Origin of the sequence: Prauserella flavalba, assembly GCF_003202235.1 — a bacterium.
GTDB classification, from domain to species: domain Bacteria; phylum Actinomycetota; class Actinomycetes; order Mycobacteriales; family Pseudonocardiaceae; genus Prauserella_A; species Prauserella_A flavalba.
In genome coordinates, this window is the sequence record NZ_MASU01000006.1 from 1 (window position 1) to 55,820 (window position 55,820).

56 protein-coding genes and 1 pseudogene (1 of these 57 running past the window's edge) are annotated in these 55,820 nt (G+C 70.8%); 24 read left to right on the forward strand and 33 right to left on the reverse strand.

All coding sequences use genetic code 11. From position 1 onward, the window contains the following. Positions 1–44 precede the first annotated feature (44 nt). Positions 45–1,178: an IS701 family transposase gene (locus tag BA062_RS16010; protein ID WP_110337431.1), complete on the forward strand. Its 1,134-nt coding sequence runs from the start codon at positions 45–47 to the stop codon at positions 1,176–1,178. A 183-nt stretch (positions 1,179–1,361) separates the two neighbouring features. Here BA062_RS16010 and BA062_RS16015 read toward each other — a convergent pair whose 3' ends face one another. Further along, positions 1,362–1,625 carry a hypothetical protein gene (locus tag BA062_RS16015; RefSeq protein WP_110337433.1) on the reverse strand — a complete coding sequence of 88 codons (264 nt, stop codon included), beginning with the start codon at positions 1,623–1,625 and terminating at the stop codon, positions 1,362–1,364. A gap of 107 nt (positions 1,626–1,732) precedes the next feature. Between BA062_RS16015 and ilvA the strand changes: the two genes are divergently transcribed. Beyond that, positions 1,733–2,938 (forward strand): threonine ammonia-lyase, encoded by a 1,206-nt coding sequence (gene ilvA, locus BA062_RS16020; RefSeq protein WP_110338264.1) that lies wholly within the window; start codon positions 1,733–1,735, stop codon positions 2,936–2,938. 63 nt (positions 2,939–3,001) lie between these two features. Here the strand turns inward: ilvA and hppD are convergent, their stop codons facing one another. Next, positions 3,002–4,189: a 4-hydroxyphenylpyruvate dioxygenase gene (gene hppD, locus BA062_RS16025; RefSeq protein WP_110337435.1), complete on the reverse strand. Its 1,188-nt coding sequence runs from the start codon at positions 4,187–4,189 to the stop codon at positions 3,002–3,004. A gap of 120 nt (positions 4,190–4,309) precedes the next feature. Between hppD and BA062_RS16030 the strand changes: the two genes are divergently transcribed. Next, positions 4,310–4,777 (forward strand): Lrp/AsnC family transcriptional regulator, encoded by a 468-nt coding sequence (locus tag BA062_RS16030; protein WP_110337437.1) that lies wholly within the window; start codon positions 4,310–4,312, stop codon positions 4,775–4,777. Here the strand turns inward: BA062_RS16030 and BA062_RS16035 are convergent. From BA062_RS16035 to BA062_RS16045, 3 genes are all read right to left on the reverse strand, one after another. Then, a complete protein-coding gene (locus BA062_RS16035; protein WP_110337439.1) occupies positions 4,767–5,573 on the reverse strand; it encodes an MBL fold metallo-hydrolase in 807 nt (268 codons plus the stop codon). The two genes, BA062_RS16030 and BA062_RS16035, sit on opposite strands and share 11 nt — an antisense overlap. 67 nt (positions 5,574–5,640) lie before the next feature. Continuing rightward, on the reverse strand, positions 5,641–6,135 hold the full coding sequence (gene greA / locus BA062_RS16040; protein WP_110337441.1) for a transcription elongation factor GreA: 495 nt from the start codon (positions 6,133–6,135) through the stop codon (positions 5,641–5,643). 188 nt (positions 6,136–6,323) lie between these two features. Then, positions 6,324–6,779, reverse strand: coding sequence for a DUF4307 domain-containing protein (locus BA062_RS16045; RefSeq protein ID WP_110337443.1), 456 nt, complete (start codon positions 6,777–6,779; stop codon positions 6,324–6,326). A gap of 149 nt (positions 6,780–6,928) precedes the next feature. Here BA062_RS16045 and mca point away from each other — a divergent pair, with 149 nt between their 5' ends. The 3 genes from mca to BA062_RS16060 are packed head-to-tail and all read left to right on the forward strand — an operon-like array spanning position 6,929 to position 10,196. Further along, on the forward strand, positions 6,929–7,843 hold the full coding sequence (mca, locus tag BA062_RS16050; protein WP_110337445.1) for a mycothiol conjugate amidase Mca: 915 nt from the start codon (positions 6,929–6,931) through the stop codon (positions 7,841–7,843). Beyond that, on the forward strand, positions 7,840–8,163 hold the full coding sequence (locus BA062_RS16055; RefSeq protein ID WP_110337447.1) for a hypothetical protein: 324 nt from the start codon (positions 7,840–7,842) through the stop codon (positions 8,161–8,163). Before mca ends, BA062_RS16055 begins: the two co-directional genes overlap by 4 nt. Positions 8,164–8,186: 23 nt before the next feature. After that, a complete protein-coding gene (locus BA062_RS16060) occupies positions 8,187–10,196 on the forward strand; it encodes a thioredoxin domain-containing protein (protein ID WP_110337449.1) in 2,010 nt (669 codons plus the stop codon). 142 nt (positions 10,197–10,338) lie between these two features. Here BA062_RS16060 and BA062_RS16065 read toward each other — a convergent pair whose 3' ends face one another. Beyond that, a complete protein-coding gene (locus BA062_RS16065) occupies positions 10,339–10,896 on the reverse strand; it encodes a putative immunity protein (RefSeq protein ID WP_110337451.1) in 558 nt (185 codons plus the stop codon). A gap of 58 nt (positions 10,897–10,954) precedes the next feature. On the opposite strand from BA062_RS16065, the gene BA062_RS16070 reads away from it, so the two are divergent. Beyond that, positions 10,955–11,599 (forward strand): MerR family DNA-binding transcriptional regulator, encoded by a 645-nt coding sequence (locus BA062_RS16070; protein ID WP_110337453.1) that lies wholly within the window; start codon positions 10,955–10,957, stop codon positions 11,597–11,599. Positions 11,600–11,606: 7 nt separating this feature from the next. Here the strand turns inward: BA062_RS16070 and BA062_RS16075 are convergent, their stop codons facing one another. The 3 genes from BA062_RS16075 to BA062_RS16085 all read right to left on the reverse strand — a co-directional run bounded on the left by BA062_RS16075 (position 11,607) and on the right by BA062_RS16085 (position 15,746). Next, positions 11,607–12,806 (reverse strand): PucR family transcriptional regulator, encoded by a 1,200-nt coding sequence (locus tag BA062_RS16075; protein ID WP_110337455.1) that lies wholly within the window; start codon positions 12,804–12,806, stop codon positions 11,607–11,609. Between the two features lie 128 nt (positions 12,807–12,934). Continuing rightward, a complete protein-coding gene (locus tag BA062_RS16080) occupies positions 12,935–13,411 on the reverse strand; it encodes a (2Fe-2S)-binding protein (RefSeq protein WP_110337457.1) in 477 nt (158 codons plus the stop codon). Between the two features lie 10 nt (positions 13,412–13,421). Then, positions 13,422–15,746, reverse strand: a complete 2,325-nt coding sequence (locus tag BA062_RS16085; RefSeq protein WP_110337459.1) for a xanthine dehydrogenase family protein molybdopterin-binding subunit — start codon at positions 15,744–15,746, stop codon at positions 13,422–13,424. A 271-nt stretch (positions 15,747–16,017) separates the two neighbouring features. Here BA062_RS16085 and BA062_RS16090 point away from each other — a divergent pair, with 271 nt between their 5' ends. Both BA062_RS16090 and BA062_RS16095 read left to right on the forward strand, forming a co-directional pair. Further along, a complete protein-coding gene (locus BA062_RS16090) occupies positions 16,018–16,575 on the forward strand; it encodes a hypothetical protein (RefSeq protein WP_110337461.1) in 558 nt (185 codons plus the stop codon). 43 nt (positions 16,576–16,618) lie between these two features. Next, positions 16,619–18,505 (forward strand): acyl-CoA dehydrogenase family protein, encoded by a 1,887-nt coding sequence (locus tag BA062_RS16095; RefSeq protein WP_110337463.1) that lies wholly within the window; start codon positions 16,619–16,621, stop codon positions 18,503–18,505. On the opposite strand, the gene BA062_RS16100 is transcribed toward BA062_RS16095, so the two are convergent. Beyond that, positions 18,495–19,268 carry a glucose 1-dehydrogenase gene (locus tag BA062_RS16100; protein ID WP_210406902.1) on the reverse strand — a complete coding sequence of 258 codons (774 nt, stop codon included), beginning with the start codon at positions 19,266–19,268 and terminating at the stop codon, positions 18,495–18,497. The two genes, BA062_RS16095 and BA062_RS16100, sit on opposite strands and share 11 nt — an antisense overlap. Positions 19,269–19,418: 150 nt before the next feature. Between BA062_RS16100 and BA062_RS16105 the strand changes: the two genes are divergently transcribed. Next, positions 19,419–19,730, forward strand: coding sequence for an EthD family reductase (locus tag BA062_RS16105; protein ID WP_110337465.1), 312 nt, complete (start codon positions 19,419–19,421; stop codon positions 19,728–19,730). Positions 19,731–19,756: 26 nt separating this feature from the next. Next, complete coding sequence (locus BA062_RS16110; RefSeq protein ID WP_110337467.1) at positions 19,757–20,908, forward strand: FG-GAP repeat domain-containing protein; 1,152 nt, start codon at positions 19,757–19,759, stop codon at positions 20,906–20,908. Positions 20,909–20,935: 27 nt separating this feature from the next. Here BA062_RS16110 and trhA read toward each other — a convergent pair whose 3' ends face one another. Next, complete coding sequence (gene trhA / locus BA062_RS16115; protein WP_110338268.1) at positions 20,936–21,574, reverse strand: PAQR family membrane homeostasis protein TrhA; 639 nt, start codon at positions 21,572–21,574, stop codon at positions 20,936–20,938. A gap of 306 nt (positions 21,575–21,880) precedes the next feature. Between trhA and BA062_RS16120 the strand changes: the two genes are divergently transcribed. Continuing rightward, on the forward strand, positions 21,881–22,660 hold the full coding sequence (locus BA062_RS16120) for an isoprenyl transferase (RefSeq protein WP_110337469.1): 780 nt from the start codon (positions 21,881–21,883) through the stop codon (positions 22,658–22,660). Positions 22,661–22,724: 64 nt separating this feature from the next. On the opposite strand, the gene BA062_RS16125 is transcribed toward BA062_RS16120, so the two are convergent. Next, positions 22,725–22,976, reverse strand: a complete 252-nt coding sequence (locus BA062_RS16125) for a hypothetical protein (RefSeq protein ID WP_110337471.1) — start codon at positions 22,974–22,976, stop codon at positions 22,725–22,727. A gap of 587 nt (positions 22,977–23,563) precedes the next feature. Here BA062_RS16125 and phoH2 point away from each other — a divergent pair. After that, the gene (phoH2, locus tag BA062_RS16130; RefSeq protein ID WP_110337473.1) at positions 23,564–24,958 is read left to right on the forward strand and encodes an RNA 5'-3' helicase PhoH2; all 1,395 of its coding nucleotides are present in this window, start codon (positions 23,564–23,566) and stop codon (positions 24,956–24,958) included. A gap of 24 nt (positions 24,959–24,982) precedes the next feature. Here the strand turns inward: phoH2 and guaB1 are convergent, their stop codons facing one another. Together guaB1 and BA062_RS16140 are read right to left on the reverse strand one after the other, a co-directional pair. Beyond that, on the reverse strand, positions 24,983–26,422 hold the full coding sequence (gene guaB1 / locus BA062_RS16135) for a GMP reductase (protein WP_110337475.1): 1,440 nt from the start codon (positions 26,420–26,422) through the stop codon (positions 24,983–24,985). An 11-nt stretch (positions 26,423–26,433) separates the two neighbouring features. Next, positions 26,434–26,727 carry a winged helix-turn-helix transcriptional regulator gene (locus BA062_RS16140; protein WP_245959852.1) on the reverse strand — a complete coding sequence of 98 codons (294 nt, stop codon included), beginning with the start codon at positions 26,725–26,727 and terminating at the stop codon, positions 26,434–26,436. Between BA062_RS16140 and BA062_RS16145 the strand changes: the two genes are divergently transcribed. Then, a complete protein-coding gene (locus BA062_RS16145) occupies positions 26,708–27,037 on the forward strand; it encodes a YybH family protein (RefSeq protein WP_245959853.1) in 330 nt (109 codons plus the stop codon). The two genes, BA062_RS16140 and BA062_RS16145, sit on opposite strands and share 20 nt — an antisense overlap. On the opposite strand, the gene BA062_RS16150 is transcribed toward BA062_RS16145, so the two are convergent. The 3 genes from BA062_RS16150 to BA062_RS16160 are packed head-to-tail and all read right to left on the reverse strand — an operon-like array spanning position 27,015 to position 30,067. Further along, positions 27,015–27,638 (reverse strand): MBL fold metallo-hydrolase, encoded by a 624-nt coding sequence (locus tag BA062_RS16150; RefSeq protein WP_110337479.1) that lies wholly within the window; start codon positions 27,636–27,638, stop codon positions 27,015–27,017. The two genes, BA062_RS16145 and BA062_RS16150, sit on opposite strands and share 23 nt — an antisense overlap. Positions 27,639–27,647: 9 nt before the next feature. Next, positions 27,648–29,162 (reverse strand): ATP-dependent DNA ligase, encoded by a 1,515-nt coding sequence (locus BA062_RS16155; RefSeq protein WP_110337481.1) that lies wholly within the window; start codon positions 29,160–29,162, stop codon positions 27,648–27,650. Next, positions 29,123–30,067, reverse strand: coding sequence for a DMT family transporter (locus BA062_RS16160; RefSeq protein ID WP_110337483.1), 945 nt, complete (start codon positions 30,065–30,067; stop codon positions 29,123–29,125). The genes BA062_RS16155 and BA062_RS16160 overlap by 40 nt, the downstream gene beginning before the upstream one ends. A gap of 72 nt (positions 30,068–30,139) precedes the next feature. On the opposite strand from BA062_RS16160, the gene BA062_RS16165 reads away from it, so the two are divergent. Next, entirely contained in the window at positions 30,140–30,715 is a 576-nt protein-coding gene (locus BA062_RS16165; RefSeq protein ID WP_110337485.1) for a TetR/AcrR family transcriptional regulator, read from the forward strand. On the opposite strand, the gene BA062_RS16170 is transcribed toward BA062_RS16165, so the two are convergent. Next, on the reverse strand, positions 30,699–31,235 hold the full coding sequence (locus BA062_RS16170; RefSeq protein WP_210406904.1) for a sigma-70 family RNA polymerase sigma factor: 537 nt from the start codon (positions 31,233–31,235) through the stop codon (positions 30,699–30,701). The two genes, BA062_RS16165 and BA062_RS16170, sit on opposite strands and share 17 nt — an antisense overlap. Before the next feature lie 68 nt (positions 31,236–31,303). Between BA062_RS16170 and BA062_RS16175 the strand changes: the two genes are divergently transcribed. Continuing rightward, positions 31,304–32,008: a zf-HC2 domain-containing protein gene (locus tag BA062_RS16175; RefSeq protein WP_110337487.1), complete on the forward strand. Its 705-nt coding sequence runs from the start codon at positions 31,304–31,306 to the stop codon at positions 32,006–32,008. Here the strand turns inward: BA062_RS16175 and BA062_RS16180 are convergent. Beyond that, positions 31,978–32,226, reverse strand: a complete 249-nt coding sequence (locus BA062_RS16180; protein ID WP_342768921.1) for an MmyB family transcriptional regulator — start codon at positions 32,224–32,226, stop codon at positions 31,978–31,980. The genes BA062_RS16175 and BA062_RS16180 overlap by 31 nt on opposite strands. A 9-nt stretch (positions 32,227–32,235) precedes the next feature. Between BA062_RS16180 and BA062_RS16185 the strand changes: the two are divergent. After that, positions 32,236–32,505, forward strand: a pseudogene (locus BA062_RS16185) (aldo/keto reductase); the annotation flags it as partial. Between the two features lie 47 nt (positions 32,506–32,552). Here the strand turns inward: BA062_RS16185 and BA062_RS16190 are convergent. Next, positions 32,553–33,950 carry a class II fumarate hydratase gene (locus tag BA062_RS16190; RefSeq protein WP_110337489.1) on the reverse strand — a complete coding sequence of 466 codons (1,398 nt, stop codon included), beginning with the start codon at positions 33,948–33,950 and terminating at the stop codon, positions 32,553–32,555. Positions 33,951–34,053: 103 nt separating this feature from the next. Here BA062_RS16190 and BA062_RS16195 point away from each other — a divergent pair, with 103 nt between their 5' ends. Next, a complete protein-coding gene (locus tag BA062_RS16195) occupies positions 34,054–35,040 on the forward strand; it encodes an NAD(P)/FAD-dependent oxidoreductase (protein ID WP_110337491.1) in 987 nt (328 codons plus the stop codon). 3 nt (positions 35,041–35,043) lie between these two features. Here the strand turns inward: BA062_RS16195 and BA062_RS16200 are convergent, their stop codons facing one another. From BA062_RS16200 to BA062_RS16225, 6 genes are all read right to left on the reverse strand, one after another. Then, a complete protein-coding gene (locus BA062_RS16200) occupies positions 35,044–35,862 on the reverse strand; it encodes a S1 family peptidase (protein ID WP_425452925.1) in 819 nt (272 codons plus the stop codon). Positions 35,863–35,867: 5 nt separating this feature from the next. Continuing rightward, entirely contained in the window at positions 35,868–36,929 is a 1,062-nt protein-coding gene (glpX, locus tag BA062_RS16205) for a class II fructose-bisphosphatase (RefSeq protein WP_110337494.1), read from the reverse strand. A gap of 106 nt (positions 36,930–37,035) precedes the next feature. After that, positions 37,036–37,305 carry an exodeoxyribonuclease VII small subunit gene (locus tag BA062_RS16210; RefSeq protein WP_110337496.1) on the reverse strand — a complete coding sequence of 90 codons (270 nt, stop codon included), beginning with the start codon at positions 37,303–37,305 and terminating at the stop codon, positions 37,036–37,038. Positions 37,306–37,314: 9 nt separating this feature from the next. Then, positions 37,315–37,737: a hypothetical protein gene (locus BA062_RS16215; RefSeq protein ID WP_110337498.1), complete on the reverse strand. Its 423-nt coding sequence runs from the start codon at positions 37,735–37,737 to the stop codon at positions 37,315–37,317. Positions 37,738–37,739: 2 nt separating this feature from the next. After that, complete coding sequence (gene xseA, locus BA062_RS16220; protein ID WP_110337500.1) at positions 37,740–39,002, reverse strand: exodeoxyribonuclease VII large subunit; 1,263 nt, start codon at positions 39,000–39,002, stop codon at positions 37,740–37,742. Continuing rightward, complete coding sequence (locus BA062_RS16225; protein WP_110337502.1) at positions 38,999–39,592, reverse strand: lipid droplet-associated protein; 594 nt, start codon at positions 39,590–39,592, stop codon at positions 38,999–39,001. Before BA062_RS16225 ends, xseA begins: the two co-directional genes overlap by 4 nt. Positions 39,593–39,710: 118 nt before the next feature. On the opposite strand from BA062_RS16225, the gene BA062_RS16230 reads away from it, so the two are divergent. Beyond that, positions 39,711–40,748, forward strand: a complete 1,038-nt coding sequence (locus BA062_RS16230; RefSeq protein WP_110337504.1) for a 4-hydroxy-3-methylbut-2-enyl diphosphate reductase — start codon at positions 39,711–39,713, stop codon at positions 40,746–40,748. Between the two features lie 628 nt (positions 40,749–41,376). Here BA062_RS16230 and BA062_RS16240 read toward each other — a convergent pair. Then, entirely contained in the window at positions 41,377–42,387 is a 1,011-nt protein-coding gene (locus BA062_RS16240; protein ID WP_110337506.1) for a DUF6542 domain-containing protein, read from the reverse strand. A gap of 140 nt (positions 42,388–42,527) precedes the next feature. Beyond that, on the reverse strand, positions 42,528–43,445 hold the full coding sequence (gene rmuC, locus BA062_RS16245) for a DNA recombination protein RmuC (RefSeq protein WP_110337508.1): 918 nt from the start codon (positions 43,443–43,445) through the stop codon (positions 42,528–42,530). 171 nt (positions 43,446–43,616) lie between these two features. Between rmuC and BA062_RS16250 the strand changes: the two genes are divergently transcribed. Both BA062_RS16250 and BA062_RS16255 read left to right on the forward strand, forming a co-directional pair. Then, positions 43,617–44,783, forward strand: a complete 1,167-nt coding sequence (locus tag BA062_RS16250) for an exonuclease SbcCD subunit D (RefSeq protein WP_168213998.1) — start codon at positions 43,617–43,619, stop codon at positions 44,781–44,783. Then, entirely contained in the window at positions 44,780–47,755 is a 2,976-nt protein-coding gene (locus BA062_RS16255) for an AAA family ATPase (RefSeq protein WP_110337512.1), read from the forward strand. The genes BA062_RS16250 and BA062_RS16255 overlap by 4 nt, the downstream gene beginning before the upstream one ends. A 19-nt stretch (positions 47,756–47,774) precedes the next feature. On the opposite strand, the gene BA062_RS16260 is transcribed toward BA062_RS16255, so the two are convergent. Both BA062_RS16260 and BA062_RS16265 read right to left on the reverse strand, forming a co-directional pair. Then, positions 47,775–48,281 (reverse strand): methylated-DNA--[protein]-cysteine S-methyltransferase, encoded by a 507-nt coding sequence (locus BA062_RS16260; RefSeq protein WP_110337514.1) that lies wholly within the window; start codon positions 48,279–48,281, stop codon positions 47,775–47,777. After that, positions 48,281–49,819, reverse strand: coding sequence for a DNA-3-methyladenine glycosylase 2 family protein (locus BA062_RS16265; protein ID WP_110337516.1), 1,539 nt, complete (start codon positions 49,817–49,819; stop codon positions 48,281–48,283). The genes BA062_RS16260 and BA062_RS16265 overlap by 1 nt, the downstream gene beginning before the upstream one ends. On the opposite strand from BA062_RS16265, the gene BA062_RS40225 reads away from it, so the two are divergent. Continuing rightward, entirely contained in the window at positions 49,818–50,204 is a 387-nt protein-coding gene (locus BA062_RS40225; protein WP_210406905.1) for a hypothetical protein, read from the forward strand. The genes BA062_RS16265 and BA062_RS40225 overlap by 2 nt on opposite strands. 36 nt (positions 50,205–50,240) lie before the next feature. Continuing rightward, entirely contained in the window at positions 50,241–51,341 is a 1,101-nt protein-coding gene (gene ychF / locus BA062_RS16275) for a redox-regulated ATPase YchF (protein WP_110337518.1), read from the forward strand. A gap of 576 nt (positions 51,342–51,917) precedes the next feature. On the opposite strand, the gene BA062_RS16280 is transcribed toward ychF, so the two are convergent. From BA062_RS16280 to BA062_RS16290, 3 genes are all read right to left on the reverse strand, one after another. Continuing rightward, positions 51,918–52,688, reverse strand: a complete 771-nt coding sequence (locus BA062_RS16280; RefSeq protein WP_110337520.1) for a hypothetical protein — start codon at positions 52,686–52,688, stop codon at positions 51,918–51,920. A gap of 1 nt (position 52,689) precedes the next feature. Next, complete coding sequence (locus tag BA062_RS16285) at positions 52,690–53,331, reverse strand: hypothetical protein (protein WP_110337522.1); 642 nt, start codon at positions 53,329–53,331, stop codon at positions 52,690–52,692. Between the two features lie 674 nt (positions 53,332–54,005). Continuing rightward, the gene (locus BA062_RS16290) at positions 54,006–54,998 is read right to left on the reverse strand and encodes an Abi family protein (protein WP_110337524.1); all 993 of its coding nucleotides are present in this window, start codon (positions 54,996–54,998) and stop codon (positions 54,006–54,008) included. A gap of 670 nt (positions 54,999–55,668) precedes the next feature. Between BA062_RS16290 and BA062_RS16295 the strand changes: the two genes are divergently transcribed. Continuing rightward, on the forward strand, positions 55,669–55,820 hold the 5' portion of the coding sequence (locus tag BA062_RS16295) for a type II toxin-antitoxin system RelE/ParE family toxin (protein WP_110337526.1). It continues 223 nt past the right edge of the window; only the first 152 of its 375 coding nucleotides appear in the window; the start codon lies at positions 55,669–55,671; its stop codon lies beyond the right edge, outside the window.

The following is a 55,820-nucleotide window of genomic DNA, read 5'->3' on the forward strand; positions in this document are numbered from 1 at the left end:
TAGTACTGCAACGGCAGTTGGCGGTGTTGTGGTAGATCATCCCGGTGGTGGTCGATGTGGTGATGGATCAGCTGGACCGGGTGCACGAGCGGATCGCGGGCCGGTTCGGACGGTCTGAACCGCGGAATCGGGCTAGGGAGTACGTATCGGGCCTGGTCGCAGGGTTGGAGCGGAAGAACGGCTGGACGCTGGCCGAGCAGGCCGGGGAGGTGTCCCCGGATGGGATGCAGCGGCTGCTGCGCTGGGCGGACTGGGACATCGACGGGGTCCGGGACGACGTTCGCGACTATGTCATCGAGCACCTCGGCGAGCCCGGTGGCGTGCTGATCGTGGACGACACCGGGTTCCTGAAGAAGGGCACGCGCTCGGCCGGGGTGCAGCGGCAGTACTCGGGAACAGCCGGTCGGATCGAGAACTGCCAGATCGGCACGTTTCTTGCCTATGCCTCGTCTCGTGGGCATGCGCTGATCGACCGGGAGCTGTATCTGCCCGAGCCGTGGATCGCCGACCAGGACCGGTGCCGGCGGGCAGCGATCCCGGAGGGCACCGAGTTCGAGACCAAGCCGCGTCAAGCCATGGCGATGCTGGCGCGGGCGTTCGCCGCGAAGGTGCCGTTCGCGTGGATCACTGCTGATGAGGCGTATGGGCAGGTCAAGTACCTGCGGTTGTGGCTGGAAGCCCACGATGCCGCGCACGTGCTGGCCACCAAGGTCAACGACACCCTGGTCACCACCGGCGGTGGCGAGGCCCGAGCCGATGAGCTGATCGCGGAGTTGCCCGCTCGGGCGTGGCGGCGGTTGTCGGTCGGGGCCGGGGCACACGGGCCACGAGAGTATGACTGGGCGCGGGTGCCGATCCGGATCGGCTGGCAGGCCGGGCGCGGGCACTGGCTGCTCGCCCGCCGCTCGCTCTCGGACCCGACCGAGATCGCCTACTACGTCTGCTACGGACCCCGCCGCTCCACCCTGCTGGATCTGGCCTGGATCGCCGGAGCTCGCTGGCGGATCGAGGAGTGCTTCCAGCAAGCCAAGAACGAAGCTGGACTCGATCAATATCAGGTCCGGTCCTGGCGAGCGTGGTATGCCCACATCACCCTGTCGATGCTCGCCCACGCCTGGCTCGCCGTCTCCCGATCCCTCGCCACAAAAGGGGAGCTGACGTCGCTGAGCCGGGCATGATCGGGTTCACGCTACCGGAGATCCGGCGCCTGCTCACCAAGTTGGTCTTGCGTGTCACCGACACCGCTCACCACGTCTGGGCCTGGTCCCGCTGGCGCCGCCGACGACAACACCAAGCCCGGCTCAGCCACTACAAACGCCGCGGCCACCCACTCACCTAACTGCCGTTGCAGTACTAGCGGCTCAGGGGCGAAAGTTGTTGAGCTGCTGGGCGCCGTCGGCGGTGGAGGACTTCTCCCCGCCGCCGGTCGGCAGCTCGCTGCCGTCGACGCAGCCGCCGATCAGCTCGATGTGGTTGTCGTGGCGGATGTAGCGACCGGGGTCCCCGCAGTTCGCCTGCCCGACCGTGTAGACAGCGGCTCCCGTGAGCGCGAGCGCCGACGCGAGGCCTGCGAGCAACGGCACGAAACCGGAGCGTGAGCTCCTCGGCGTCGTCCCACTGGCCATGCTGTCTCCTGCTCTCGAGGTCGCTGCGCGAAGACCAGGATACCCAATCGTGATGCACACCATGCACGAACGGCCGGACTGTGGCCGAGGACGTATCCTCGCTGCTCATGCAACTGGTGAGCGTGGACCGGATCCGGCGGGCGGAGAAGCTCCTCGAGGGCGTGGTGCGGCGGACGCCGATGGAGCACGCTCGCGATCTCGAGAAGTCCCACGGCGGCCCCGTTTCCCTCAAGTGCGAGAACCTGCAACGCACCGGTTCCTTCAAGATCCGGGGCGCCTACACGAGGTTGCACGCGCTGAGCGAGGAGGAACGGGCGCGGGGTGTGGTCGCGGCGAGCGCGGGCAACCACGCGCAGGGCGTCGCGCTCGCGGCGTCGCTGCTGGGGATCAAGGCGACCGTGTTCATGCCCGAGCGCGCCCCGTTGCCGAAACTGGCCGCCACCAAGGCGTACGGCGCCGAGGTGCACCTGCACGGCGCGGTGCTGGAGGAGGCGCTGGCCGAGGCGGTCGCCTTCGGCGAGCGGACGGGCGCGGTGTTCATCCACCCGTTCGACCACCCCGACATCATCGCCGGCCAGGGCACAGTGGGGCTGGAGATCGTCGAGCAGCTGCCCGAGGTGGCGACGGTGCTCGTCTCGACCGGCGGCGGTGGGCTCGTCGGCGGGGTCGCGAGCGCGGTGAAGGCGCTGCGGCCGGGAGTGCGGCTGGTCGGTGTGCAGGCGGAGGCGGCGGCCGCGTTCCCTCCGTCGCTCGCGGCCGGTGAGCCGGTGCGGCTGGCCAACATGCAGACGATGGCCGACGGGATCGCGGTCGGCAGGCCGGGGCCGCTCACGTTCGCCCACGTCTCGGAGCTCGTCGACGACGTGGTGACGGTGAGCGAGGAGGGGCTGTCGCGGGCGGTGCTGAACTGTCTCGAGCGGCGGAAGCTCGTGGTGGAGCCCGCCGGCGCGGCGGCGGTCGCGGCGCTGCTGGAGCACCCCGGCGCGTTCGAGCCCCCCGTCGTGGCCGTGCTGTCCGGCGGGAACGTGGATCCGTTGCTGCTGCTGCAGATCATCCAGCACGGTATGACCGCCGCGGGCCGCTACCTGTACCTGCGCCTGTGCGTTCCCGACCGGCCCGGCTCGCTGGCCGGGGTACTGACGCGGGTGAGCGAGCTGGGCGCGAACGTCATCGACATCGAGCACTCGCGCATCGCGGGCAGGCTCGCGATCGGCGAGGTGGAGATCGCGCTGAAACTGGAGACCCGCGGCCCAGCCCACTGCGAAGAGGTGACCGAGGAGCTCCAGCGAGCCGGCTACACCGTGAATGCCTGACCGCCCCCAAGGCCACCTTTGTTGCGTTCAACGCAACAAAGGTGGCCTTGGGGGACGGTGGGCTCAGAGGTTGCCGCGGCGCTCTTGTTCGCGCTCGATGGCCTCGAAGAGGGCCTTGAAGTTGCCCTTGCCGAAGCCCAGCGAGCCGTGCCGCTCGATCAGCTCGTAGAACACCGTCGGGCGGTCGCCGATCGGCTTGGTGAAGATCTGCAGCAGGTAGCCGTCCTCGTCGCGGTCCACGAGGATCCGGTGCTCCTTGAGCGTCTCGATCGGCACGCGCACCTGACCGATCCGCGCGCGCAGCTCAGGGTCGTCGTAGTAGGAGTCCGGGGTGTCGAGGAACTCCACGCCCGCCGCGCGCATGGCCGTCACCGTCGCGATGATGTCGTTCGTCGCGAGTGCGATGTGCTGGCAGCCCGCGCCCTCGTAGAACTCCAGGTACTCGTCGATCTGCGACTTCTTCTTCGCGACCGCGGGCTCGTTGAGCGGGAACTTGACGCGGTGGTTTCCGTTGGAAACGACCTTGCTCATCAGCGCGGAGTACTCGGTCGCGATGTCGTCGCCGACGAACTCCGCCATGTTCACGAAGCCCATCACGCGGTGGTACCAGTCGACCCAGTAGTCCATCTTGCCGAGCTCGACGTTGCCGACGCAGTGGTCGATGGCCTGGAACAGCCGCTTCGGTGCGCCCTCGGGGCGGGTCACGGTGCTCTGCTTCACCACGTAACCGGGCAGGTACGGCCCCGAGTAGCGGGAGCGGTCGATAAGTGAGTGCCGCGTCTCGCCGTAGGTGGCGATCGCGGCCATGCGGACGGTGCCGTGTTCGTCGGAGACGTCGTGCGGCTCCTCGAGGATCGTCGCCCCCTGCGAACGCGCGTGCTCGACACACTTGTCCACGTCGGACACCTCGAGGGCGAGGTCGATGACGCCGTCGCCGTGCCTGCGGTGGTGGTCGAGCAGCGGCGAGCCGGGCCGCACGCCGCCGTTGATCACGAACCGGGCGGAGCCCGACTTCAGCACGAACGACTTGCGCTCGGGCTCACCGGTCTCCGGTCCCGAGTACGCGACGAGCTGCATGCCGAAGGCGACCTGGTAGAACCACGCCGTCTGCGTGGCGTTGCCCGCGATGAACACCACCGCGTCCATCGCCTTCACCGGGAACGGGTCCGAGGAGGCGTCGTGGTCGACCAGGCCAACGAGCTGGCGGAGCTGGTCGTAGCTGACGTCGTCGAGAGCTGGGTTCGTCGTCATGCCGGAAGGATGCGCGTGACCATGCAGCCTGAGCAACAGTCTGTTGTTTCGCTGGTCAGTCTGTACAGTGCTGAGCAGGTTACGCTGATCAGATCGGGCACTTTGTGTAGGAGGTTGTGGGTGGCTCTCGACGCGCTCGACGCCCGGCTGCTGTTGCTGCTCACCGACGTGCCGAGGCTCGGCGTGCTCGAATGCGCGCGCAGGCTCGGCGTCGCCAGGGGCACGGTGCAGGCACGGCTCGACCGGCTCAGCGCCGACGGCGTGCTGACCGGGTTCCCCCCCGAGCTGGACCTGGCCGCGATGGGCTATGGGCTCACGGCGTTCGCGGTGCTGGAGATCGCGCAGGGCCGCCGCGCGGAGGTCGCCTCGGCGCTGGCCGCGATCGACGAGGTGTGCGAGGTGCACGCGACGACCGGCCAGGGCGACCTCTTCGTGCGCATGGTCGCCCGCTCCAACGACGACCTGCAGCGCGTGATCGACGAGGTGGTGGGGGTGCCGGGCGTGCGGAGGACGTCGACGTCGATCGCGCTGTCGACGCCCGTGCCGCAGCGCGTGCGCCCGCTGCTGGAGCGGATCGCTAGCCGCTGACCTGCTCCAGGTACCGCTCGACGGAGTGCCGCACGACCTTCTTCCCTCCGCCGATGATCACCGCGTCCCACCACGCGCCGTAGATGTCGTCGAACTCGAACCGCTCCAGCAGCTCGGCCGCGTGCCGCACGATGCTCGGCCGCTCGGGGATGTGGTTTGGGTAGCTGTACATGAACGCGACCAGGCTCCGGTTCGGTACGACCTGCACGATGTCGCCGCTGAACAGCGCGCCCGCGCCGTCGGCGCCGTCGCGCCAGTGCAGCACGGTCCCGCCCGCGAAGTGCCCGCCGAGGTTCACGAGCGTGAGGTCGTCGGCGAGCCGGTGGGTCCGCCCGCTCCACAGCTGGATCCGGTCGCTCGGCCTGCCGATCCATTCGCGGTCCATCTCGTGCAGGTACACCGGCACGTCGAAGGTCTCGGCCCACTCGATCATGGTCGTGTAGTAGTGAGGGTGGCTGATCGCGATGCCGGTGATGCCGCCCAGTTCGTTCACCGCCCGGACGACCTCGTCGTCGAGATAGGCGAAGCAGTCCCACAGGAGGTTGCCGGACTTCGCGGGCACGAGCAGCGCGCGCTGGCCGATGCCGGCGCCGGGCTGGGCGCCGATGCCGAGCACGCCGGGGGCCTGCTCGCGCACGAGGACGGAGTGCTCGCCCTCGCGCAGCTCGGCCAGGCTCGTCCAGCGCTGTCCGGAGGAGGGCACATACTGACGTTCGTCTTCGCAGATGGGGCAGTCGGGTCTCGCTGCCGCGTACTGCATGGCGCACGTGGCGCAGAGGGGAAGGTCGGCGGTCATGCCGCCAACACTAGAGCGGGGTGTGCGCGCTCACACCCGAATACGTGGAGCGCGCACGTCGTCCGCGTCAGCCGCTGTAGGGCACTGCCTTCACGAGGGTGACCTTCTGGGTGTTGCCGTTGGGCAGGCTGTACTCCCTCGACTCGCCTTCCTTGGCGCCGAGCAGCGCCTTGCCCAGCGGGGAGTCGGGCGAGTAGATCTCCAGCGGGCCCTCGCCGCCCTCCTCGCGCGTGGCGAGCAGGAACTTCTCCTCGTCGTCGTCGCCCGCGTAGCGGACGGTGAGCACCATGCCGGGCTCGGCGACGCCGCTGTTCGCGGGCGCCTCGCCGACCTTGGCCGTGCGCAACAGCTCCTGGAGGTGCCGGATGCGGGCTTCCTGCTGACCCTGCTCCTCGCGGGCGGCGTGGTAGCCCCCGTTCTCCTTGAGGTCGCCCTCTTCACGGCTGTCGTTGATCTTCGCGGCGATGACCGGACGATTCTCGATCAACTCGTCGAGTTCGCTCTTGAGCCTGTCGTAGGCATCCTGGGTCAGCCAGGTCACCTTGCTGTCGCTCACGGTCATCATCTCCTCCTAGGGCCTGCCGAGCTTGGGTATACAAGCCGGCCGCCACGCTTGCGTGGCTGAGATAAAGGAAAAACACGGCCCGCATGGGGCCGTGCCGGTAGGCCAGGGTAACACGTTCGGAGCCCTGAATGCCGCTCAGTTCTCCGCTAAGCGGACATTCAGCGCGTCATTCACCCCGTTGGCCGCTAAGGGCTTGACAAGTATTCAGGAACATTGTACGAGCACCCGTACACATCGGCCGTGACGGGCCTGGTGATGCTGCGGACCACGGTCGAGAGGCGCTCTTCACCGGGTGGGACGTAAATCTCTTTCCGCCCGCTTTCCGCTCCCGAGATGTCGCGCACGCGTACGATGCACACCCCCGGTCGCTGGGTGTCGTCCCTGGCCACGTCGATCGTGATCTCCATGGCGTTGCCCGGCCGCTCCGCGAACCCGACCCGCTGGGCCTCGATCGGTGCGCTGCCGATGTTGCTGTACCCGATGTAGGCCGCGCCGCCACCGATGAGCAGCACCAACGCGCCGAACAGCCACTTCTGCCAGCCGCGGGGCGCGCGGCCAGACGGGCGGGCGGAGCCGTAGCGGCCCTCAGGGAGGGCCGGACGGCCGGACCCGGTCGCCGACGTGGCCTGTCCGGTGCTCAAAACCGGGCCTCCCGATCGGTCTTGTCGCAGGCGCGAGGAAGATGGACGACGTACTCCGCGTTATGAGTATCCGCGGAGTCCGACCCAGGTGGGCCGTGGGGGTCCGCAAGTCAACGAGCAACGCAGGTGCGAGAGGGGCCTAGCCGGTCATGTCGGTAACTGACGGACGCACGGCGACCGAGGCGGAGGGGCGGCTCCGCCTGATGGCGGTGCACGCGCATCCGGACGACGAGTCCAGCAAGGGCGCCGCCACGATGGCGCGCTACGTCGCCGAGGGGCACGAGGTCATGGTCGTCACCTGCACCGGTGGCGAGGCGGGCAGCGTGCTGAACCCGGCGATGGACCGGCCCGAGGTGCACGCGAACATGACGGAGCTGCGCAGGGAGGAGATGGCCCGCGCGGCCAAGATCCTCGGCGTCAAGCACCACTGGCTCGGCTTCATCGACTCCGGCCTGCCCGAGGGCGAGCCGCTGCCGCCGCTGCCGGAGGGCTCGTTCGGCACCGTCCCGCTTGAGGAGCCCACCGAGGCGCTCGTGCGGGTCATGCGGGAGTTCCGGCCGCACGTCGTCATCACCTACGACGAGAACGGCGGGTACCCGCACCCCGACCACATCCGGTGCCACGAGGTGTCCGTCGCCGCCTACGACGCCGCGCCCGACCCCGAGCGGTTCCCCGGCACGGGCGAGCCGTGGCAGCCGCTGAAGCTGTACTACTCGCACGGCTTCTCGCGCGCGAAGATGACCGCGTTCCACGAGGCGCTGCTCGAAGCGGGGCTCGACTCGCCGTACGAGGAGTGGCTCGGCCGCTGGGACCCGGACAAGGCCGACGTGATGGAGCGGGTCACCACGCGCGTGGTGTGTGACGACTACTTCGAGGTGCGGGACGAGGCGCTCAAGGCGCACGCCACGCAGATCGACCCGAACAGCCGCTGGTTCGCGGTGCCGCTGGAGATGCAGCGCCGGGTGTGGCCGACCGAGGAGTACGAGCTCGTGCGCTCGCTTGTGGACACCACGTTGCCGGAGGACGATCTGTTCGCGGGGGTGCGAGAGAAGGTGACCACATGATGCTTCCGGCCTTCGCGACGGTGCCCGTGCTGACCGGCGCCGCCGCGCTCGCGCAGCAGCCGGGCAGTGGGGACAACGGCGGCCAGGGCGAGGATTTCGGCAAGTCGTCGCCCGTCGGCCTGCTGCTTCTGCTGCTGTTCTTCATCGCCGTGGTGTTCCTGGTGCGGTCGATGACGAAGCACCTCAAGCGGGTGCCCGCCAGCTTCGACGAGCAGCCCGCCGAGGACGCGGGCGGCAAGCCCGCGGAGGGCGACGACGGCAAGGCGGAGCAGGAGAAGAACGACCGGGCCGAGGCGGGGCCGAGGGGCGAGCGCACCTAGCCGGGGCATGCCACCCTGGAGGCATGTCGAACCGACTGGCCACCGCGACGAGCCCGTACCTGCTCCAGCACGCCGACAACCCGGTGGACTGGTGGCCGTGGTGTGCCGAGGCCCTCGAGGAGGCCCAGCGCCGGGACGTGCCGATCCTCCTCTCCATCGGCTACGCCGCGTGTCACTGGTGCCACGTCATGGCGCACGAGTCGTTCGAGGACGACGACACCGCGGCGCTGATGAACGCCAACTTCGTCAACATCAAGGTCGACCGTGAGGAGCGGCCGGACCTCGACGCCGTCTACATGACCGCGACGCAGGCGATGACCGGCCACGGCGGCTGGCCCATGACCTGCTTCCTCACCCCCGATGGCAAACCGTTCCACTGCGGCACCTACTACCCGCCCGTGCCGGGGCACGGCATGCCGTCGTTCAAGCAGCTCCTCGCCGCGGTGACGCAGGCGTGGCACGAGCGCCCCGGCGAGCTGCGGGAGGGCGCCGGGCAGATCGTCGACCACATCGCCCAGCAGACCTCCCCGCTGCGCGAGCACGCCGTGGACGAGCAGACGCTCTCCTCGGCGGTGTCGAAACTGCGTCAGGACACCGACCCCGGCCACGGCGGTTTCGGCGGGGCGCCGAAGTTCCCGCCGTCGATGGTGCTGGAGTTCCTGTTGCGCCACTACGAGCGGACCGGAGCGCCGGAAGCGTTGTCCATTGTGGAGCTGACGGCCGAGGGCATGGCGCGCGGCGGGCTCTACGATCAGCTGGCCGGCGGCTTCGCGCGGTACTCCGTGGACGGGGCCTGGGTGGTGCCCCACTTCGAGAAGATGTTGTACGACAACGCGTTGCTGCTGCGCTGCTACGCACACCTCGCGCGGCGCACGGGGTCGGCCTTCGCGCTGCGGGTCGCGGGGGAGACCGCCGACTTCCTGCTGCGGGACCTCCGTACTCCCGAGGGCGGTTTCGCGGCCTCGCTGGACGCCGACACCGAGGGCGTCGAGGGCCTCACCTACGTGTGGACGCCCGAGCAGCTCACCGAGGTGCTCGGGCCCGAGGACGGGCTGTGGGCGGCGGAGCTGTTCCGCGTGACCGCGGACGGCACCTTCGAGAAGGGCACCTCCACCCTGCAGCTGCCCAGCGATCCGGACGACGCGGCGCGCTGGGTGCGGGTGCGCTCGGCGCTGCTGGAGGTCCGCGCGCGGCGCCCGCAGCCGGGCAGGGACGACAAGGTGGTGGCCGCATGGAACGGGCTCGCCATCACCGCGCTGGCCGAGGCCGGGGTCGCGCTGGAGCGGCCCGACTGGGTCGAGGCCGCGGTGGCCGCGGCGAGCCTGCTGCTCGACAAGCACCTCGTGGACGGCAGGCTGCGGCGCAGCTCACGCGACGGCGTGGTCGGTGACGCGGCCGGGGTGCTGGAGGACTACGCGTGCCTCGCCGAGGGGCTGCTCGCGCTGCACCAGGCCACCGGCGAGTCGCTGTGGCTGGTCGAGGCGACGACGCTGCTCGACATCGCGCTCGCCCGGTTCTCCTCCGACACGCCCGGCGCCTTCCACGACACGGCCGACGACGCGGAGACGCTGGTGCACCGGCCCTCGGACCCGACCGACAACGCGAGCCCGTCGGGGGCCTCGGCCCTCGCGGCGGCGCTGCTCGCGGCCTCGGCGCTCGCCGGGCCGGAGCGGGCGAGCACCTACCGTGACGCGTGTGAGCAGGCGCTGCGCCGGGCGGGCGCGCTCGCGGCGCAGGCACCCCGGTTCGCGGGCAACTGGCTGAGCGTGGCCGAGGCTCTGGTCGCGGGCCCGCTGCAGGTCGCCGTGGTGGGACAGGACGCGGTCGCCCGAGCCGAGCTGCTCGTGGAGGCGGCGCGGCAGGTGCACGGCGGCGCCGTGGTGCTGGCAGGGCAGCCCGAGGCCGAGGGCGTGCCGCTGCTGAGCGACCGGCCGCTCGTGGACGGTGAGCCTGCCGCGTACGTGTGCCGCGGCTACGTGTGCGAGCGCCCGGTGACCACCACGGACGACCTGGCGATGGTGCTCACCTCCTAGCGAACCCAACCGCAGTGAAGGCCACCATGCCTGCGTTCAACGCAGTGAAGGCCACCATGCCTGCGCCCACCCGTCTCCCGCCACCACCCAAACGGAGGCGCTCCGCGCCGCTGTGTTCGATTCCACGCAGTGAAGGTGGGCTTCACTGCAGGGGCGTGGTTCCTCGGCGCAGTGATGTGTCGAGGCTGCGCAGCAGCGCTCCCGCCCTGCCGCGGCCTCCCGGCGCGGGCGGGTAGCGCGTCAGGACGCTGACCACGACCGGGCCTGCCAGCTCCCGTGCCCTCTCGAGGTAGGCGTCGCCGACGGTGTGGTCGCCGGCGTCCAGCTCGAACGCCCGCGCCGCGTGGGCGGCGGCGCCGAGAATGTGCAGGACCTGGGTCGACGTTGCCAGTGGGTGCAGGAACGCCGCACTGGCCGCGGCGACGGCGGCACGCGCGGCGTCGCTCGCCGCGGCCAGCCCCACGTCCCGCGTCTCCTGGTACGCCCGCTGCGAGGCCCACGCGCCGTCCCGGATCGCCTTGGTCCGCTCGGCTCCGTCCGCGAACGCCCGCGCCGCGTCGACCGCGGTTCGCGGACGCGGATCGTCCGGGCAGTCGCGTTCGAAGATCGCCAGCGCGGGCTCAGCGCAGGCCACCGCGTAGCCCGCGATCTCGCGCAGCTCGGCCATGCTGAGCTCGATCGTCAGGTGCGCTTCGGTCATGGCCTCAACGGTATCCTTGAACCGCCGGTTGGAACTTCACAGCGATAGTGGCAGGGCAGTGGAGCGAAACCTTCAAACCCGTTGTCGGCTCCGGCCGGTCGATCTCGCGCGCGAGCACGGGCTGTCCACACAGGCGGTCAGGAACTACGAGGCCGCGGGCATCCTCCCCGCCACCGAACGCTCCCCCCACGGCTACCGCACCTACACGCCGCTGCACGCAAACGCCCTGCGCGCGTTCCTCGCCCTCCTGCCTGGACACGGCCACGAGAGGGCCACGGCGATCATGCGGGCGGTGAACAGCGACGCGACCGCGGCCGCGCTCCGGCTCATCGACGAGAGCCACGTCCAGCTGCTCGGCGATCGCCGCACCCTCCAGGCCGTCGAAGTCGCGCTGCGCGACCTGGAACCCGTGCCCGAGGAACGCGGCGAGGTGTTCGTCGGCCCCCTGGCCAGGAGGCTCGGCATCCGCCCGGCCACGCTGCGCAAGTGGGAACAGGCCGGGCTGGTCCATCAGCTCAGAAGGGGCGGCTACCTGCTGGAACAGATCGCCCCGCTGGTCGACCAGGTCCGCTCCGCGGGAGGCGTCGCACCGCTCGAGTTGGCGCTGCGCGATTGGCAGGAGCGTCTCTCGGCCAGGGGCCGCGCGATGCTCGCCGGCGCCGCCGCGCTGGACGCCTATCTCGGCAGCCGGGCGGAGTCCTGAGGGCGGGTCAGCCGCTGACCGCGCGGCGGGTGCCCTCGCCGAACATCGCCAGCGCTCGCAGGGCCGTGCCCAGCTCGGCGATGTCGGCCGGATCGGACAGTGAGCGATCCAGCACGTCGGTGATGCGCTTGAGCCGGTGCCGGACCGTGTTGGGGTGGCAGAACATGCGCTCGGCGGTGAGCTTGGTGGAACCGCCGCCGTCGAACCACGCGCGCAGCGTCAGCAGCAGCGCCTCGCTCTCGGAGTCCGGCAGTTCCAGGATCGGTCGCAGCACCTGGCTCGCCAGCTGGGCCGACGCGTGCGGGTCGCTCGCGACGAGTCCCGCGAGTGGTGACTCCGTGAACTGCGCGACGTCCTTGGTGCCCGGCGCGAGGCTGGACAGCGCTACGCGCGCCAGGTGCAGCGCGCGCGCCGTCTCGCCGAGCCCCGTGAACACCGGGCTGACGCCGACCCGGCCGCGGGGGTCCTCCCGCAGCAGGGCCAGCACCGGCTCGGGGTCGCGCAGCGACACGACGCCGATCTGCAGGTCCGGCGTCAGCCGCCACGCCGAGGCGTGGTTGTTCCTGCGAAGCCGGACCTCGATCAGGGGCAGCGACTCGCGGCCGAGCCCGGGGGTCTCGGCGGCGATCACCACGAACGTCCCGTCGAGCGGGAGGTCGAGCATCCTTGCGATCTCCCACAGCGTGCTCTCGGTCGCCGTGCCACCCGTGAACAGGGCCTCCACGAGGGCGAGCCTGCGGTTCTGCCTGGTCCGGCTGATCTCGGCCATCGTCTCGCGGTAGCTGGTGGTGAGCTCCTCGATGTAGTCGTCCATGAGGTTCCAGATCGCCGTGGTCGCGGAGACGAGTGCGGCGACGTCCTGGGACGGCGTGGTCAGCTCGACGAACCGTTGCCACACCTCGGTGAAGCCGATCCGGAACGCCTTCAGCAACTCCGGCAGCGGGGCGCCGAGGAGTGCCCGTTCGCGGCCGGTCGCGCGGGCCTTGGAGAGGTCGGGGGTGCCGGGTTCGGCGAGGGAGCGGAGCAGGAAGTGGAGGTTGTCGCGGCACGATGCGCGCAGTTCCCGGTGCGAGACGAACCGTTCTTCACGGTAGACCGGCATGTCCGCGATGATCTGCTCGAAGGTGGCCGTGGTCATCTCCGGCAGGCGCGGCAACGCCAGCCGGGCCATCTCGGCCACCGCGGGTTCGGCGCCCGTGTATCGCATGAGATGTCCGTCCTCCCCGTCGAGGGCTCGCGAGCAGACATCTAACACGAACGGGTTTCCCACCGCCTGATCTGGCGGACAGGCCCCGCGGCCGCGGACGGTCACGGGGCCTTTCCGCCGCAGGTGCGTCACATCTTGGCGGCGGCGCTCCTGACCGCGTCGCGGATCCGCGAGTAGGTGCCGCAGCGGCAGATGTTGCGGATCTCGTCGAAGTCGGCGTCGCTGATCTCGCGGCCCTCCGAGCGGGCCTGCTTGACCTTCGCGATGGCCGCCATGATCTGCCCCGGCTGGCAGTAGCCGCACTGCGCGACGTCCTGCTCGAGCCACGCCTCCTGCATCGGGTGCAGTGCTCCGGTGGCCGGGTCGGCGATGCCCTCGATGGTGGTGATCTCGTCGTCGGGACCGATCGCCGAGACCGGCACCGAGCACGGGTTGAACGCCTTGCCGTTGATGTGCGACGTGCACGCCTTGCAGACGTTGATGCCGCAGCCGTACTTCGGGCCGGTGATGCCGAGCAGGTCGCGAAGCACCCACAGCAGCCGGACCTTGTCGTCGGTGTCGACGGTCACCTGCTTGCCGTTGACCGTGAAGGTGTGTTGGGACAACGAAGGCTCCTCAGAACGTGTAGGCCAGGCCGTCGACCGGCGATTCGGGCACCGGCGGCACCTTCGGCTTCGGCTCGAAGCTCAGGGTGCCGTGGTTGATCGGGAAGCGGGTCGGCATCTGGCCCACCGCCCGGCCGTAGGCGCACGCGGCCGCGGCGAAGGAGCTCGCGACGGCCAGTTCGCCCGCGCCACCGGGCTCGCCGGTCGTGGCGGGCATGACGACGACCTCCAGCTCCGGCGGCGTGTTCCACTGCCGGGTGTAGAAGTAGTTGTCCCAGCTCGCCTCCAGCGGCAGCCCGTTGTCGATGTGCAGGCTGGAGGTGAGCGCGAGCGCGATGCCGTCGTTGACGCAGCCGATGGTCTGCGCCTCCAGCCCTCTCGGGTTGATCGGCAGGCCCGCGTCCACCACGGCGACGGCCCTGGTGACGCGCGGTCCGGCCACCGCGTCGCGGATCTTGCGGTTGACCGTCTCCGGGCGGCAGTCGATCTCCATCAGCACCGCGCTGGCGCTCTTGTACTCCCAGTGGAACGCGATGCCCTGCGCCATGCCGTCGGGTAGCTCGCGGCCCCACTCGCCGACCTCGGCGGCCTTGTCGAGCACGGCGCGGAAGCGGTCGTTCTTCAGGAAGTTCCGCCGGAACGTCAGCGGATCCTGGCCCAGCTTCGCGGCGAGCTGGTCGATCACGAGCTCGCGCGCGCACACGACGTTCGGCGAGTAGACGTTGCGCATGCTGCTCGTGTGGAACTTCAGCGGCACTTCGTTGAGCAGCTGCGTGGTGGCGCCGAAGTTGTACGGCATCGACTGGGACAGCAGGAACACCGTCTGCGAGAACCCGACGTCGCCCACCGGGAGCTTCGCGGCCACCGCCGTGAGGATCTCGCCGAGGCCGTGCCCGAAGTCGGTGGTGACGCTCGTGTGCCGCTGCTCGTAGCTGACCACGTTGCCGAGGGCGTAGTTGGCCCTGATTCGCGAGATCGACATCGGGTGCGTGCGGCCGTGGCGGGAGTCGTCGGCGCGGTGCCACATCAGCTTGACGGGCTTGCCGATCTTCTTGGAGATCTCGGCGGCCTCCAGCGCCGCGTCGGAGAACAGCTTGCGACCGAAGGAACCGCCGCCGGTGACCACGTGCACCTTCACCGAGGGGATCGGCAGGCCCAGCATCGCCGCGATCTGCTCCTGCGCCACGATCGGCGACTTGAGGCCGGACCAGATCTCCGCGCCGTCGGGGCGCACGTCGGCGATGGCGCAGTTGGTCTCCAGCGCGCTGTTGCTGGCGAAGGCGAACACGAACTCGGCGTCGATCGACTGCGTCAGTACCGGTGGCAGGGCCAGCGGAAGCGTTGCGGCACGCAGCTTCTGCTCCACGCTGGCGTCGGTCTCACCGTCCACTGTGCCCGGTCCCCAGTCGACGCTCAGGGCACGCACGGCGTCGATGCACTGCCCGAACGTGGCCGCGCGCACGGCGACGCCGGAGGACACGGTGACGACGTCGGTGACGCCCGGCATGGCCGTGACCTCGGCGAGGTTGGCCACCGAGCGGACGGTGCCGTTGATCGTGGGCGGCCGGCAGATCATGGTGGGCAGCGCGTCCGGCACCTGCAGGTCCATCGTGAACTGCTTGCGCCCGGTCACCGCGTCGAGCGCGTCGAGGCGGGTGGTCGGCTTGCCGATGAGGGTGAACTCGGACGGGTCCTTCAGCGTGGCCGAGACCTCTTCGGTGCGAGGGCTGGCCGCGGCCTCGGCGAGCGAGCCGTACGACGCGGTGTGGCCGGAGCTCGACCGGATCACGCCCTGGCTCATCGTGAGCGTCGCCGGGTCGACCTTCCACTGCTCGGCGGCCGTCACGAGTAGCCGGGCACGGGCGACCGCGGCGGCGGTGCGCACCGGGTGGAACAGCGAGCGAACGGAGTTGGAGCCGCCGGTGAGCTGGTTGAACACCAGCTCGGGGCGGGCGTCGGCGAGGTTCACGCCGACCTTGCTCAGCGGCAGGTCCAGCTCCTCGGCGATGAGCATCGCGATGGTGGTGGTGATGCCCTGGCCGACCTCGGCCCTTGGCACGGCGAACGACACGCTGTCGTCGCGGTTGAGCTGGATCGCGATGAGCCCCGACGTCGGCGCGGCCGCGAGGGTCAGCGCGTCGCCGAGGTCGAGGATGTCGGCCGGCCCGGGGATGCTGGGAATCGCGGCCGAGGCGGGAGCCGGGGCGGCGAGGTCTCCACCGAGCCGGGCCGCGACCGCCAGCGTGGGAGCCGCCAGCAGGTAGCCGAGAAACCGGCGCCGTTCGAGGGCGGGGCTCTGCTCGCCGGGCCGGCGCGATCGCCGTTGATGCGCCATGGAAAGTCCTTCCGAGATCCGCGTTGATCGCGGACACGATAGGAACGGGCGCGAGAGAGGGTCAACGATCCGTAGCCGTGTGCGCACATCTCTGTGACGGGATGACAGTCTCGTGCCACGAAACTGTGACGCCGTCACAGCCGAACGTCGTACGTGGTTGCGCCGAACGGCGGCAGCCGGCCTCCGCTCGCAGCGAACAACCCTTCCGCGACGACCAGAGCGGCGTACCGTCTGTAGCGGTGTAATCAAGTAATTCTGCAAGGAGGCACCCATGCGACACGGATGGCGTGGCCGGGGTGGCTGGCAGCAGGCCGACGTTCCCGACGTGGACGACGCGCCCGCGTGGCTCAGCGGCAGGCTGCCCGACGACTGGTTCGTCGGCGAACCCGAGATCACCATCGACCGCGAGGAGATCCTCATCGTCGGCGAGCTGCCGCAGCTCACCGGCGACCACGCCGACGAGGCCGCGCGCTCGGCGGCGGAGTCCGGCCGGATCAGCCGGTTCCGCGAGGACACCAGGGACCACAGGATCGAGATCGCCAGGCAGGCCGAGCACCGCTACCGGCGCAAGGTCGCCTGGGGTGCGCGGATCGGCGGCACGAAGGAGCTGTTCACCACACTCTCGGTGCCGGTGATGACCCGGCTCCGACAGCCGGAGCGCCAGGTGCTCGACACGCTCGTCGCTGCGGGCGTCGCGCGGTCGCGCTCGGAAGCCCTTGCGTGGGCGGTGAAACTGGTCGGTCAGCACGCCGAGCAGTGGCTCACCGAGCTGCGCGAGGCGATGTCCACAGTGGACGACCTGAGGGCGCAGGGTCCTGACCTGGCCTGAACCATGTCCTGCGAACCGGCCTGACCTCGGGCAGGCTTTGCGCATGAACTCGCTGACGGACGTGCTGGACGGGCGCTGGGGGGACATCCGGCGGGACATCAGGGCGCAGGTCGCCGACGCGAAGTTCCGGGAGCCGGTCGGCCTCGGCGTGGAGGAGCATCGCGCGCAGGTGCTGGAGCAGCTGCACGAGCTGGCGAGGACCGGCAGGCCGAGGCTCGGCTTCCCCGAGGAGTACGGCGGCAGCGGCGACATCGGCGGCTCGGTGGTGTCGTTCGAGATGCTCGGCCTCGGCGACCTGTCGCTGATGGTCAAGGCCGGCGTGCAGTGGGGCCTGTTCGGCGGCGCCGTCGAGCTGCTCGGCACGCGCGAGCACCACGAGCGCTATCTGCGCCCGATCATGGACCTCGACCTGCCGGGGTGCTTCGCCATGACGGAGTCCGGCCACGGCTCCGACGTGCAGCACCTGCGCACCACGGCGACCTACGACCCGGACGCGCGCGAGTTCGTGGTGGAGACGCCCGATGCCGCGGCGCGCAAGGACTACATCGGCAACGCCGCGCGTGACGGCCGGCTGGCCGTGGTGTTCGCCCAGCTCGTGACGCAGGGCGAGAGCAGGGGCGTGCACGCGTTCCTCGTGCCCGTCCGCGACGAGGACGGCAACGCGATGCCGGGCGTGCGCGTCGAGGACTGCGGCCCGAAGGCCGGGCTCAACGGCGTCGACAACGGGCGCCTGTGGTTCGACCACGTGCGCATCCCGAGGACGTCGCTGCTCAACCGCTACGGCGACGTCGCAGAGGACGGTACGTACTCCAGCCCGATCGAGAGCGACGGCCGCCGGTTCTTCACGATGCTGGGCACGCTGGTGCGCGGCCGGATCAGCGTCGCGGGCAGCGCGGGCAGCGCCACCAAGCGGGCGCTGACGATCGCCGTCCGGTACGGGGAGAAGCGCAGGCAGTTCCACCGCCCCGGCGTCGCCGAGGAGGTCGTGGTGCTCGACTACCTGGGCCACCAGCGCAAGCTCCTGCCCGCGCTCGCGACCACGTACGCACTGCACTTCGCGCAGGAGGAGCTGGTCGCGGCGCTGCACGAGCTGCAGAGCGGCGGTGAGGCGGACGAGATCCGGCAGCGCGAGCTGGAGTCGCGCGCGGCCGGGCTCAAGGCCGTGTCGACGTGGCACGCGACGAGCACGATCCAGGCCGCACGGGAGGCGTGCGGCGGCGCGGGCTACCTCGCCGAGAACATCCTGCCCGCGCTCAAGGCGGACACCGACGTGTTCACCACCTTCGAGGGCGACAACACGGTGCTGTTGCAGCTCGTCGCGAAGGGCCTGCTCACCAGCTACAAGGACCACTTCCAGGACCTCAGCCCCCTCGCGACCGCGCGGTTCGTGGCCGAGCAGTTCGTCGGCGCGGTGATCGAGCGGACCGCCGCGCGCAAGGTGGTGGAGCGCATCATCGACGCGAGCCCGGGCCGCGACGATGACGACGTGCTGTTCGACCGCGCGTGGCAGCTGAAGCTGTTCGAGGACCGCGAGGCCCACGTGCTCGACGGCGTCGCCCGGCGCCTGCGGCAGGCCACGGCGGAGAACGCGTTCGAGGTCTTCAACGACGCGCAGGACCACGTGCTGCGTGCGGGCCGCGTGCACGTGGACCGCATCGTGCTGGAGGCGTTCGTCGCCGCCGTGGACCGCTGCGAGGACGGCGAGACGAGGGACCTGCTGAGCCGCGTGTGTGACCTCTACGTGCTCGCCAACATCGAGGCCGACCGGGCGTGGTTCCTCGAACACGGCAGGCTGACCAGCCCCAGGGCGAAGGCCGTGGTGGCCTCGGTGAACGACCTGTGCCGGGAGCTGCGCCCGCACGCGCGCGAGCTCGTCGACGCGTTCGCGCTCCCGGAGCAGTTCCTGTCGGCGCCGATCATCAGCGAGTGAGGTAGCCGCCGTCCGCCGCCAGCGCGTGGCCGGTGACGTAAGAGGAGAGGTCGGAGCAGAGCCACAGGCTGGCCTGCGCCACCTCGCGCGGCTGTCCGAACCGGCCGAACAGGCTCAGCACGGGCGCGAACTCCTCCTCGGTCTGTCCGATCGTCTCCAGCGCGGCGCGGATCATGGGGGTGTCGATGGCGCCGGGGCACACGGCGTTGATGCGGATGCCCCGTGGCGCGTAGTCGAGTGACGCGGTCTTGGTGAGGCCGATGACGCCGTGCTTCGCGGCGGTGTAGGCGGCGGCGCCGGGCTGGGGCCGGAACGAGTTGACCGAGCCGATGTTGACGATCGAGCCGGTGCCGTCCTGCTTCAGGAACTGCGCGATCTCGTACTTGAGGCACAGCGCGACGGACCTGAGGTTGACGGCGACGATGCGGTCGAACTCGTCCTCGTCCAGCTCGGCGATCGGCGTGGTGTCGGGCGCGATCGCGGCGTTGTTGACGGCGCAGTCGAGCCGGCCGTAGCGCTCGACGGCGGTGGCCACGAGCGCGCGCACGTCGGCGGAGGAGCTGACGTCCGTCCGCACGAGCGTCGCCTCACCGCCCTCGGAGGTGATTCGCTCGACGGTGCCCGTGCCCGCCTTCTCGTCCAGGTCGGCGACCACGACGGACGCCCCCTGCTCGGCGAACAGTTCGGCCGTGGCGGCGCCCATGCCCATACCTGCGCCGGTCACGACGGCGACCTTGCCGTCGAGTGTCTGTGCGTTCGTCACGCTCAGTCCCTTTCTGTCGTCGCGATGTTCGCCCGTACGAGTGGACCACCTAAAAACCTTACTATCAATATAAGCGAACTCTTGACTTTCGCTCGTTCACCGGGCGATGTTGTCCTCCGCCTGAGCAGACCTTTCGAGAAGGGCAACGTGATGTACCGACTCACCGCCGCGTACCTGCACCCGGAGAACCCCGAGGCGTTCCTGAAGCACTACCGCGAGGTGCACGCGGTGCTCGCCGCCAAGATGCCGAAGCTGCGCTCGTACGAGTGGGGCGTGTGCGAGTCGCCGGACGGCTCTCGGCCGTCGTTCTTCCTCGTCGCGTTCCTGGACTGGGACACCAAAGAGGACGCTCTGGAGGCCCTGCAGTCGCCGGAGGGCCAGGCCGGTGCGGCCGACCTGCCGAACTTCACGTCGGCCGACCAGGTCCACATGGCCTTCTCGGAGATCACCAAGGCGGTGTGACCCGCCCTTCCACCTCAGGAGTTTCCATGACGAAACCTGCTCGCCGCCGCGGCGCAGTGGTCGCCACGCTGGCGCTGGGACTCGCCGTGATGCCCGGGGGCGCGGACGCCGTGACGCTGCCGTCGTTCCTCGGCATCCCGCTCGACGGCCTCGCGCCGACGGAGATCTCGGCAGGCGACCTCAACGGTGACGGCGTCGACGACCTCGCCGTCGCCAACGAGGGCGGTACGACGATCACGGTGCTGCTGTCCACTGTGGGCGGCGGGTACCAGGCGCCGCAGCGCTACCAGGTCGGCCTTTCGCCGAGCAACGTGCACATCCACGACTTCACCGGCGACGGCGTCGACGACATCGTCGACGTCGACGCGGGCGCGAGCACCGTGTCCGTGCTGCCGAACCTGGGCGACGGCCGGATGGGCACCGCGGTGACCTCGCCGACCAGCACGGCGGGCACGGCCGCCCTGACCGCCGCCGACTTCGACGCCGACGGCGCACTGGACGTCGCCGTGAGCCACCCGGCGGGTGCGGTGGCGGTCAATCTCGGCCGTGGAGACGGCTCCTTCGGCCCTCCCGCGACGTACCCTGGGCCGCTGGGCGGCATCGGGGTCAGCGCCGGCGACTTCAACGGCGACGGGGCACCGGACATCGCGTCGGTCGGCCCCGCGAGCACCACGCAGTCGATCCTGACCAACAAGGGCGACGGCACGTTCGAGCACACGACCGTTCCGGTGGGACCCGGCGCGGTGTGCAACCGCACGGGCGACCTGAACGCGGACGGCGCGGTGGACGTGATCTCGGCGTCGGCGGACGGCCACATGGGCGTCATCCTCGGTCGCGGTGACGGCACGTTCGAGCCGGTGAAAAACTACGGAACGGGCAGCCTGTACGCGTCGTGCTTCGGGGTGGACGACCTGAACGGCGACGGCGCGCAAGACTTGGCGGTCGGCAACATCGCGGGCCTGTCGATGTCGACCCTGCTCGGCAACGGAGACGGCACCCTCCAGGCCGGGACGGTGCACCCGGCGGGCGACGCGGTGATCACGTGCACGACGGGCCACATCAACGCCGACGACGCGGTGGACGTGGTCTGTCCCGGCGGCGCGATCCCGGTGGTGATCGCCTACGACGGCAAGGGCGACGGCGCCTTCGCGCCCCCGCGCCGACTGGCGCTGGGCTGATGCCGGGGCGCCGGCGAAGGCAAGGCGTCAGGCGTACATGACCAGCCAGATCGCGATGTAGTGCGAGATCGCCGCCAGCACCGTGCACGCGTGGAAGAACTCGTGGTAGCCGAAGGTGTGTGGCCAGTAGTTCGGCCAGCGCGTCGCGTAGAAGATCGAGCCCAGCGTGTAGAAGAAGCCGCCCACCAGCAACAGCACCAGCGCCGCGACTCCGCCCGTGCTCGCCAGTTCCGGCAGCACGAACACCGCCACCCAGCCCAGCGCGATGTAGATCGGCACTCCCAGCCAGCGTGGCGCCCTCGGCCACAGCATTTTGAGCGCCACGCCCGCGATCGCGCCGCCCCACACGATGCCCAGCACGATGTAGCCCGTGGGCTGCGTCATCGCCAGCAGTGTGAACGGCGTGTAGGTCCCCGCGATGAACAGGAAGATCATCGAGTGGTCCGCGCGCTTCATCCACGCGTACGCGCGCGGGCTCCAGATGCGGCGGTGGTACAGAGCACTGACGCCGAACACACCGAGCACCGTCGCGCCGTAGACCGACGTCGCCGCCGCGGCGAGTCCCGACACCGTCGAGGCGGCCAGCGCGATCAGGGTCGCCCCCGCCGCGAGCGCGCCGAAGAAGCTCCAGAAATGGATGTGTCCCCGCAGTCGGGGACGGTTCATCGCGGCCGTCGGGTCGGGGCGGCTGTCTGTCGCGAGGCTCACGCCCTCCAGGTTACGGTTCCGTAGGTTCGGACGCACCCCGCTGTGTCGTTGCGGACATCCACGGGCCTCGCGCACGCACGGCTAATACGTTGGCAAGGATCGAGCCGAACCGAGGAGATCACAGGTGAGCAAGTCCAGTCCGCGCCCGTGGCGGTCCCGTCCGCCCGCGCCGACGCGGCCGGGTAAGCCGCCGAGAACCGCCCCTTCGCTCGGTCGGTGGACGGCGCGAATGTCACTTTGTCGCCAGGCGTACGCTGCCGTGACGTGAGTCTTCGGTCGTTCGTATCCAAGGTCGTCTACAGCGTCTACTCGTGGCGCCTCATCCAGCAGGCAGGCGGCCGGCACCCGCGTCACATCGGCGTCATCCTCGACGGCAACCGGCGCTGGGCCAGGGAGGCCGGTTTCACCGACGTCAACGGCGGCCACCGCATGGGCGCCCAGAAGATCGCCGACTTCCTCACCTGGTGCCGCGAGGCGGACGTCGAGGTCGTCACGCTCTGGCTGCTCTCCACGGACAACGTGCGCACGCGCTCCAACGAGGAGGTCGCCGCACTGCTGGAGATCATCCGGGACGTCGTGGACGAGCTGGCCAAACCGGGCAATCCGTGGCGGCTCTCGATCGTCGGAGCGCTCGACATGCTGCCGACCGACATCGCCGCGCGGCTCACCGCGGCTGCGCAGCGCACCGACGGCCGCAGCGGCATGGTGGTCAACGTCGCCGTGGGCTACGGCGGCAGGCAGGAGATCGCGGATGCGGTCCGCAAGTTGCTGAAACAGCACGCGGACGAGGGCACGACCATTCACGAGCTCGCGAAGATTTTGGACGTCGACCATATCTCCGAGCATTTGTACACGTCAGGCCAGCCGGATCCGGACCTGATTATTCGCACGTCGGGCGAACAGCGGCTGTCCGGTTTCCTGCTGTGGCAGTCGGCGCATTCCGAGTTCTGGTTCACGGAGGCCTACTGGCCCGCTTTCCGGCGCGTCGACTTCCTGCGTGCCCTGCGCGACTACGCCGTGAGGCACCGCCGCTACGGCGCCTGACCCCGGACATGACGGTGGCCCGCGGAGCGACTCCGCGGGCCACCGTCAAAGCGCTTACCGGTGCTCAGTCACCGTCGTGGCTGAGGATCAGCCACGGGGTACGAGCGATGCCGGTGTAGGCGCCCGCGACCAGGGATGCGGCGCCGTAACCCAGTGCGGCACCACCATCGATGAACTGGTAGTAGGCGTCATCGAACGTGATGTCTTCGGTTGCCGACTTGGGGGCCGAGGTCTCTGCAGGCGCAGCGAACGCGGTACCGCCGACCATCAGCAACGCCGCTGTTGCAGCGGTCACGAAACCAGCCTTCTTCAGCACTTCGCACACACTCCTAGTTCGACTTCAGAACTGGGACTCCCCGCACACACCCGGCTCGTCCCGCAGCTGAAGTTACTGCAAATGGCCTAACTCCGTTGGGCCACTTACACCATTGTGTAGTTTATGTTTCACCATTCACCCCGAAAGGCGATTCATGTTGGTAATGGGCCTTCGGGGCGGAAACTGTGAGCTGATAAGTGCCCTTTTCCGGTGAGAGTAATTCGAACGGGTGTGGCCGTGGAGGGTGATCAACTACTTACCGTGATGTGACGAGCCGCTTCGGTGACCCGGCACCAACGGTGAGATGACCAATCGGCGAATCACCTACCTGGCTGCCTGCACGAAACGGTGCGCGCAGGTAACTTCCGAAGTGACGGGTCACGAACCCATGTGGACCGTCGCGGGAGGCCCTGGTCGTGGGAGTTGTGGAGCGAACGGCGAAGCCGTTCACGAAGCGCACGAGGGGGCCGGCACCGGGCCCTCGTGGCCGCACCTGACGCTCCGGCGTCAGGAGAGCGACCTACCAGGGCAGTGCCCGGCCCAGCGAGTGCGGGCGTGGTGTCAACGCCCACGAGGGAGATGCCGTCGTGACTGCGCAGCGTTTGCCCCGAAAGGCCTCCGGCCGCTCATCGACCAGTGCCTCAGGCACTGAGGGATCCTCCGGTCAATCCGGTTCTTCACAGCGATGCACCTACGTTCTCGACACCTCGGTGCTGCTGTCCGACCCCTGGGCCATGACAAGGTTCGCCGAGCACTCGGTGGTCTTGCCGCTCGTCGTGATCAGCGAGCTGGAAGCGAAGCGACACCACCCGGAGCTGGGCTGGTTCGCCAGGGAAGCACTTCGCCTGCTCGATGACCTCCGGCGCACCCACGGCCGCCTCGACGCCCCCGTGCCGATCGGTGACGAGGGCGGAACCGTGCACGTCGAGCTCAACCACTCGGACCCGACGGTGCTGCCGCCCGGGTTCCGCACCGACTCCAACGACCACCGCATCCTCGCGTGCGCGCTGAACCTCGCCACCGAGCTGCCCTCTGTGACACTGGTCACCAAGGACATTCCGTTGCGGGTCAAGGCGGGTGCGGTCGGCCTCGACGCCGACGAGTACCGCGCGCAAGAGGTGACGCCCTCCGGCTGGACCGGCATGGCCGACCTTGACGTGCCGCAGGAGGCGATCGACGCCCTCTTCTCGGGCAACGTCGTCGACCTCTCCGACTACGGCGTGCCCGAGGCCGCGGAGCTGCCCTGCCACACCGGGCTGCGCCTGCTCGCGGGCACCACGAGCGCGCTGGCCAGGGTCACGCCCGAGAAGCAGGCCCGGCTCGTCCGCGGTGACCGCGAGGCCTTCGGCCTGCACGGGCGCTCCGCGGAGCAGCGCATCGCACTCGACCTCCTGCTCGACCCGGACGTCGGCATCATCTCGCTCGGCGGCAGGGCGGGCACCGGCAAGTCGGCGCTCGCGCTGTGCGCGGGGCTGGAGTCGGTGCTCGAACGCGGCCAGCACCGCAAGGTGGTGGTGTTCCGCCCGGTGTACGCGGTGGGCGGGCAGGACCTCGGCTACCTGCCCGGCTCCGAGAGCGAGAAGATGCAGCCCTGGGCGCAGGCGGTGTTCGACACCCTCGGCGCGCTGGTCAGCCAGGACGTGCTCGACGAGGTCTTCGACCGGGGCATGCTCGAGGTCCTGCCGCTGACGCACATCCGGGGCCGCTCGCTGCACGACGCGTTCGTGATCGTCGACGAGGCCCAGTCACTCGAACGCAACGTGCTGCTCACGGTGCTCTCGCGCCTCGGCACGGCGTCGCGGGTGGTGCTCACCCACGACGTCGCGCAGCGCGACAACCTGCGCGTGGGCAGGCACGACGGCGTGTCGGCGGTGATCGAGAAGCTCAAGGGTCACCCGCTGTTCGCGCACGTGACCCTCACGCGGTCGGAGCGGTCGCCGATCGCCGCGCTGGTCACCGAGATGCTGGAGCACCACGGCTGACCCGGGACCTCCCGCCGGGGGCCGTCACCAGCCTGCGGGCAGCGGGCGGCCCTCGGCGAATCCCGCGGCCGACTGCACGCCGAGCACCGCGCGCTCGTGGAAGTCCTCCAGCGTTCGCGCGCCGGCGTACGTGCACGCGGAGCGGACTCCCGCGGTGATCGAGTCGAGCAGGTCCTCCACGCCCGGCCTGGCCGGGTCGAGCGCCATCCGCGAGGAGGAGATGCCCTCCTCGTACAGGGCCTTTCGGGCCCGCTCGTAGCCGTTGTCGGTCCGCGTGCGGGCACCGACGGCGCGCTTGGAGGCCATGCCGAAGGACTCCTTGTACGGCCTGCCGTGCTCGTCGTAGCGCAGGTCGCCGGGCGACTCGTGCGTGCCGGCGAACCAGGAGCCGACCATCGCGGCCGAGGCACCCGCGGCCAGCGCGAGCGCGACGTCCCTCGGGTGCCGCACGCCGCCGTCGGCCCACACGTGCTTGCCCAGCTCGCGGGCGGCGGCGGCGCAGTCGAGCACCGCCGAGAACTGGGGACGGCCGACGCCGGTCATCATCCGCGTCGTGCACATCGCGCCGGGGCCGACTCCCACCTTCACCACGTCGGCACCGGCCTCGATGAGGTCGCGCGTGCCCTCCGCGGTCACCACGTTGCCCGCCACGACGGGCACGGACGGCGACACCGAGCGGACCGCCTTGAGCGCGGCCAGCATCTTCTCCTGGTGCCCGTGCGCGGTGTCGACCACCAGCACGTCGACGCCCGCGCCGAGCACCGCCTCCGCCTTGGCCGCGACGTCTCCGTTCACGCCGATCGCCGCGCCGACGCGCAGGCGCCCTTCGCCATCGGTGGCCGGGCGGTAGATGCCCGCTCGCAGCGCGCCGACCTGGGTCAGCACGCCGGCGAGCCTGCCCTCGTCGTCCACGCCGAGCGCGAGCCTGCCGCCGTGCTCGTGGAGCCGGTCGAAGACCTCGCGGGGCGGCGTGGCGATCGGGACGGTCAGTGCCGCCGCGTCCACCACGTCGCCGAGCCGGGCGAAGCGGTCGACGCCCGTGCAGGCGGCCTCGTCCACGACACCGACGGGCTTGCCGTTGGCGTCCACCACCACGACGGCGCCGTGCGCGCGCTTGCCGACGAGGTTGAGCGCGTCCGCGACGGCGTCACCGGGGGTGAGCACGAGCGGGGTGTCCCAGACCGGGTCGCGGTCCTTGACCCAGCGGGTGATGTCGGCCACCGCCACCGGGTCGACGTCCTGCGGCAGCACGACGAGCCCGCCCCGTCTGGCGACGGTCTCCGCCATGCGCCTGCCCGCCACCGCGGTCATGTTGGCGACGACGACCGGGATGGACGTGCCGGTGCCGTCCACGGTGGAGAGGTCGACGTCGAAGCGCGACTCCACCGCCGAGCGGTTCGGCAGCAGGAAGACGTCGTCGTAGGTCAGGTCGTGAGGGGGCCGCTGGCCATCCAGGAACTGCACGAGATCTCAGCTTACGGGTTGAATCCGGACAATGCGGCCCCGGTGCGGTACAGCTCCGCGAGCAGCGGGCGGAGCCGCAGGCCCGCGGCGGTCAGCCGGTAGGTGGTCCGCGACGGGAAGCCGGGGCGCACCTCCCGCACGGCGAGCCCGCGGTCGGTCAGCCCGCCGAGGCGCTCGGTGAGGACCTTCGCCGACAGTGTGGGCAGCGCCTCGCGCAGCTGCCCGAACGAGTGCGGTCCGCCCATCAGCTCGCGCAGCACCACCGGCGCCGCCGAGCATCCCTTCGTGTTCGCCGCGGCGTTCAACGCGGGAACCCCCGAGATCGTCTACGAGGACGGCGCCGTGTTCGTGCGGCCGGACGGCGTGAGCGTCACCGGCGCGGACGTGCACCGCGCCAACGCCGAGCTGCTCGCGCTCGGGCTGCCGATCACGGTGCGGCCCCGCCGCGTCGAGGTCGCGGACGACATCGCCCTGCTGATCGTCGACTGGACCATCGAAGGCGACGGCGTGCACCTGGAGGGCACGGCCACCGACGTCGCCTGCCGGGGCGAGGACGGCCACTGGCGCTACGTGATCGACAACCCCTTTGGCGTCAGGGCTGCTCCCAACCGGTAGCGCCCTGCTTCTCGGCGCCGATCGTGGTGTGCTCGCCGTGGCCGGTGTGCACCACGGTCTCGTCGGGCAGCGCGAACAGGCGCTCGGTGATGGAGCCGACGATGGTCGGGTAGTCCGAGTAGGAGCGACCCGTCGCGCCGGGGCCGCCCTGGAAGAGGGTGTCGCCGGTGAAGACCACGCCAAGGCCGGGGGCGTGCAGGCAGACCGCGCCGGGCGCGTGCCCGGGTGTGTGCAGCACGTGCAGCTCCGTGCCCGCGATGGTCAGCGTCTGCCCGTCGGCCAGCTCGCCGTCCGGGGCGCGGCCGGGGTGCGTCAGGTCCCACAGCACGCGGTCGTCCGGGTGCAGCAGGATCGGCGCGCTGGTGAGCCGGGCCAGCTCGGGCGCGGCGTTGACGTGGTCGTTGTGCGCGTGCGTGCACACGATGGCCCGTACGGCGCGCCCGCCGACGGCCTCCGCGATGCGGGCGGCGTCGTGTGCCGCGTCGATCACGAGCACCTCGGTGTCGTCACCCACGATCCACACGTTGTTGTCAACGTCCCAGCTGCCACCGTCCAGCTCGAAGACGCCGGAGGTGACCACGTTCTGCACAGTCGCTGCCATGCGCGCACCCTAACCGCCGGGCAGCATCGCGCGCACCGCGTCGATGGTGTCCGCGTCGCCGGCCTCCTTGTCCGGCCGGTAGCGCAGCACCCGCGCGAACCGCAGCGCCACACCACCCGCGTACCGCGTGCTGGTCTGCACGCCGTCCAGCTCGATCTCCACCACCAGTTCGGGACGCACGTACACGGTCCAGTCGTCGCGGTGGGTCTCCAGCTCGGGCAGGTGCTCGGTCTGCCACGCGAGCAGCTGGTCGGTGAGGCCCTTGAACGTCTTGCCGACCATGATCGGCGGCCCGCCGTCCGGGTCGCGGGCGCCGAGGTGCAGGTTGGAGAGGTAGCCGGTGCGCCTGCCGTGGCCCCACTCGGCGGCGAGGATCACCAGGTCGAGTGTGTGCACGGGCTTGACCTTCAGCCACGCCCTGCCACGCCTGCCCGCCGCGTACGGTGCGTCGAGGTCCTTGACCACCACGCCCTCGTGCCCGTCGGCGAGCGACGCGGCCAGCAGCGCGTCGGCGTCGGCGGGCTCGCTCTCGCCGGGGATCATGTGCTCGCCGGCGACCCGGCGCAGCGCCGCGTTGCGCTCGCGCAGCGGCGCGTCGAGCAGGTCGGTGCCGTCGAGGTGCAGGCAGTCGAAGAAGTACGGCCGCAGCAGCAGAGCGCGCACCTGTTCCTCGCGGGTGCTGCCGAAGCGCGACATCGTCTCCTGGAACGGGCGCGGCCTGCCGTCGTCGGCCAGTGCGAGCGTCTCGCCGTCGAGCACCACCGAGTCGCACGGCAGCGCGCGCACCAGGTCGGCCAGCTCGCCGACGTGCGCGGTGATCTCCCGCAGCGTCCTGGTGTAGACGTGCACCTCGTCGCCGTCCCGGTGCACCTGGATCCGCGCACCGTCCATCTTGTACTCCACGACGGCGGAGCCGAGTTCGGCCAGTGCCTCGCCGAGCGACTCGGCGGGGGAGGCGAGCATCGGCCGGATCGGCCTGCCCAGCTCCAGCCGGAACTCCAGCAGCGCCTCGGTGCCGCCCGTCATCGCGGCCAGGGCCGTGGCGGGCAGCCGTCCGGAGAGCATGAACGCCCGGCGCACGGTCTCGCCGGCCACCCCGGAGGCCTCGGCGATCGCGTCGACCATCACGCCCTCCAGCGCGCCCTGCCGCAGCTCGCCGGTCAGCAGCCGGAACAGGAAGTCCTGCTCGGCCTTGGTCGCGCGCGCGAGCAGGCCGCCGAGAACCTCGGCCCGCCGTTTCGCCGAACCGCTGCCGCTGGTGCCCGCCACCTCCCCGAGCGCGGTGTCGACGTCGGCGACCGTGAGCCCCGGTTCGGCGGCGGGCTCGGTGCGCAGCTCGGCGAGCGTGCGCCAGCCCGCGCCGATGCGGCCCTGCGTCGGCTGCCCGGTGAGGAACGCGACGGCGGCGGCCAGCTCCTCCGGCCGCGCGGATGTGAGCAGCCCGGCGAGCACCGCGGTCTTGGCCTTGCGGGAGCGCGTGGCCGCTAGGTCCGTGGAGGCGCTGACGACGTCGTGGAGGAGCATGCCGCCATCATCTCCCCGGGCACCGACACTTCGCGTGGTGAGCGTTGCGAGCGGGGTGTGCGCAGCACCAGCAGCACCGCGGCGAAGCAGACGGCCAGTCCCAGCAGGCCGCCCGCGGTGACCTGCTCGCCGAACATCAGGAACGCCAGCACCATCGTGGTCGGCGGCGTGAGGTACAGCAGCGTGGAGGCCCTGGTGACCGAGCCGCGCCGGACGTTGAGCCAGTAGAAGCCGTAGCCGCCGAACGTCGAGAGCACCACCACCCAGGCGACCGCGAACCAGAACGAGCCGTCTGAGGGCGGGGTGAGTCCGCCGGTGAGCGCGGCCACCGCGGTGAACACCACGGCGCTGGCCCCGGACTGGATCAACAGCGAGTCGCCCAGCGGCAGCTCCGTCGGCAGCCTGCGCTCGGTGAACGTGGCCGCCACCAGGCCCGCCATCGCGAGGAACGGCAGCGCGTACGCCAGTGCCGGAGCGGAGCCGGGCCGGGCGAGGTCGCCCGCGACCACCAGCGCCACACCGCCGAGGCCGAGCACGAGACCGAGCCACTGCGACGCGGACGTGCGCTCGCCGAGCAGGGGCCCCGAGAGCGCCGCGGCGGCGATCGGCTGCAGCGCGGCGATGAGCGCCGCGATCCCGGCGGGCACGCCCAGCTCGGCCGACCACACCACCCCGGAGAGGTACACGCCCTGCGACAGCAGGCCCACCAGCGCGTGCACCGCCACCTCGCGTGCCGACAGGCGCCTGCGCCGGGTCAGCGCCCACCACGCGCCGAGCACGAGCACGACGACGAGGAACCGCCACGCGAGGAGGGTCTCCGCGCCCGCCGAGGCGGTGCCGAGCACCGCGCCCACGAAGCCGGAGCTCCACATGAGCACGAAGCCGACCGCGAGCAGTGCACTCATCGGGTCTCCCTTCGAGTAAACCGACCGGTATGGTTACTAGACGTACTAAACCGATCGGTATACTGTCAAGGGGTGAGTGAGGAGACGACGTTGACACCGGCCGCCGAGCGCGTGCTCGAGGTGGCCGGGAAACTGTTCTACGACAACGGCATTCACGCCGTCGGCGTCGAGGCGATCGCCAGTGAGGCCGGGGTCACGAAGAAGACGCTCTACGACCGCTTCGGGTCCAAGGACGCGCTCATCGCCCACTACCTGCGGCGCCGCGACGAACGCTGGCGCGAGCACGTGATCCGCGTCGTCGAGCAGCGAGGGCGCATCGCCCCGGCGCGGCGCCTGCTGCTCGTGTTCGACGCGCTGGAGCAGTGGATCGCCGAGGAGAACCCGCGCGGCTGCGCGTTCGTCAACGCGCACGCCGAGCTGCCCGACGCCGCGCACCCCGGCCGGGACGTGATCCGCGAGCAGAAGCAGTGGCTGCTGGAGTACCTGCGCACCCTCGCGAGGGAGGTGGGCGTGCGCAACCCGCGCAAGCTCGCCACGTCGCTGCTCGTGCTCATCGAGGGCGCCAACGTGACCTCGACGCTCGGGGTGGTGCCCGGTGCGGTCGGCAACGCCAAGGAAGTGGCCAAGCAGCTCATCGAGTCGAGCTGACGGCCTCGCCCTCCTCACCGCCGACGGCGCGGGTGAGGTCGTCGCGCGCCCGGAACACGCGGGAGCGGATGGTGCCGACCGCGCAGCCGCACACATCCGCCGCCTCCGCGTAGCTCAGGCCGAGCACCTGCGTGAGCACGAACGCCTCCCTCCGCTCGGCGTCGAGCCCCGCGACCAGCGCGTGCAGTGCCACGAGCCTGCCGTGGTCGGGAGCAGCAGCCTCGGGGACCGCCGTCGCGCTGGTGAGCGGCCTGCGCTTGCGGGCCCGCAGGTGGTCGGCGGCGACGTTGCGGGCGATCGCGAAGAGCCACGTGCGCGCGGGGGAGCGACCCTCGTAGCCACGCAGCGAGCCGAACGCCCTCAGGTAGGTCTCCTGCACCAGGTCCTCGGCGGAGCCCGGGTCGGAGAGGTACGTCAGCAGCCGGTGCAGCGGGCCCCTGGTCGTGGCGACGAACCGTTCCGCGGCGTGCCGGTCGCCGTCGGCGGCCCGCACCGCGTAGTGCGTGATCTCGTCGTCCACGGCGATCGACCCTAGAGCAGTGGCAGGTGGCCGGGAACTTTCCGGGTCCGGATGGCAACCTGCAGGGTATGGACTGTGCGACCGCACGCGAGGCGATCTCCGCGACCCTGGACGGGGAGGACCCCGGCGTCGAGCCCGCCGAGCTGGACGAACACGCCGGCAGGTGCCCGGACTGCGCGGCCTGGCGTGAGCGCGCCGCCGAGGTGACGCGGCTCGCCAGGCTCGCGCCCGCCGTCGAGGTCCCGGACGTCACCGAACGTGCACTCGCCGGGTTCCGGCCCTCGCGCCGCGCCCAGTGGCGCGGCGGCCTGCGCTGGGCACTCGCCGTCACGGCGCTCTGCCAGCTGGGCGTCGTGGCCGGCCAGTTCCTCACCTCCGACCCCGCGCACGGCACCGGGCACCTGCTCAACGAGACGGCGGCGTTCAACCTCGCCATCGGCGTCGCGCTGCTGTGGGTCGCGGCGCGGCCGGGCAGGGCCCGCAGCCAGTGGCCGCTGCTGCTCACCGTGTCGGCGGCGCTCGTGCTGCTGTCCGTGGCCGACGTCGTGCAGGGCAACGTCACGTGGCACCGGCTCGGCACCCACCTGCCGTTGCTGGCCGGTGCGCTGCTCACCGTGCTGCTGGGCACCGCCGAACGCGGCAGCCCGTGGCCGGGCAGCCGAGGGGACGACCGCCACCGGTGGTCCGCCAGGGCCGGCACCGACACCGAACGTGCGGGCACGGAAAGCTCGCGCGAGAAGAATCAGCCGCCCGCCGCGCGCAGGGCCGCCTGAGCGGGCCGCCCGGCCACCCAGCTCGCGAGCAGGCGCAGGTTGCGTTCGGACTCCGAGCCGGGCTCAGCGGTGTAGGTGATCAGCGCCTGCGTCGGGTCGTCGGGCAGCAGCAGCGTCTCGTAGCGCAGCACGAGATCGCCGACCACCGGGTTGCGGATGTGCTTCACGCCGTTCGCCTTCTCCTGCACCGAATGCGAGTTCCACAGTCTGCGGAACACCTCGTGCGGCTGCGCAAACTTGCCGCCGAGCTCGGCAGGCCCCTGACCCACCTGGCGCTGGCATTCGTGCGGGCGCATCCGGCGGTGACGTCGGCGATCATCGGCCCGCGCACCCACGAGCAGCTCGCCGACCTGCTGGCCGGTGCCGACCTGGTGCTGGAGGACGACGTGCTCGACCGGATCGACGAGATCGTGCCCCCTGGCACCGACCTCAACCCGCTCGACGCCGACTACCTGCCGCCCTCGCTCACCGATCCGGCACTCCGCAGGCGCCGGTAACCGGCAGGGCTCACCGGCGGGAAGAGGCCCTTTCCGCCGGTGTCCGGCTACTTCCCGCCGCGGGCCATCCGCAGCACGTCGAGCGCCTCGTCGAGCTGCTCCTCGGTGAGCTTGCCGTCGTTGACGTGACCGCGTTCCAGCACGACCTCGCGGATCGTCTTCAGCTCCTTGAGGGCCTGCTTCGCGACGGCCGCCGCCTCCTCGTACCCGAGATACCTGTTCAGCGGTGTGACGATCGAGGGCGAGCCCTCGGCGTAGGCGCGCGTGCGTTCGGTGTTGACGGCCAGGCCCGCGAAGACCTTGTCCGCCAGCAGCCTCGACACCGCCGCCAGCAGCCGCGCCGACTCCAGCACGTTGCGCGCGATCACCGGCAGGTTGACGTTCAGCTGGAAGTTGCCCTGCGCGCCGGCGAACGCGACGGCCGCGTCGTTGCCGATCACCTGCGCCACCACCTGCAGCGTGGCCTCAGGGATCACCGGGTTGACCTTGCCCGGCATGATCGAGCTGCCGGGCTGCAGGTCCGGAAGGGCCAGCTCGGCGAGGCCCGTGCGCGGACCGGAACCCAGCCAGCGCAGGTCGTTGGCGATCTTGTTCAGCGACACCGCGACCGTGCGCAGGTGTCCCGACGTCTCCACGACGCCGTCCTGCGACGCCTGCGCCTCGAAGTGGTCGCGCGCCTCCGTCAGCGGCAGGCCGGTCACCTTCGCCAGCTCGTCGGCGACGGCCGAGCCGAAGCCGTCCGGCGCGTTGAGCCCCGAGCCGACCGCCGTGCCGCCGATGGGCAGCTCGCCGAGCCTCGGCAGGCCGCTGCGCAACCGCTCGATGCCGAACCGGACCTGCGCCGCCCACGCGCCCGCCTCCTGGCCGAGCGTGATCGGCACCGCGTCCATCAGGTGCGTGCGGCCCGACTTCACGACGTCGTTCCACTCGGCGGCGCGCCGCTCGATCACGGTCGCCAGGTGGTCCAGCGCGGGCACCACGTCGGTCAGCACGGCCTCCGTTGCCGCCACGTGGATCGTGGTCGGGAACGTGTCGTTGGACGACTGCGACGCGTTGACGTGGTCGTTCGGGTGCACGTCGCGGCCGAGCGCGCGCGAGGCGAGCGTCGCGATCACCTCGTTGGCGTTCATGTTCGACGACGTGCCGGAACCGGTCTGGAACACGTCGATCGGGAAGTGCTCGTCGTGGGCGCCCTCGGCGACCTCGTCGGCTGCTTTCGCGATGGCGGCGGCGAGGTCGCCGTCCAGCACACCGAGCCGGGCGTTCACGCGGGCCGCGGCGGCCTTGAGCAGGCCGAGCGCGCGGATCTGGGCGCGTTCGAGGCCACGGCCGGAGATCGGGAAGTTCTCGACGGCGCGCTGGGTCTGCGCGCGGTACAGGGCGTCGGCGGGAACCCTGACCTCGCCCATCGTGTCGTGCTCGATCCGGTATCGCTGTTCAGCCATAGCGCCAGTCTGGCCCAGCCTTACGGGCCCCGCCCGGTGTCCTTGCGCACTAAGATCGGATTTCGAGACTGCCACCCACCACCGGCGGAAGGGCGGTGAGCCAATGGGCTCGCCCAGTGAGTCCGGCGTCGACGTACTGATCGTCGGGGCGGGACCGACCGGCTTGTTCGCGGCCTACTACGCGGGTTTCCGCGGCCTGTCGACGGCGATCGTCGACTCGCTGCCGGAAGCGGGCGGACAGGTCACCGCGATGTACCCGGAGAAGATGATCTACGACGTCGGCGGGTTTCCCGCCGTGCGCGGGCGGGACCTGATCAAGGGGCTCGTGGAGCAGGCGGGGCAGTGGAACCCCACCTACCTGCTCGGGCGCAAGGCGGAGGCGCTCACCACCACGGACGCGGGCCTGGAACTGACGCTCGACGGCGGCGAGGTCGTGCGGGCGGGCGCCGTGCTGATCACCGCCGGCATCGGCGAGTTCACCCCGCGCCCGCTGCCGGTGGGCGACGGCTGGCTCGGCAGGGGACTCGTGCACTTCGTGCCCGCGCTCGACGCGCACGCCGGGCAGGACGTGGTCGTGGTCGGCGGTGGCGACTCCGCGTTCGACTGGGTGCTCGCGCTGCAGCCCATCGCCAACAGCGTCGCGCTCGTGCACCGGCGGGCGAAGTTCCGTGCCGCGGAGTCGATCGTGCGCCAGGCCCGCGAGGGCGGCGCCCGCATCATCACCGACGCCGAGGTGACCGCGCTGCGCGACCGCGACGGCGAGCTGGCCGAGGTGGAACTGGAGATCAAGGGCGGCGAGCGCGTGGTGCTGCCCGCCCAGACCGTCGTGGCCGCACTCGGCTTCACCGCCGACCTCGGGCCCATCGAGAACTGGGGCCTGAAGATCGACCACCGCGCCATCGCGGTGGACTCCACGATGGCCACGGCGCGGGATCGGGTCTTCGCCGCTGGCGACGTGGCCGCCTATCCCGGCAAGGTCAAGCTCATCGCCACCGGCTTCGGGGAGGCCGCGACCGCGATCAACAACATCGCCGTGACCCTCAACCCCGAGGCGCACCTGTTCCCCGGCCACTCCAGCAACATGGAGTGAGCCTCACGGTGTCGGTGTCGGCGTCGGTTCCGGTGTGGGCTCCGGCTCCTGGGGCGGCGGCGGTGGCGCGGTCCGGTCGTTGATCCATTGCGTGTAGGCCACCACCGACGTGTAGATCGACGGACCGGTGGCGCACTTCGCGTCGTCGTTGCCCGGGCGGCTGGAGACGCCGACCAGCTGCCAGCGCTCCTCGACCCGCACCAGCTGCGGCCCGCCCGAGTCGCCGTAGCACGCGCCCTTCGTCCCGCCGGGGTTGCCGGTGCACAGCTCCACCGAGGCGTCGAAACCCGTGCAGCCCTTGCCGTCGACGATCCTGGTGTCCAGCTGCTTCAGCACCGCCGGGCTCGGTCCGCAGTTCTGCTCAGGGCACGTCTGACCCCAGCCGAGCAGCCGGGTCGCCGTGCCCGCCGCCGCCTGCGTGCCAAGCTCGACCGGCGCCGCCTTGACCGGCGCGGCCAGCCGCACGAGCGCGATGTCGCCACCCGAACCGGCCGGGTCGTAGTCGGGATGCACCACGATCTCGGCCGGCTTGGCGGCCTCGCCGCCCTGGGTGCGGTCCTTGCTGCCGACCCGGGCCGTGAACCCGTCGACCGTCCTGCCCTGCACGCAGTGCGCCGCGGTGACGAACCAGGCCGGTTTGACCAGCGAGGCGCCGCACAGGTGCTCGCCAGAGGGCAGCTCCAGCGCGGTCATGAACGGGTAGTTCTGGTCGGCGTCGACCCCTCCGACGAGCAGCGGCTGCACCGCCGATGCCGGAGCGGGCCACGAGCACAACAGGACGACGGCGGCCGCCAGCACGGCCGCGAGTCGGCGCCGGACCACCCCCATCAGGGAATCGGTGGGACGACGTCGTCGTCGGCGCCGCTGCCGTCGAAGTCGACCGACGAGTACGAACGCAGCTTGGTCAGCCGGTGGTAGCCGTCGATCAACCGGACCGTGCCCGACTTGGAACGCATCACGATCGACTGCGTCGTCGCGCCGCCGGAGCGGTAGTGCACGCCGCGCAGCAGGTCGCCGTCGGTGACGCCGGTGGCGCAGAAGAACACGTTGTCGCCGCGCACGAGGTCGTCGGTGCCGAGCACGCGGTCGAGGTCGTGACCCGCCGCGATGGCCTTCTCCCGCTCGGCGTCGTCCTTCGGCCACAGCCTGCCCTGCAGCTCACCGCCGAGGCACTTCATGGCGCACGCCGCGATGATGCCCTCCGGCGTGCCGCCGATGCCGAGCAGCATGTCCACACCCGTGGTGGGCCGTGCCGCCGCGATCGCACCCGCCACGTCGCCGTCGCTGATGAACCGGATGCGGGCGCCCGCCTCGCGAACCTCCTTGACGATGCCGTCGTGGCGCGGCCGGTCGAGGATGCACACGGTGACGTCGGAGACCCCGCTGTGCTTGGCCTTCGCCACGCGCCGGATGTTCTCGGCGATCGGCGCGGCCAGGTCTACCGCGCCCGCGGCCTCGGGGCCGACGGCGAGCTTCTCCATGTAGAACACGGCGGACGGGTCGAACATCGCGCCGCGCTCGGCGACCGCGAGCACCGCGAGCGCGTTCGGCATGCCCTTGGACATCAGCGTCGTGCCGTCGATCGGGTCCACGGCGACGTCGCAGTCGGGCCCGTCGCCGTTGCCGACCTCCTCGCCGTTGTAGAGCATGGGCGCCTCGTCCTTCTCGCCCTCGCCGATCACGACGACACCACGCATCGAGACCGTGCCGATGAGCTGGCGCATCGCGTCGACCGCGGCGCCGTCACCGCCGTTCTTGTCGCCCTTGCCGACCCAGCGGCCCGCGGCCATCGCCGCGGCCTCGGTGACCCGGACGAGTTCCATCGCGAGGTTGCGGTCCGGAGCCTCCACGCGTCTCGTCGAGCTCGAGGACGAGTTGTCGGCGGTCATTGCTGCCTCCCGGATGGCGTTGTCGACGCTGGCGTCACCTGCATACGGCCCGCCTCACCTTAACCAGGCGGCGCGCCGAATCGGACGCACACAGTTGTCGCGGACGTCACTCCGAGTCGCGGCCGGCGGAGCCTTCGGCGTCCTCGGTGATCTCGGCGTCCGGCGCGTCCTCCACGGTAGCCAGGGCCGCCTCGATCCGCTCACGCGCGCCCTCGAGGTGTTTCTCGCACAGCCGCGCGAGCCGCTCGCCCTTCTCCCAGAGTGCGAGCGACTCCTCCAGGGAGAGGCCACCGGCCTCCAGGCCACGCACCACCTCGATGAGCTGGTCGCGGGCCTGCTCGTAGCCGAGTTCGGCCGTGCCGTCTGGTTCGCTCACGCTGCTGTCTCACGCTCTCGATCGTTGGCGGGTGGTGCTCGCTGCGCACACTACCGCGCTGGCCATCGCGTGGTCGTAACCGATGAAGGCCCTGGCGAATTCGCCGCCGTCACCGTCGGCGATGGCGTCCTCGATCGAGGTCTGGGCGCCCGCGACCCGCCTGCGGTGCACCGAGCCGTCGGTGAACCACCAGCGGGTTCCGGCGTAGAGCGACGTGGCCTCCGAGAGGCTGCGCAGCCGGGGCCGCAGTTCCCACCTGCCCGCGGCGTCGCAGCCGGCGAGCAGCGCGGTCCAGCAGTGCGCTGCGGCCGTCTCCACCTCGGCGGCCCGGTGCCGGACGACCCTCGCCCTGCCGTGCCGCTCCCCGGTCGTGCTCCGGCAGAGGCGGGCGGCGGCATCGGTGGTCAGCGGGAGGAACGTGCAGTGCTGCATCCTCACTCCTCGGGTGCGAGGGCGGTCGCTCGGATCGCGCCGTCGGCCACGCGCACGCGCAGCGCGGTTCCTTCGGCAATCTGAGAGACCGATCGGAGCACCCTGAGGTTGCCTTCCTCGTCCGAGAACTGCACGACCGCGTACCCGCGTTCGAGCGTCGCCGAAGGGCCGAGGGCGGTGAGCCGCGCGCGAGCCGAGGTCAGCGCGCTCTGCTCGTGCGCGAGTGTGGTCAAGATCGCCCGCTTGCCGCGCTCGACGTTCAGCTCCACCTCGTCGGCCCTGCGCTCGATCGGGCCCAGCGGATCGGCCAGTGAGGGGCGGCTGCGGAGCTGGTCGAGCAGCCGGCACTGGGTGTCCACCCAGCCGTGCAGTGCCCTGCGGCCCCGGTCGCGTAGCTGGTGCACGCGGGCGGTCTCCTCGCGCACGTCCGGCACCACGCGCTTGGCGGCGTCGGTGGGCGTGGAGCAGCGCAGGTCGGCGACGTGGTCGAGCAGCGGCGAGTCGGGTTCGTGCCCGATCGCGCTCACCACCGGTGTGCCCGCGGCGGCGACGGCCCGGCACAGCGTCTCGTCGGAGAACGGCAGCAGGTCCTCGACGCTGCCGCCGCCGCGCGCGATGACGATCACGTCCACCTCGGGGTTGGCGTCCAAAGTGGAGAGTGCACGGACGATCTGCGGCACCGCGTTCAAGCCCTGGACCGCGGTGTTGACGACGTGGAACTTGACGGCGGGCCAGCGGGCCTGCGCGTTCACCAGCACGTCGTGCTCGGCGGCCGAGGCGCGGCCGGTGATGAGACCGACCCCCTTGGGCAGGAACGGCAGCCTGCGCTTGCGCTCCGGCGCGAAGAGACCCTCCGCGCCGAGCAGCTTGCGCAGCCGCTCGATCCGCGCGAGCAGCTCGCCGATGCCCACCGCGCGGATCTCGTTGGCCCGCAGGCTCAGCGTTCCCCTGCCGAGGAAGAACGTCGGCTTGGCGTGCACCACCACGCTCGCTCCGTCGCGCAGCGGCGGATCGATGGAGCGCAGCAGGCGCATCGGGCAGGTCACCGACATCGAGACGTCGGCGGCCGGATCGCGCAGCGTCAGGAAGGCGGTGGACGTGCCGGGCCGCGCGGAGATCTGGGTGACCTGCCCCTCGACCCAGACCGTGCCGAGGCGGTGGATCCAGTCCGCGATCTTGCGGGCGACCGTGCGGACCGGCCAGGGACTCTCGGCGGTGGAGGCCTGGCCGGAGGGCCGGGTCGCGGGTTCGGTGCCGCTGCTCACCGTTCGGTCGTGTCCTCGGAGCCGCCCTCGGCCTGCTCGGCCCGCACGTTGCCGACGCGGCGGGTGAGCATGCCGGTGAACGAGGGCCGGTTGGCGTGGTCGCGCTCGTAGGCGAGCAGCTCCTCCAGCTGGGCCAGCGTGTACCGGCGCAGCCGCGCCCTGAGCTGCGGCAGCGTGAGCGAGTCGTAGTCGGTGACGCCCGCGGGCCCCGCGCTGGGCGCGCCGGGGCTGTCGAACTCGCCTTCGGTGTGCTCCTCGGCCAGCGCGCGCTCCTCGGCGACCCACGGGTCGTCGAAGGCCGTGGCGGCGCGGTGCCCGTTCGGCTCGGGGGTGCTCGGCGGTTCCTCCAGGTCCTCGTCGAACGTCGCCCAGCTGGGCGCCTCCTCGGCGGGGCGCAGAGAGGAGAGCGCGTCGTCCCCCTTGATCGCCAGCTCGGTGACGTGCTGCTGCACCCGCATCGAGGCCTGCAACACCTGGCTGGCGACCGTCACCGGCAGCTCCGTGAGCTGCTTGGGAAGGCCGCGAACCCGCTCGGCGGTCGTGACGGCGAGCCCCGCGGCCACCCGGACGGGGAACGGGAGTTGCTTCATGCCCTAAGCCTGCCGCACATGGTTCATCCTGCCCAGCCGAATGGGTTAACGCGTGTCGCGTATCCCACGAAGTCGTCTCCCGGCTTGCCGGGTCCGTCGCACCCGTACCCTGGGTGGCATGAGTGCAGCGAGTCCCGGAACAGAGCCTGCTACCAGCGTATCGGTGCCGTCCGCCGACGACGCGCCCGTCACCGGTGGTAAGCGCGTTCTGCTGGCGAAGCCGCGCGGTTACTGCGCCGGTGTCGACCGTGCCGTGATCACCGTCGAGAAGGCGCTCGAGATGCACGGCCCGCCGGTGTACGTCCGGAAGGAGATCGTGCACAACCGTCACGTCGTCGACACTCTGCGTGAGCGCGGCGTGGTGTTCGTCGACGAGACGTCCGAGGTGCCCGAGGGCGGCCTCGTGGTGTTCTCCGCGCACGGCGTCTCCCCGGCGGTGCGGACCGAGGCGGAGGAACGGAACCTGCGCACGATCGACGCGACCTGCCCCCTCGTGACCAAGGTCCACAAGGAGGTCAACCGGTTCGCGCGCGACGACTACGACATCATGCTCATCGGCCACGCCGGGCACGAGGAGGTCGAGGGCACCTCGGGCGAGGCGCCGGACCGCGTGCAGCTCGTGGACACCGAGGAGGACGTCGAGAAGGTCCAGGTGCGCGACCCGTCGAAGGTCGTGTGGCTCTCCCAGACCACGCTGAGCGTCGACGAGACGATGGAGCGCGTCGACCAGCTGCGCGAGCGTTTCCCCGAGATCTCGGACCCGCCCAGCGACGACATCTGCTATGCGACCTCGAACCGGCAGGTGGCCGTCAAGGCGATGGCCGCCGAGTGCGATCTGGTGCTCGTGGTCGGCTCCGCCAACTCGTCGAACTCGCAGCGGCTCGTGGAGGTGGCGCTCCAGGCGGGCGCCCGCGACTCCCACCTGGTCGACTACGCGCACGAGGTGGACGAGGCCTGGCTGGACGGCGTCGAGACGGTCGGCGTCACCAGCGGTGCCTCGGTGCCGGACGTGCTCGTGATGGAGCTCCTCGAATGGCTCGCCGATCGCGGCTGGGCCGATGTCCAGGAGGTCACCACGGCGAACGAGAAGATCTCCTTCGCGCTGCCGCGGGAGCTCCGTTCGGGTTCGGAGACGGCGCGCAGCAGCGTCCGCTGACCCTCCCGCCGGACCGTCCCACGGGGGCGGCGAGGCCGTACTCGCTCCGAAGGTTCCCTTCACCGGGTGGTGGAGGGAACCTTTGCGTCGGTGCATGATCCGCTCGCCGGTTGGGGGTGGGGCGCGAACGGAGTTTCCGCGTCGGGCGACGCGCCGCCGCTTCGGAGGGCCGGCCACCGCGCACACTCGTCCGTGCCGTGCCGTGCCGTGCCGTGCCGTGCCGTGCCGTGCCGTGCCGTGCCGTGCCGTGCCGTGCCGTGCCGTGCCGTGCCGTGCCGTGCCGTGCCGTGCCGTGCCGTGCCGTGTCGACGCCGACGCGAACGGGCTTGGTTGCGTGCCCTGCGGGGTGAAGGGAGCCCGTGCGTGGCCGACGCGAGCGGAGCCTGCGCGTGGGCGAGGTGAGTGGAGCCCCTACAGCTGGCTCTCGGCGCGAACGGAGCCCTCACGGCTGGCCATCGGCGCGAACGGAGCCCGCTTGCGTACCTGCGGCGCGAACGGAGTCCTCACGGCTGGCTGTCGTTGGCGCGAACGGAGCCCGCGTGCGCGCCTGCGGCGCGAACGGCGCTTCCGCATCATCGGCGGCGTGCGCGAACGGCGCTTCCGCATCATCGGCGGCGTGCGCGAACGGTCAGCCCCGGTCGTCGTCCCAGGGGCGGTGGCGGCGGGGAGGCCGCTCGTCCCGGCCCGGCTCGCGCCGGGGCCTGCGGGGCCGTCCCTGCGGATCGTCCGAGGGCGGCGGCGTTCGCCGCGGCCGCTTCGGGCCGCGGATCGAGTCCGGCCACTCCTCCACGCGCCGCTTGCGCTCGGCGGCGTCCGGGGGGACGCGCGGCTGCCTCGGTCGTCCCGCCTGGTCGCGTGGTGGCTTGCCGCCCGGACCCGCGTCGCGCTCCGCCGCCCGGTCCCGGCCGCGACGCGGGGCGTCCTCAGGTCGCTGCCTCCGGCCCCCGGCCGCACCGGCGGCGGGCGAACCCTGGCCCGGCCCACGCCGGGGCGGATCGCCGCGCTCCTCAGGCGGCCGCTTGCCTGCCCCGTCCGCTCGCTCAGGACGATCGGGACGGTCCTCATCTGCCCCTTTTGCACGCTTTGCCAGACGGCTCTTGCGATCCGGGTCGCCAGGGCGCGCCTTGTCCTCGGCTCGCGTGCCCTTGGCACGCATCTTCTTCTCCGGTGCCTCGGGATCCCGCTCGCGATACATGCGGTAGAAGCCCAACGCCACGGTCAGCCCCGTGGTGATCGCCATCATCGGGAACGCGTTGATCAGCGGTGTGCTGATCGCGAGCACCTTGGCCAGGGTGTCGCTGCTTGAGGGCAGCCCGGACGCCGTCAGTACCAGCACCGGGACCGTCACGGCCAGGATCAGCGGCGGCTGCACCATCGGCCCGAAGAGGTTCCGCCGCTGCACGGCTGCGACTGCCGCCAGTGAGCCGATCAGGAACACCACCTGGAACAACACGCCCAGGTCGTCAGAGACCTGCAGGTCCACGATGGCGCCCAACACTGCCAAACCGAGGGTGAGCAGCACGGCTCCCCACCAAGGCAGACCACGCCGGGCGCCGAGGACGGCACGCTCACCCCACGGGATCTGCGCATCGTCGTCTGCGGCGTCAGGATCGCTCCGGCGGTCGCGTATGGCGGTCACGAGGCAACACCGTATCCCGTTTACCCCCGAAACCCGCTACCACTCCGCGACCTCGCCGCTCGCAATACCTGAGAGCGTGAGTTCAAGCACATCAGAGCGGTCATGACCGTAATGGTATGAACCATCGGCTGAGTTTTTCGTCAGGTTGTCGCTATTTCGTCCCCTTTCCGGATAGCGGGTACCGGAGCGGGGCTCGCCGCGGCCTCCGTGAGTGGAGCCACGCTCGCCCGGAAGCTCTCGAGCGCGTCCAGTTCCCGTCGCCGAGCCGACAGGAACCGTTGCAGGTGGGTGCTCGAGAGGTTGACCGCGTCGACGGCGTTGCCGGCCGCCCGGTGTGCCGACGCCGCGGACGAGCGCACCCGCTCGACGTCGTCGACGAGCGTCCTCTCCGTCGCCGCGAACATCGCGGCGGAGGCGACCACCGCGAATCCCGTTGGCCCGCACAGGAACACGCGGCGGTCGAGCATCCACCGCAGCAGTTCCGGATCGGTGTCCAGCGCCGCGACCACCGCCGCGTCCGATGGCACGAACATGACGGTGCCGTAGATCGCGTCCGCCCATCGCTGGTAGCCCTTTGCGGCGAGTTCGGCCGCCCTCGACCGCAGGTTGCGGACGTGGACCCGCAGGGCGTCGAGCCGTTCCTCGGGATCGTCGGTCTCCACGGCCTCTGCCCAGCACGCCATGCTGGCCTTGGCATCGACGGGGACGGACCGGTCACCACCGACCCGCAGCACCATGTCCGGCTTCGCGGCCCCGCCGCCGGCGAGGTCGGTCTGCAGGGTGAAGTGGAGACCCTCACGCAACCCGAGCGCGCGGGCCGTCTCGATCAGCACCTGCTCGCCGAGTTCCCCGCGCCCGCTGATCGAGGCGAACGCGACCTCGTAGCGGCGCAAAGCCGTCTGCTGTTCGTCCACTCGCGCCCGTTCGACGTCGACCTGCCGCGCGGCCGCATCGGCCCTGCGCATGCCGTCCTGGTACAGCCGCCACAACATGACGACCGCTCCCGCCAGCAGCAAGGCGACCACCACTGCCGCCGTGGCGAGCACCGTCGAACCCACGGGCACGCTCCCTTCGGTCTTGTCCCGCCGATCCCGGCTCGTGATCGACTGAACGCATCATGGCGCACGCCACCGACAAAACCGGCGAGACCGCTAATCGAACACACGTTCGAGTGACACGCCGGTCGTTTGTACCCGGTTCTGTCGGCCCGGCGTCCTAGCTTTGATCGCGTGCGGATGCTGCATACCTCGGACTGGCACGTCGGACGGACTTTCCACGGTGCCGACCTGCTCGCCGAGCAGGAGACGGTCCTGACTCACCTCGCCGACCTGGTGGCCGGCGAGGCGGTCGACGTCGTCCTCGTGTCGGGCGACGTCTACGACCGTGCGGTGCCCTCCGCCGAGGCCGTCCGTGTGGCCACGCGTGCGATGAAGCGGATCAGGGAAGCGGGCGCCCAGCTCGTCATCACGCCTGGCAACCACGACTCGGCGGCGCGGCTCGGTGCGTTCGCCGACTTCGCCGCGGCCGGTGGTCTGCACCTGCGCACGACGGCGGCCGAACTGGCCGAACCGGTGTTGCTCGAGGACGGCCACGGACCGGTCGCCATCTACGGAATCCCCTACCTGGAGCCGGAAATCGCCCGGCACGTGCTCGGCGTTCCGCAGGCGCGCGGGCACACCGGCGTGCTCACCGAGGCGATGCGCCGGATCACCGAAGACCTCGCGGGCAGGGAATCCGGTACGCGATCGGCCGTGCTGGCGCACGCCTTCGTCACGGGCGGCGTCGGCAGCGATTCCGAACGCACCATCGCCGTCGGCGGTGTCGAACAGGTTCCCGGCTCTGTCTTCGATGGCGCCGACTATGTCGCACTCGGACACCTGCACGGCGCGCAGACTCTTGCGGAGCACCTGCGCTACTCGGGAAGCCCGCTCGCGTACTCGTTTTCCGAGACGGCGCAACGTAAATCGGTGTGGCTCGTCGACCTCGACGCCGACGGGCTCGCCAGTGTCGAACGGCGCGACCTGCCGGTGCCCAGGCGGCTCGCGACCATGCGCGGCCTGCTGGCCGACCTCCTCGAAGCCCCGGACTACGCCGAGTTCGCGGACTGTTTCGTCTCCGCCACCCTCACCGACCGCGTGCGGCCCGTGGACGCCATGCGGAGGCTGCGGGAGCGGTTTCCCCATGCGGTGCACCTGGACTGGGAACCGGAAGGCGGACAGGCGACCGTGCTCCGCTACGCCGAGGCTGTACGCGGGCGGTCGGACACCGAGATCGCGAGCGGCTTTCTCGACGACTGCCGGGGCGCGCCGCCGAGCGAGCGCGAGCACGCACTGCTCACCGCGGCACTCGAAGCCGCGGGCAAACGTGATCCCGAACAGGACGGTGATTCGCGGTGAGACTGCATCGACTGGAGATCACGGCGTTCGGTCCGTACGCGCGCCGCGAGGTCGTCGACTTCGACGCGCTCGGCGCGGACGGACTCTTCCTGCTGCACGGCGACACGGGCGCGGGCAAGACCACGTTGCTCGACGCCGTCGCCTTCGCTCTCTTCGGCGCGGTGCCCGGTGCCAGGGGGCAGGTCAAACGGCTGCGGTGCGACATCGCCGACAACGACACGGCCACCGAGGTGGCGCTGGAGCTGAGCGTGCAGGGGCACCGGCTCCGGCTCGTGCGCAGTCCCGAGTACCAGCGTCCCAAGCGGCGCGGTGACGGCTTCACCACCCAGCAGGCCACGGCGTCGCTGACGTGGCTCGGGGAGGTGCCGCACGGGCAGGCCGCCGAGGGCATCACGCGCATCGACGAGGTGTCGCGCACCGTGCAGCGGCTGCTCGGGATGAACGCCGAGCAGTTCTTTCAGGTCGTGCTGTTGCCGCAGGGGGAGTTCGCGCGGTTCCTCCGTGCCGACACCACCGAGCGGGAGCAGTTGCTGGAGCGGTTGTTCGGCACGCAGCGCTTCGCCGACGCGGAGCGCTGGTTCCGTGAGCTGCGCACGGCGAGGGGGCGGGAGCTCGACCGGCGCAGACAGTCCGTGCGCGAGTGGCTCGCCCGGCTCGCGCAGGCGGCGCGCGAGGAGCCGCCGGAGGACGCGGGCAGCGAGTGGGCGCTCGCGCTCAGGCGGCGCGCGGCCGAGGCCGTCGCGGCCGCCCGCGAAGAGGAGCAGCTCGCGAGTGCGGCACGGGAACGCGCCGAGGCGACGCTGCAGGAGCGCAGGACCGCCGAGGAGCGCGTGCGCCGGGTGCGCGCGGCGCGGCAGCGGATCGCGGCGCTGGCCGAGCAGGCGGACGAGCGCGCGCGGTGGGCCGCCGAGCTCGCCTCGGCGCGCCGGGCGGTCACCGTCACGGGACCCGCGGCCGAGGCCGATCGGCAGAACGAGCGGTTCGAGCGCGCCCGCGCTGCGGAGGCCACCGCGCGCGAGGCTCTGCTGAGCACCGGGTTCGCCGAACCGGACAGTCCTGTCGCGGTGTTGCGCGAGCGGGCGGGGTCGCTGCGGGAGGAGGCGGGCGCGCTCGCGGGGCTCGTCGCCGAAGCCGAGCAGCAGGAGAGGGATCGCAAGCGGTTGCGGGACCTCGTGGAGACGGCGACCTACGCCACCGCGCAGGCCACGGCGCTCGGCGAGAAGCTGCAGGGTCTGCCCGAGCGTGCTCGGGAACTGCGCCTGCAGCGCGAGCAGGCGGCTGCGGCCGAGGTGCGGCTCGACGGCGTACGGACGAGGGAATCCGACCTGGTCGACGCCCTTTCCGCGGCGAAGGAGATCCCCCGGCTCGAGCGAGCGGTCACCGAGGCGGTCCGCCTGGAGCAGGAGGCCACCGACGCCTACCACACCTCCAGGACGGTGCTGCTGGACCTGCGGGAGCGGCGCCTCGCCGGGATGGCGGCCGAGCTGGCGACACGGCTCGGCGAGGGCGAACCGTGCCCCGTGTGCGGGTCCGCCGAGCACCCGGCGCCGGCGACGGCGACCTCCGACCCCGTGGGTGAGGCGGACGAGGCCGCCGCGGCGGAGCGGGAACGCGCCGCCGAACAGCACCGTGCCGCCACCCTCACGGCCCGGCACCAGGCCGAGAGCAAGCTCGCCGCCGTGCGCGAGCGGCTGGAAGGCCGGACGGCGGAGGAACTCACCGACGCGCTCGCCACGGTGCGCACGGAGCTGGCTCAGCTCACCACGCTGGCGGAAGGCAAGGCTCGGCTGGATGCCTCCGTGCAGGCGGTCGAGGCCGAGTATGCCGAGTTGACGGCCCAGCGCGCCGAGGCCGAACGGTCGGCGGGCGTTGCCGAGGAGCAACGACGGACACTCGCCCAGCGCGTCGAGGAGCGTGAGCGCAGGCTCGACGTCGCGCGCGGCAGGTTCGCCGATGTCGGTGAGCGCAGGGAACACCTGGTCGCCGTGGTCGGCGCGCTCGACGCGCTCGCCGAGGCCCGGACGGTCAGGGCGACCGAGAAGGAGCGGCTCGACGAGCAGCTGACCGCGGTCCGGGACGCTGTCCGGCGGGCGGGGTTCGACACCGTCGAGGAGGCGCTCGCGGCCGCCCGTACCGACGCCCGCGTCGCCGACCTCGAACGGGCGCTCGCCGACGCGGAGGCGGAGGAGAAGGCCGCCCGCGCGGTGCTCGCCGAGCCCGAGCTGGCAGCGGTGTCACCGGACGACGAGGTGGACACCGAGCCGGCCAGGCTGGCCGCCGAGGAGGCGAGGACGCGGGCCGAGAGCGCCGTCGCCACCCTGCGCGCGGCCACCCAGCGGGCGGAAGAGGTGGACGGGCTCGCGGAGCGGTTCGCCGCCGCGCTCGCGGAGCTGGCTCCGGCCGAGGAGGAGTTCGCGGAGCTCGACGCCCTCACCGATGTCGTCAACGGGCGCGGGCAGAACTCGCGCAGGATGTCGTTGCGCTCGTACGTGCTCGCGGCCCGGCTCGAGGAGGTGGCTGTCGCGGCGACGGCGCGCCTGCGGTCGATGAGCCAGGGGCGCTACTCGTTCGTCCACTCCGACGCCGCCGGCTCCCGCGGCACGCGAGGCGGGCTCGGCCTCGATGTGCTCGACGACTACTCGGGGGCGGTGCGACCCGCCAAGACGTTGTCGGGTGGCGAGTCGTTCCTCGCCTCGCTGTCGCTCGCGCTCGGCCTCGCCGACGTGGTCGCCGCCGAGACCGGCGGGGCGCTGCTCGACACGCTGTTCGTCGACGAGGGCTTCGGCACGTTGGACGGGCAGACGCTGGACGTGGTGATGGACGTGCTCGACGAGCTGCGCGCGGGTGGGCGGGTCGTCGGGCTGGTGTCGCACGTCGAGGAGCTGCGCCAGCGCATCCCCACCCGGCTGCGGATCCGCAAGTCCCGCGCCGGGTCCACGATCGAGCTGGAGGGAGGGATGACCGCTGCTTGATGTCGCAGGCCAGTGAACGTCACTCGGCGGCCGCCTCGTGGTGGAGCAGCCAGCGCTTGACGTCCAGACCCCAGCGGAAACCACCGAGTGCACCGCCGATCCGGTACACGCGATGGCACGGCACGAACAGGGCCGCGGCGTTCCGTGCGCAGGCCAGCGCGGCGCCCCGGATCGCCGACGGCCTACCCGCGAGCTCGGCGAAGTCGCTGTAGGTCACCGGCTTTCCGGCCGGGATCGTCCGGAGGACGTCCCACGCGTCCTGGAGGAACTCGCCGGAGCGCTGACGGACCGGGATGAGGTCGATGGCGTCGAGTTCGCCCTGGTGGTAGCGGCGTACGGCCGTGCTGACCGGGCCGAGGTCACGCCGGTGCACCAGGTCGGCGGGCCGCAGCGCAGGGGCGACCACCCCGACGAGTTCGGTGGGATCGGTGGTCCAGCCGGAACCGAGTACGGCTCCGTCGGCGGCGACCACGGCCGTGAACGGGCCGATCGGGGTGTCCTGTGTGGACCAGTGGGCGGTGCTCATCATGCTTGTCCGTTGCCTTCCGTGCTGGTGGGGGCGCTCGCGCGCCAGAGGTACATGCCGGCGTAGGACCGCCACGGCCGCCAGGTCTGCGCTCGTGCGGTGAGCCCGGCGGGGGTGTCGTCGAGGCCCAGTGCGGCGGCGCCCTTGCGGACGGCGAGGTCGCCGTCGAGCAGGATGTCCGGCTGGCCGAGCACGCGCATGACCACGTAGTCGGCTGTCCAGGGGCCGATGCCCGGTGCGGCCAGCAGTTCGGCGCGCAGCTCACCGGCGTCGCGGCCGACGTGGACGTCGAGGTCGCCGGAGGCGATGGCGGCGGCGACGTCGCGGATCGCCTCGATGCGCCTGCGTGGTCCGCGCAGAACCTCGGTCGCGTGCTCGGCGATCGCGGCCGCGTCCGGGAACAGCAGGCCGGGCTCGCCGTCGACCGCGGCCACCGGCTCGCCCAGCTCGCTCGCGAGCCGTCCGGCGGCCGTGCGGGCCGCCGCGACCGAGACCTGCTGCCCCAGCATGGCGCGCAGGACGAGTTCCGTGCCGTCGACCGCGCCCGGCACCCGCACGCCCGGCGTCGCGCTGACGAGAGGGGCCAGCGCGGAGTCGGCGCCGAGGACCTGGCTCACGGCCTCCGGGTCGGCGTCCAGGTCGAGGAGCCTGCGCACACGTGCGACGGCGTTGCCGAGGTCGCGGACGTCGGTCAGGCGCAGGTCGCACTGGACGTACCGCTCGGCCGGGGTCAGCCGGACGAGCCCGGTGCCGTGGGGTAGGCGCAGCGTCCTGCGGTAGCCGTCGGTGACGTCCTCGACGCCGGGGATCGCGCGGGCGGCGAGAAACGCGATCAAGCCCTCGGCGTCGAACGGCTCGCGGAACGGTAGCCGCAGCGTGAGCCGGGCGCCTGTCGACGACGGCTCGTCGCGCGGGCCCGGCTGCTCACGCCTTCCTGCCGCCGTCGCGCGCAGCTGAGAGGGCGTGGTGGCGAACACCTCGCGGATCGTGGTGTTGAACTGACGCACGCTCGCGAAGCCAGCCGCGAACGCGACATCGGTCAGGGGCAGCTCGGACAGCTCGATGAGCAGGCGCGCCGAGTGCGCACGGTGGGCCCGCGCGAGCGCGAGTGGTCCCGCGCCGAGCTCGGCGGTCAATACGCGGCCGAGCTGGCGTTCCGAGTAGCCGAGCCTGCGTGCGAGCCCGGGCACGCCCTCGCGCTCGACGGTGCCGTCGGCGATGAGGCGCATGGCGCGTGCGGCGAGGTCGGCGCGGACGTTCCACTCCGGTGACCCGGGTACCGCGTCGGGCAGGCAGCGCCGGCAGGCGCGGTAGCCACGCGACTGCGCAGCAGCCGACGTGGGGAAGAACTCCACGTTGCGGGCCTTCGGGGTCATCGCGGGGCACGAGGGGCGGCAGTAGATGCCCGTCGTGCGCACGGCCACGATGAACTGCCCGTCGAAGCGGGCGTCGCGCGACATCACGGCGCGATAGCACCGTTCGGTGTCGTGCCACAGGCTCCGGTTGGCCGGTGGAACCGGAGCGGTGCGCTGTGTCATGACCGCGATCCTGCCACCAGATAAGAGGCTCGACTGGCGGAAATCGGACATGACGGCGCTGCGTGGGGCGCGATCTGTCCGTAATGTCGGGACCATGACCGTTCGATCTGGAAAGCGCCCAGTCCGCACCTTCGCCGCCATCGTCGCCGCTGTCGGCGCGATCGGCCTGGCCTCCGCCTGTGACGAGCCCGCCCAGGACGACGACGGCGGCACGCAGCAGCAGGACAACGGCGGTCAGAACGGCGACGACGACGGCCAGGACGACAACGGCGACGACAACAACGACGATGGCGGCCAGGACGACGGCAACGACAACAACGACAACAACGACAACAACAACGACGACCGCAACGAGAACGACGACGACGGCAACGACGACGGCTGACCGGGGCCGCCCGGACGGCACGTACACTGCGTTGTCGTGAGTCTCACCCTCGGCATCGTGGGGTTGCCCAACGTCGGCAAGTCCACCCTCTTCAACGCACTGACGCGCAACGACGTGCTCGCCGCGAACTACCCGTTCGCGACAATCGAGCCCAACGTCGGGGTCGTCCCGCTGCCGGACCCTCGCCTGGACAAGCTCGCCGAGCTGTTCTCGTCGGCGAAGACCGTCCCGGCGACTGTGTCCTTTGTGGACATCGCGGGGATCGTGAAGGGTGCGTCGGAGGGCGCCGGTCTCGGCAACAAGTTCCTCGCCAACATCCGCGAGGCCAACGCCATCTGCCAGGTGATCCGGGTCTTCGACGACCCGGACGTCGTGCACGTCGACGGCAAGATCGACCCGCTGGCCGACATCGAGACGATCAACACCGAGCTGATCCTCGCCGACCTGCAGACGCTGGAGAAGGCGCTGCCCAGGATGGAGAAGGAAGCGCGGACGAAGAAGGAGGCCCGGCCCGCCCTCGAGAACGCGCTGCGTGCGAAGGAGGTGCTGGACTCCGGCCGCACGCTGTTCTCCGCGCAGAAGGAGATCGACGCCGAGGGCCTTCGCGAGCTGAGCCTGCTCACGACGAAGCCGTTCCTCTACGTCTTCAACGCCGACGAGGGCGTGCTCGGCGACCAGGCGAAGCGAGACGAGCTGAGCAAGCTGGTCGCCCCGGCCGACGCCGTCTTCCTCGACGCCAAGGTCGAGGCGGAGCTCCTCGAGCTGGACGACGAGGAGGCCGTGCGCGAGCTGCTGGAGTCGGTCGGCCAGGCCGAGCCCGGCTTGTACGCGCTCGCCAGGGCCGGTTTCCACACGCTCGGCCTGCAGACCTACCTCACCGCGGGGCCGAAGGAGGCGCGCGCGTGGACGATCCCGCAGGGCGCCACGGCGCCGCAGGCGGCGGGCGTGATCCACACCGACTTCGAGCGCGGGTTCATCAAGGCCGAGGTGGTGTCGTTCGACGACCTGGTCGAGGCCGGCTCGATGGCGGCAGCCCGTTCGGCGGGCAAGGTTCGCATGGAGGGCAAGGACTACGTCATGGCCGACGGCGACGTGGTGGAGTTCCGGCACGGAGGAACATCTAGTTCCAAGAAGTGACCGGGGTCCGGCTCCGACCCTAGGAGCGAACGATGACCGCCGCGATGCTCGCGAGGACGGCCGCGCCGAAGCGAGCCGCAAGCCCGCCCCCGGACCGTCCTAGGGTCATCCGATGCCACCAAGGCGAGACGCACAAGTGCGCGGGTGCGTGCGGCCAGCGCCTGCCCGTCAGGAAGTTCCCAACAGTCACGGGCACCACGCGCCGCATGGAAGAGTGCAGGTCGTGCCGCGACGCGCGTACGGCAGCCGCGAAGGGAGCAAGGTGATGTGGGACCTGAACTGCGGCGGTCGGTCCGTCCGTGCCCGATGCTGTCGGTGACGTGCTGGTCGCGACGCTGACGGCGCTGTGGGACGACGAGGCCGGCGTCCGGGTCAGCGTGGACTGGCAGGCCACCGACGACCTGTCGGGCGACGAGGCACGCGCCCTCGCGGACGCTCTGCGCCAGGTGGCGCACCTGCCCGGACCTCAGTCGGCGCGAGAAACGCCAGCATCGCCCCGCTCACCGATTGGCGGGCGGGGCTCGGTGCTTCATGTCCCGGCGGTCACGATGACGCTGCTCACGCTATCAGCGGATCCTACGCAGGTTTCAAGAGGCCGCACTGCGCAACGTGCTGCTCGCCTACGAGCGTGAGGTGCACCCGATCGTCCCTATCCACGTGCACTAGGTGCTTCGACTCGAGCGTCGCCAGAGTGCGCCTCAGGTTCTGCCGCGACGCCTTCGGCATCCAATCCCGCAAGGTCAGGAACGGCACCGGCACGGGCGACCAGTAGGTCAGGAGCAGCGCACGTTCCGAGGCAGCCACTTTCTTGAGGATGACCGGGAATCCGTTGATCTCCTGAATTACCGGGATGTCCCGCTCCACGAGGGCGTTGATGACGGCGTGTGCCTCGTCCGGGTCTGAGGCACATAGGAGTCGAACGAACTCGGCCAGCACCCATGAAGACGTGGCAACGACAAGGCTCGAATCCTGCACGTTGGGATCGATGCCGTCCGCCAGGTGAGCCGCGTCGCGCTTGTTCCTGATGTCGTAGATGACCGCCAAGGACTTGGGGATATGCAGGCGCACGCTGTCACTGGCGTGCCCTGAGGAGGCCAACGTCCCGAGAAGCGTCGGGACTTTGGGGAGCGTTGTCCCGATCGGCGTGTGCTGGCCGGTCGTCAACCACTGGAGGACACGAAACGCCGCTTCCGAGAAGCGTCCACCTTCCACGACGTTCGGGCGCAGGTCGTGGACAGCGAAGCGACGCTTCATCTCTTTGAACGCGTCGAACAACTCCTTGGCGACTGGTGCGGGCACCCCAGCTGCGGAGAACTCGGACTCGAGGTCAGCGACGGTGAGCGCCAAGCTACTCCGCCTTGGTCTGGCCGGTCAGCGCGCCAACCGTGGCGGCGAAGGAATCGACACCTGCCGCACGGACCTTGAAGACCTTCGCCCGGTCCCCGGTCTGCAGGAGCCCTGGGATGCCCTTCACGTTACCCGCGAAGTTCCGGTCGAAAATGCCGAGGCGCTGACACTCCTCGCGGACCGCCGAATCCTGCACTTCGGCCTCTCCGAGGCCGAAGTGTCGTGCGACAACGATCAGGGTGGCGACCGTGATCTGACCTTGCTTCAAGGACGAGCCGAGCGCTCGCCGCGTCACGTTGAGGCGCGGCGCGCCGTCCTTGAGGAAGATCAGGCTCTCGAGGGTGTCGACGGGGACATCAGTCTCGCGAGCGATCGCGGCGAAGAACTCTTCCTCGTTAACTGGCGCGTCCGGACTAGCGGCGGCTCCGCCGCCCCCGGCCGCCTTCGGCTTCGATGCGGTCTTCTTCGTAGGTCCGCCCTTGGGCTTTACGCCGGAGTCACCGTTGCCCGAGCGTCTCGGTGCTGCCGTGTCCCCGCCGCGCATGCGAAGTGCCTCCACAAGCGCGACTCCCTGAACGTGCTCCGGGAGGCCCGCTGCCTCGACATCTGCCCACGCTTGCGCGAGTTGCTTGCTTACGTCCATGCGTGATCCCCAATCTCGGTACGTAGACTACTGCGCGATCCCCACTCCTGGGCGCGACATCGGAATGTGCGGGGAAGTGGCCAGGGTAAGCGTGACGACAAGCGTGATGACACCCGCCCCGAGAGTCGTTGCCAGCTCTCGGGGGATGCGGGCCGAATCAGCGGCTGGTTTGGCCTACGCTGGCCGCGGAGCAGGCTGAACTCATACCGCGAGTCTTGACCATCGAGTCGTCCGGGCCGGACTCGTAGTCGGTCACGAAGCTCAGGTCCGGAGGCATCGTCGTCCGGAAGCTCCGCAGGCCTGCTCGCCCTCGAGCAGGACGTGCGAGTCGCCAGCGAGGTCTAGCATCAGCTCCTCGTCCGAGCGGAGGAGCTACAACCACGCCAGGTGCATGCGGATGACTGAGCCCACGAGAGCGCGGGCTCCGCCGAGTCGTTTGCGTAGGGCGCGCGGCGAGGCACGGCTCCTCGATGCGAGCGTCGCTTGCCGCCGAGAAGGTCGCGCCATATCGCGGCCGTAGTAGTCCGGGTCTCGCCTTCCGGGGAGACCCCTGCGTCTCGTGAACATCTCCTTGTCGAGACCCAACGAGGCCCCCGCATCCCCGCAAGGGGCCTAGTCTCGGAAGGTCTGTCTCGGCAATTGAGTTTCAGGAAGTGAGTTCCTGAGACCGAGAGTCACCGCTGCCAGAGTTCGAGGGACTCCCATCCCTGGGGGACGCCGATGGAAGCGACCGACAGAGCGTTTGAGGTCGGGAAGCCCTGCAGCAGCTCGGCCAGTCGTCGGTGCCAATCCGTCCCTGCCTCGATCGCGGGAAGGAGATGGGCGATCACGGCCAGCGCGTTGTACGTGCCGAAGACGCCTTTGGACGTCTGCTCGTCCCGGAGGTGGTCAAGGGGCGGCACCTGACCAGCCTTGGGCCTCGCGGGCGCGTTCTGAAGCTTCCGGTTGAACAGGCGTGCGTGGTGCGCCGCGACGTTCCGGACATAGTTGAGACTGGCGAGCCAGCTGACCATGGTCTTCTTCGTCGGTGCCCCGAAGGCGAGGGCGATCTCCTCGGCGTCCTGCTGGCGCAGCCCCCTGTAGAGGACGGAGAGCTGGCCAAGCTCGAGCAGCTCGGTGAGCGCCCAGACCGGCATCCGGTCGTCGTACTTCTCGCGGAAGTGGACGACGAACTGCTCGTCGGACTTGGCCCGCCGCTCGCCGGCGCGCTCCAGCCATCTCGCGTGCGAACTTGGGTTCGGCTCCCCGCTCTCGGGGTCGGTGCCCGGTGCGGTGAATGCCTCTGTGAAGCACGCGGGATTCTCGTGGGCGAAGGCAGAGGTGCGACCGAGCACATAGCCCAGCTGCATGCGCACGGCGACCTCGATGCGCTCGACGCCGTCCATGACGAGCATGCGCAGCCGGCGGTCGAAGTCGATGAGGTCCTCGGCGTGGCCCAGCGTCGTCCCCGCCCTGTAGCCGCCGAGGACCCGGGTGCGCTCACGGCCGTCGTCGTCGGCGTACTGCTCGGACTCGCGGAACGGGTACAGGTATCCGGTGAGCCGGTAGTAGCCCACCGCCTTGAGGACCGCTGCCGCGCGGTCGCGGTCGCCCACGTCGATTCCCCGGCTCGCCAGGCGCTCGACCTGCTGCTCCAGGGAGAGCCAGGGCTTCGTGTACTCGACCATGAAGATCCTCGCGAAAAGAAAATCAGCCCGCGCCTTGCGGCAACGGGCTGATCGTGATGTCTCGATGCTAGCACGGGGATCCGACGGTCGCCGCCGAATCAGGGTCGAGCCGTGCTGACAGAGGGCGTAGCACCTGCGGCGAGGACGAAAGCGGCTGGTCATGATCATCCGCACAACGACGTGCCCGGAGTGCTTGCCGAGCGCATACTGCGCCGGTCGCGTTCCGATTCAACATGACGCAAAACCGACCCTGACCTGCAGTTATGCACCAACAGCGTGTCTCAGATCGCGTTCTGCGCCAAGATTCGGCACGTGGTGGAGTTCCGCTTCAACGTCTGAGCGGGGCCTGTTTCCCGAGGCCAGGCCATCAGGAGGCCTCAAGGTTCGTCATATTTGTCGGGCTGACCAGCGATGTTCGAGCGTGACCGTGGCGTTGGTGTCCCCTGGCGCCCACTGACCGGGTGACCACGCCGCACCCGGCCGCCGCATCGCCGACATGCACGAGCTACGCGGCGCTCTGCACTCTCGGCCACCGGTATGTAGGAGCGGGGCCGTCCACGGCGCGGAGCTTGTCCTCGCCGGACCGGGCTGATCGCTGAGACGCCAGGGAGGCGACGAAGGCTGCGGTCGGTGAGTGCCTCGATATAACGCTGATGTTATAGTTGGTTGCGTGGTCTGGGAGGTGGAACTCGTCGCGGAGGTCGAAGACTGGTTCCTGAACCTCGCGAGCACGGACCCTGAGAGTGCGGACCTGGTCGAGGAGGCTATCGAGGTACTGGCCAATAGTGGTCCCACCTTGAGTAGACCACTCGTGGATCGCAT

Excerpts from the sequence above, each read along its gene's own strand:
- BA062_RS16260 (WP_110337514.1), bottom strand. The coding sequence starts at position 48,281 with ATGAGCACCGCCCACTGGTCCACACAGGACACCCCGATCGGCCCGTTC.
- BA062_RS16065 (WP_110337451.1), bottom strand. The coding sequence starts at position 10,896 with ATGACCGAAGCGCACCTGACGATCGAGCTCAGCATGGCCGAGCTGCGC.
- BA062_RS16110 (WP_110337467.1), top strand. The coding sequence starts at position 19,757 with ATGACGAAACCTGCTCGCCGCCGCGGCGCAGTGGTCGCCACGCTGGCG.
- BA062_RS16150 (WP_110337479.1), bottom strand. The coding sequence starts at position 27,638 with ATGGCAGCGACTGTGCAGAACGTGGTCACCTCCGGCGTCTTCGAGCTG.
- glpX (WP_110337494.1), bottom strand. The coding sequence starts at position 36,929 with ATGACCGCCGACAACTCGTCCTCGAGCTCGACGAGACGCGTGGAGGCT.
- BA062_RS16215 (WP_110337498.1), bottom strand. The coding sequence starts at position 37,737 with ATGCAGCACTGCACGTTCCTCCCGCTGACCACCGATGCCGCCGCCCGC.
- BA062_RS16265 (WP_110337516.1), bottom strand. The coding sequence starts at position 49,819 with ATGACACAGCGCACCGCTCCGGTTCCACCGGCCAACCGGAGCCTGTGG.
- BA062_RS40225 (WP_210406905.1), top strand. The coding sequence starts at position 49,818 with ATGACCGCGATCCTGCCACCAGATAAGAGGCTCGACTGGCGGAAATCG.
- BA062_RS16085 (WP_110337459.1), bottom strand. The coding sequence starts at position 15,746 with ATGGCGCATCAACGGCGATCGCGCCGGCCCGGCGAGCAGAGCCCCGCC.
- BA062_RS16190 (WP_110337489.1), bottom strand. The coding sequence starts at position 33,950 with ATGGCTGAACAGCGATACCGGATCGAGCACGACACGATGGGCGAGGTC.
- BA062_RS16175 (WP_110337487.1), top strand. The coding sequence starts at position 31,304 with ATGGACTGTGCGACCGCACGCGAGGCGATCTCCGCGACCCTGGACGGG.
- BA062_RS16230 (WP_110337504.1), top strand. The coding sequence starts at position 39,711 with ATGAGTGCAGCGAGTCCCGGAACAGAGCCTGCTACCAGCGTATCGGTG.
- BA062_RS16290 (WP_110337524.1), bottom strand. The coding sequence starts at position 54,998 with ATGGTCGAGTACACGAAGCCCTGGCTCTCCCTGGAGCAGCAGGTCGAG.
- BA062_RS16160 (WP_110337483.1), bottom strand. The coding sequence starts at position 30,067 with ATGAGTGCACTGCTCGCGGTCGGCTTCGTGCTCATGTGGAGCTCCGGC.
- BA062_RS16060 (WP_110337449.1), top strand. The coding sequence starts at position 8,187 with ATGTCGAACCGACTGGCCACCGCGACGAGCCCGTACCTGCTCCAGCAC.
- BA062_RS16035 (WP_110337439.1), bottom strand. The coding sequence starts at position 5,573 with ATGACCGCCGACCTTCCCCTCTGCGCCACGTGCGCCATGCAGTACGCG.
- hppD (WP_110337435.1), bottom strand. The coding sequence starts at position 4,189 with ATGACGACGAACCCAGCTCTCGACGACGTCAGCTACGACCAGCTCCGC.
- ilvA (WP_110338264.1), top strand. The coding sequence starts at position 1,733 with ATGCAACTGGTGAGCGTGGACCGGATCCGGCGGGCGGAGAAGCTCCTC.
- BA062_RS16090 (WP_110337461.1), top strand. The coding sequence starts at position 16,018 with ATGCGACACGGATGGCGTGGCCGGGGTGGCTGGCAGCAGGCCGACGTT.
- BA062_RS16155 (WP_110337481.1), bottom strand. The coding sequence starts at position 29,162 with ATGCTCCTCCACGACGTCGTCAGCGCCTCCACGGACCTAGCGGCCACG.
- BA062_RS16105 (WP_110337465.1), top strand. The coding sequence starts at position 19,419 with ATGTACCGACTCACCGCCGCGTACCTGCACCCGGAGAACCCCGAGGCG.
- BA062_RS16055 (WP_110337447.1), top strand. The coding sequence starts at position 7,840 with ATGATGCTTCCGGCCTTCGCGACGGTGCCCGTGCTGACCGGCGCCGCC.
- BA062_RS16015 (WP_110337433.1), bottom strand. The coding sequence starts at position 1,625 with ATGGCCAGTGGGACGACGCCGAGGAGCTCACGCTCCGGTTTCGTGCCG.
- greA (WP_110337441.1), bottom strand. The coding sequence starts at position 6,135 with ATGACCGTGAGCGACAGCAAGGTGACCTGGCTGACCCAGGATGCCTAC.
- BA062_RS16095 (WP_110337463.1), top strand. The coding sequence starts at position 16,619 with ATGAACTCGCTGACGGACGTGCTGGACGGGCGCTGGGGGGACATCCGG.
- BA062_RS16195 (WP_110337491.1), top strand. The coding sequence starts at position 34,054 with ATGGGCTCGCCCAGTGAGTCCGGCGTCGACGTACTGATCGTCGGGGCG.
- BA062_RS16075 (WP_110337455.1), bottom strand. The coding sequence starts at position 12,806 with ATGCGATACACGGGCGCCGAACCCGCGGTGGCCGAGATGGCCCGGCTG.
- mca (WP_110337445.1), top strand. The coding sequence starts at position 6,929 with ATGTCGGTAACTGACGGACGCACGGCGACCGAGGCGGAGGGGCGGCTC.
- BA062_RS16225 (WP_110337502.1), bottom strand. The coding sequence starts at position 39,592 with ATGAAGCAACTCCCGTTCCCCGTCCGGGTGGCCGCGGGGCTCGCCGTC.
- BA062_RS16285 (WP_110337522.1), bottom strand. The coding sequence starts at position 53,331 with ATGGACGTAAGCAAGCAACTCGCGCAAGCGTGGGCAGATGTCGAGGCA.
- trhA (WP_110338268.1), bottom strand. The coding sequence starts at position 21,574 with ATGAACCGTCCCCGACTGCGGGGACACATCCATTTCTGGAGCTTCTTC.